53 protein-coding genes (2 of these 53 running past the window's edge) are annotated in these 57,376 nt (G+C 68.3%); 29 read left to right on the top strand and 24 right to left on the bottom strand.

The window, feature by feature from the left end; genetic code table 11:
- Positions 1-382 carry the start of a P-loop NTPase gene (locus tag D1610_RS05700; protein ID WP_118863185.1) on the bottom strand. It extends 599 nt beyond the left edge of the window, so only the first 382 of its 981 coding nucleotides appear in the window; it begins with the start codon at positions 380-382; its stop codon lies beyond the left edge, outside the window.
- Positions 383-452: 70 nt separating this feature from the next.
- Here D1610_RS05700 and hflK point away from each other — a divergent pair, with 70 nt between their 5' ends.
- The 4 genes from hflK (at position 453) to D1610_RS05680 (ending at position 5,774) form a co-directional block, all read left to right on the top strand.
- Positions 453-1,574 (top strand): protease modulator HflK, encoded by a 1,122-nt coding sequence (gene hflK, locus D1610_RS05695; RefSeq protein WP_118863184.1) that lies wholly within the window; start codon positions 453-455, stop codon positions 1,572-1,574.
- Entirely contained in the window at positions 1,571-2,425 is an 855-nt protein-coding gene (gene hflC / locus D1610_RS05690; protein ID WP_118863183.1) for a protease modulator HflC, read from the top strand. Before hflK ends, hflC begins: the two co-directional genes overlap by 4 nt.
- Before the next feature lie 114 nt (positions 2,426-2,539).
- The gene (locus D1610_RS05685) at positions 2,540-4,090 is read left to right on the top strand and encodes a Do family serine endopeptidase (protein ID WP_118863182.1); all 1,551 of its coding nucleotides are present in this window, start codon (positions 2,540-2,542) and stop codon (positions 4,088-4,090) included.
- Positions 4,091-4,157: 67 nt separating this feature from the next.
- Positions 4,158-5,774: a helicase HerA-like domain-containing protein gene (locus D1610_RS05680; protein WP_118863181.1), complete on the top strand. Its 1,617-nt coding sequence runs from the start codon at positions 4,158-4,160 to the stop codon at positions 5,772-5,774.
- A 139-nt stretch (positions 5,775-5,913) separates the two neighbouring features.
- Here D1610_RS05680 and D1610_RS05675 read toward each other — a convergent pair whose 3' ends face one another.
- Positions 5,914-8,142, bottom strand: a complete 2,229-nt coding sequence (locus tag D1610_RS05675) for a TonB-dependent receptor plug domain-containing protein (RefSeq protein WP_118863180.1) — start codon at positions 8,140-8,142, stop codon at positions 5,914-5,916.
- A gap of 73 nt (positions 8,143-8,215) precedes the next feature.
- Between D1610_RS05675 and D1610_RS05670 the strand changes: the two genes are divergently transcribed.
- Positions 8,216-9,271: a phytase gene (locus tag D1610_RS05670; protein WP_118863179.1), complete on the top strand. Its 1,056-nt coding sequence runs from the start codon at positions 8,216-8,218 to the stop codon at positions 9,269-9,271.
- 106 nt (positions 9,272-9,377) lie between these two features.
- Here D1610_RS05670 and D1610_RS05665 read toward each other — a convergent pair whose 3' ends face one another.
- The 6 genes from D1610_RS05665 to D1610_RS05640 form a co-directional block, all read right to left on the bottom strand.
- Positions 9,378-9,773 carry an acyl-CoA thioesterase gene (locus D1610_RS05665; protein ID WP_118863178.1) on the bottom strand — a complete coding sequence of 132 codons (396 nt, stop codon included), beginning with the start codon at positions 9,771-9,773 and terminating at the stop codon, positions 9,378-9,380.
- Between the two features lie 43 nt (positions 9,774-9,816).
- A complete protein-coding gene (locus tag D1610_RS05660; protein ID WP_118863177.1) occupies positions 9,817-11,130 on the bottom strand; it encodes a glycoside hydrolase family 130 protein in 1,314 nt (437 codons plus the stop codon).
- Between the two features lie 41 nt (positions 11,131-11,171).
- Positions 11,172-13,445, bottom strand: a complete 2,274-nt coding sequence (locus D1610_RS05655) for a glycosyltransferase family 4 protein (protein WP_118863176.1) — start codon at positions 13,443-13,445, stop codon at positions 11,172-11,174.
- Positions 13,446-13,579: 134 nt separating this feature from the next.
- The gene (queF, locus tag D1610_RS05650) at positions 13,580-14,026 is read right to left on the bottom strand and encodes a preQ(1) synthase (RefSeq protein ID WP_118863175.1); all 447 of its coding nucleotides are present in this window, start codon (positions 14,024-14,026) and stop codon (positions 13,580-13,582) included.
- A 31-nt stretch (positions 14,027-14,057) separates the two neighbouring features.
- Positions 14,058-14,477: a PIN domain-containing protein gene (locus D1610_RS05645; RefSeq protein ID WP_118863174.1), complete on the bottom strand. Its 420-nt coding sequence runs from the start codon at positions 14,475-14,477 to the stop codon at positions 14,058-14,060.
- A complete protein-coding gene (locus D1610_RS05640) occupies positions 14,474-14,764 on the bottom strand; it encodes a hypothetical protein (RefSeq protein WP_222926940.1) in 291 nt (96 codons plus the stop codon). Before D1610_RS05640 ends, D1610_RS05645 begins: the two co-directional genes overlap by 4 nt.
- A gap of 106 nt (positions 14,765-14,870) precedes the next feature.
- Between D1610_RS05640 and D1610_RS05635 the strand changes: the two genes are divergently transcribed.
- The 4 genes from D1610_RS05635 (at position 14,871) to D1610_RS05620 (ending at position 19,154) form a co-directional block, all read left to right on the top strand.
- Entirely contained in the window at positions 14,871-15,710 is an 840-nt protein-coding gene (locus D1610_RS05635) for a sulfurtransferase (protein ID WP_118863173.1), read from the top strand.
- Entirely contained in the window at positions 15,665-16,897 is a 1,233-nt protein-coding gene (metC, locus tag D1610_RS05630) for a cystathionine beta-lyase (protein ID WP_118863172.1), read from the top strand. Before D1610_RS05635 ends, metC begins: the two co-directional genes overlap by 46 nt.
- Complete coding sequence (locus D1610_RS05625) at positions 16,894-18,213, top strand: mechanosensitive ion channel family protein (protein ID WP_118863171.1); 1,320 nt, start codon at positions 16,894-16,896, stop codon at positions 18,211-18,213. The genes metC and D1610_RS05625 overlap by 4 nt, the downstream gene beginning before the upstream one ends.
- 161 nt (positions 18,214-18,374) lie before the next feature.
- Positions 18,375-19,154 carry a TorF family putative porin gene (locus D1610_RS05620; RefSeq protein ID WP_182466714.1) on the top strand — a complete coding sequence of 260 codons (780 nt, stop codon included), beginning with the start codon at positions 18,375-18,377 and terminating at the stop codon, positions 19,152-19,154.
- Positions 19,155-19,197: 43 nt separating this feature from the next.
- Here the strand turns inward: D1610_RS05620 and D1610_RS05615 are convergent, their stop codons facing one another.
- The 13 genes from D1610_RS05615 to D1610_RS05555 form a co-directional block, all read right to left on the bottom strand.
- Positions 19,198-19,677: a DUF3035 domain-containing protein gene (locus tag D1610_RS05615; protein WP_118863169.1), complete on the bottom strand. Its 480-nt coding sequence runs from the start codon at positions 19,675-19,677 to the stop codon at positions 19,198-19,200.
- Positions 19,670-20,188 (bottom strand): signal peptidase II, encoded by a 519-nt coding sequence (gene lspA / locus D1610_RS05610; RefSeq protein WP_118863720.1) that lies wholly within the window; start codon positions 20,186-20,188, stop codon positions 19,670-19,672. Before lspA ends, D1610_RS05615 begins: the two co-directional genes overlap by 8 nt.
- Entirely contained in the window at positions 20,185-23,253 is a 3,069-nt protein-coding gene (locus D1610_RS05605) for an isoleucine--tRNA ligase (RefSeq protein ID WP_118863168.1), read from the bottom strand. The genes lspA and D1610_RS05605 overlap by 4 nt, the downstream gene beginning before the upstream one ends.
- A 148-nt stretch (positions 23,254-23,401) precedes the next feature.
- Positions 23,402-24,328, bottom strand: coding sequence for a bifunctional riboflavin kinase/FAD synthetase (locus D1610_RS05600; RefSeq protein WP_118863167.1), 927 nt, complete (start codon positions 24,326-24,328; stop codon positions 23,402-23,404).
- 17 nt (positions 24,329-24,345) lie between these two features.
- Positions 24,346-25,518: a dipeptidase gene (locus tag D1610_RS05595; RefSeq protein ID WP_118863166.1), complete on the bottom strand. Its 1,173-nt coding sequence runs from the start codon at positions 25,516-25,518 to the stop codon at positions 24,346-24,348.
- Between the two features lie 77 nt (positions 25,519-25,595).
- Complete coding sequence (locus tag D1610_RS05590) at positions 25,596-26,057, bottom strand: dihydrofolate reductase (protein ID WP_118863165.1); 462 nt, start codon at positions 26,055-26,057, stop codon at positions 25,596-25,598.
- A gap of 135 nt (positions 26,058-26,192) precedes the next feature.
- Positions 26,193-26,987, bottom strand: coding sequence for a thymidylate synthase (locus tag D1610_RS05585; protein WP_118863164.1), 795 nt, complete (start codon positions 26,985-26,987; stop codon positions 26,193-26,195).
- Entirely contained in the window at positions 26,984-27,703 is a 720-nt protein-coding gene (locus D1610_RS05580; protein ID WP_118863163.1) for a class I SAM-dependent methyltransferase, read from the bottom strand. Before D1610_RS05580 ends, D1610_RS05585 begins: the two co-directional genes overlap by 4 nt.
- 131 nt (positions 27,704-27,834) lie before the next feature.
- Positions 27,835-28,962 (bottom strand): peptide chain release factor 2, encoded by a 1,128-nt coding sequence (prfB, locus tag D1610_RS05575; RefSeq protein ID WP_118863162.1) that lies wholly within the window; start codon positions 28,960-28,962, stop codon positions 27,835-27,837.
- Between the two features lie 90 nt (positions 28,963-29,052).
- Positions 29,053-31,563 carry a penicillin-binding protein 1A gene (locus D1610_RS05570; RefSeq protein WP_118863161.1) on the bottom strand — a complete coding sequence of 837 codons (2,511 nt, stop codon included), beginning with the start codon at positions 31,561-31,563 and terminating at the stop codon, positions 29,053-29,055.
- Between the two features lie 92 nt (positions 31,564-31,655).
- The gene (locus D1610_RS05565) at positions 31,656-32,033 is read right to left on the bottom strand and encodes a helix-turn-helix domain-containing protein (RefSeq protein ID WP_118863160.1); all 378 of its coding nucleotides are present in this window, start codon (positions 32,031-32,033) and stop codon (positions 31,656-31,658) included.
- Positions 32,023-32,346 carry a type II toxin-antitoxin system HigB family toxin gene (locus D1610_RS05560; RefSeq protein ID WP_118863159.1) on the bottom strand — a complete coding sequence of 108 codons (324 nt, stop codon included), beginning with the start codon at positions 32,344-32,346 and terminating at the stop codon, positions 32,023-32,025. The genes D1610_RS05565 and D1610_RS05560 overlap by 11 nt, the downstream gene beginning before the upstream one ends.
- Positions 32,347-32,387: 41 nt before the next feature.
- On the bottom strand, positions 32,388-33,581 hold the full coding sequence (locus D1610_RS05555; RefSeq protein ID WP_118863719.1) for an N-acetylmuramoyl-L-alanine amidase: 1,194 nt from the start codon (positions 33,579-33,581) through the stop codon (positions 32,388-32,390).
- A gap of 433 nt (positions 33,582-34,014) precedes the next feature.
- On the opposite strand from D1610_RS05555, the gene D1610_RS05550 reads away from it, so the two are divergent.
- The 3 genes from D1610_RS05550 to D1610_RS05540 all read left to right on the top strand — a co-directional run bounded on the left by D1610_RS05550 (position 34,015) and on the right by D1610_RS05540 (position 39,395).
- On the top strand, positions 34,015-36,636 hold the full coding sequence (locus D1610_RS05550; RefSeq protein ID WP_245941999.1) for an Rne/Rng family ribonuclease: 2,622 nt from the start codon (positions 34,015-34,017) through the stop codon (positions 36,634-36,636).
- Between the two features lie 667 nt (positions 36,637-37,303).
- Positions 37,304-38,665, top strand: coding sequence for a M48 family metalloprotease (locus D1610_RS05545; RefSeq protein WP_118863158.1), 1,362 nt, complete (start codon positions 37,304-37,306; stop codon positions 38,663-38,665).
- Position 38,666: 1 nt separating this feature from the next.
- Positions 38,667-39,395, top strand: coding sequence for a DsbA family protein (locus D1610_RS05540; protein ID WP_118863717.1), 729 nt, complete (start codon positions 38,667-38,669; stop codon positions 39,393-39,395).
- A 96-nt stretch (positions 39,396-39,491) separates the two neighbouring features.
- Here the strand turns inward: D1610_RS05540 and D1610_RS05535 are convergent, their stop codons facing one another.
- Both D1610_RS05535 and D1610_RS05530 read right to left on the bottom strand, forming a co-directional pair.
- A complete protein-coding gene (locus D1610_RS05535) occupies positions 39,492-40,169 on the bottom strand; it encodes a prolyl hydroxylase family protein (protein WP_245941998.1) in 678 nt (225 codons plus the stop codon).
- A gap of 73 nt (positions 40,170-40,242) precedes the next feature.
- Positions 40,243-41,082, bottom strand: coding sequence for an RcnB family protein (locus D1610_RS05530; protein WP_118863716.1), 840 nt, complete (start codon positions 41,080-41,082; stop codon positions 40,243-40,245).
- A gap of 268 nt (positions 41,083-41,350) precedes the next feature.
- Here D1610_RS05530 and D1610_RS05525 point away from each other — a divergent pair, with 268 nt between their 5' ends.
- The 7 genes from D1610_RS05525 (at position 41,351) to D1610_RS05495 (ending at position 44,786) form a co-directional block, all read left to right on the top strand.
- Complete coding sequence (locus D1610_RS05525; protein ID WP_182466713.1) at positions 41,351-41,653, top strand: AtpZ/AtpI family protein; 303 nt, start codon at positions 41,351-41,353, stop codon at positions 41,651-41,653.
- Positions 41,654-41,657: 4 nt separating this feature from the next.
- Positions 41,658-42,407 (top strand): F0F1 ATP synthase subunit A, encoded by a 750-nt coding sequence (locus tag D1610_RS05520; RefSeq protein ID WP_182466712.1) that lies wholly within the window; start codon positions 41,658-41,660, stop codon positions 42,405-42,407.
- A 30-nt stretch (positions 42,408-42,437) separates the two neighbouring features.
- Entirely contained in the window at positions 42,438-42,662 is a 225-nt protein-coding gene (locus D1610_RS05515; protein WP_118863155.1) for a F0F1 ATP synthase subunit C, read from the top strand.
- A gap of 26 nt (positions 42,663-42,688) precedes the next feature.
- Positions 42,689-43,174, top strand: a complete 486-nt coding sequence (locus D1610_RS05510; protein WP_118863154.1) for a F0F1 ATP synthase subunit B family protein — start codon at positions 42,689-42,691, stop codon at positions 43,172-43,174.
- 11 nt (positions 43,175-43,185) lie between these two features.
- Positions 43,186-43,770, top strand: a complete 585-nt coding sequence (locus D1610_RS05505; RefSeq protein WP_118863153.1) for a F0F1 ATP synthase subunit B family protein — start codon at positions 43,186-43,188, stop codon at positions 43,768-43,770.
- 54 nt (positions 43,771-43,824) lie between these two features.
- Positions 43,825-44,331, top strand: coding sequence for a CinA family protein (locus D1610_RS05500; protein ID WP_118863714.1), 507 nt, complete (start codon positions 43,825-43,827; stop codon positions 44,329-44,331).
- A 62-nt stretch (positions 44,332-44,393) separates the two neighbouring features.
- The gene (locus D1610_RS05495) at positions 44,394-44,786 is read left to right on the top strand and encodes a DUF6766 family protein (RefSeq protein WP_118863152.1); all 393 of its coding nucleotides are present in this window, start codon (positions 44,394-44,396) and stop codon (positions 44,784-44,786) included.
- 15 nt (positions 44,787-44,801) lie between these two features.
- Here D1610_RS05495 and D1610_RS05490 read toward each other — a convergent pair whose 3' ends face one another.
- Complete coding sequence (locus tag D1610_RS05490; RefSeq protein WP_118863151.1) at positions 44,802-45,545, bottom strand: class I SAM-dependent methyltransferase; 744 nt, start codon at positions 45,543-45,545, stop codon at positions 44,802-44,804.
- A gap of 94 nt (positions 45,546-45,639) precedes the next feature.
- Here D1610_RS05490 and uvrC point away from each other — a divergent pair, with 94 nt between their 5' ends.
- The 10 genes from uvrC to D1610_RS05440 all read left to right on the top strand — a co-directional run.
- Positions 45,640-47,562, top strand: coding sequence for an excinuclease ABC subunit UvrC (uvrC, locus tag D1610_RS05485; RefSeq protein WP_118863150.1), 1,923 nt, complete (start codon positions 45,640-45,642; stop codon positions 47,560-47,562).
- 298 nt (positions 47,563-47,860) lie between these two features.
- Positions 47,861-50,656 carry a DUF3857 domain-containing protein gene (locus tag D1610_RS05480; protein ID WP_118863149.1) on the top strand — a complete coding sequence of 932 codons (2,796 nt, stop codon included), beginning with the start codon at positions 47,861-47,863 and terminating at the stop codon, positions 50,654-50,656.
- Positions 50,657-50,705: 49 nt separating this feature from the next.
- Positions 50,706-51,656: a polysaccharide deacetylase family protein gene (locus D1610_RS05475; protein ID WP_182466711.1), complete on the top strand. Its 951-nt coding sequence runs from the start codon at positions 50,706-50,708 to the stop codon at positions 51,654-51,656.
- On the top strand, positions 51,653-52,561 hold the full coding sequence (locus tag D1610_RS05470) for a GNAT family N-acetyltransferase (RefSeq protein ID WP_245941997.1): 909 nt from the start codon (positions 51,653-51,655) through the stop codon (positions 52,559-52,561). Before D1610_RS05475 ends, D1610_RS05470 begins: the two co-directional genes overlap by 4 nt.
- A 111-nt stretch (positions 52,562-52,672) precedes the next feature.
- Positions 52,673-53,284, top strand: a complete 612-nt coding sequence (gene recO, locus D1610_RS05465) for a DNA repair protein RecO (protein ID WP_118863148.1) — start codon at positions 52,673-52,675, stop codon at positions 53,282-53,284.
- Positions 53,285-53,373: 89 nt separating this feature from the next.
- Entirely contained in the window at positions 53,374-54,414 is a 1,041-nt protein-coding gene (leuB, locus tag D1610_RS05460) for a 3-isopropylmalate dehydrogenase (protein WP_118863711.1), read from the top strand.
- Positions 54,411-55,514, top strand: coding sequence for a glycosyltransferase (locus tag D1610_RS05455; protein WP_118863147.1), 1,104 nt, complete (start codon positions 54,411-54,413; stop codon positions 55,512-55,514). Before leuB ends, D1610_RS05455 begins: the two co-directional genes overlap by 4 nt.
- Positions 55,515-55,644: 130 nt before the next feature.
- Complete coding sequence (locus D1610_RS05450) at positions 55,645-56,850, top strand: trans-sulfuration enzyme family protein (RefSeq protein WP_118863146.1); 1,206 nt, start codon at positions 55,645-55,647, stop codon at positions 56,848-56,850.
- On the top strand, positions 56,847-57,245 hold the full coding sequence (gene apaG, locus D1610_RS05445; protein WP_118863145.1) for a Co2+/Mg2+ efflux protein ApaG: 399 nt from the start codon (positions 56,847-56,849) through the stop codon (positions 57,243-57,245). The genes D1610_RS05450 and apaG overlap by 4 nt, the downstream gene beginning before the upstream one ends.
- Positions 57,242-57,376 carry the beginning of a LysR family transcriptional regulator gene (locus D1610_RS05440; protein ID WP_118863144.1) on the top strand. 657 nt of this gene lie beyond the right edge of the window, so 135 of the gene's 792 nt are visible here — the first part of the coding sequence; it begins with the start codon at positions 57,242-57,244; its stop codon lies beyond the right edge, outside the window. The genes apaG and D1610_RS05440 overlap by 4 nt, the downstream gene beginning before the upstream one ends.

Below are 57,376 nucleotides of genomic sequence, written 5' to 3'. Positions count from 1 at the left end.
GCTTGCTGCCCTCGACATTCATCAATTTTGGCTGCGACGGGCCGTAGATGTCGGCGTCGATCAGGCCGACCTTGCGGCCCGCCCTTGCCAGCGCGATGGCGAGATTGGCGGCGACGGTCGACTTGCCGACACCGCCCTTGCCGCTGGCGACGGCGACGAGCTGGCGCTTCACCCGGTCGCTGGTGAGGAGCACGCGCACCTCGCCCGCGCCCTGTTCGGCGAGCAGGGCCCGCGCGTCCGCCTCGAGCGCCTTCTGCCCTTCGCCCGACAATCCGGTCGCGTCGAGGATGACGCTGGCGCGGTCGCCGTCGAGCCGGAGCGACTGGACGCGGCCGGGCGCGAGGGCTTCGAGGGCGACTTCGAGGCGGGTCTGATCGGGCATGGCGGGCAGATAGGGCGATTTCGCAGGCGCGCCACTGTTTTTCCCGACCGTCGCCCCTATAAAGACGATCATGGCGACACGACTATGGTGGCGCGGGCTCGGCTCCGTGTTCAATAACGACAACAGCAACGGCCCCTGGGGCAACCGCGGCGGCGGCTCGGGCGGTTCCGGCGGGGATGGCGGCAAGGGCGGCGGCGGTGGCGGCGACGGCCCGCGCAACCCGTGGAACGTGCCTCCGCCCGGCAAGCGGCCGGGGCAGGGCGGCCCGACCGCGCTCGACGAGCTGTTGAAGCGCGCCAAGGGCGGCATGCCCAAGACGCCGGGCGGCAAGTCGTTCGTGCCGCTGGCGCTGCTGCTGCTGGTCGCCGCCTGGCTGTTCCTGACATCGGTCCACCGGATCGGCCCGCAGGAGCGCGGCGTGATCCTGCTGCTGGGCAACTATGCCGGCACGCTCAATCCCGGCATCGGCTTCACCGCGCCCTGGCCGATCGCGACGCTGACCAAGATCGACGTCGAGGAGATCCGCACCGAGGATATCCCGGCGGGCACGGGCAGCACCGAGAATCTGATGCTGACCGGCGACCAGAACATCATCGACCTGCAATATTCGGTGCGCTGGAACATCCGCGATCCCGAGCGCTACCTGTTCCAGCTGGCCGAGCCCAACGACACCGTGCGCGAGACCGCCGAGAGCGCGATGCGCGCGGTGGTCGCGACGGTGACGCTGGACGAGGCGATCGGCGCCGGCCGGGGCGATGTCGAGCAGCGGGTCCAGCGGCTGGCGCAGCAGATGCTCGACGAATATCGCTCCGGCGTGTCGATCCAGGGCGTCGCGATCAAGCAGGCCGATCCGCCCACCGCGGTGCTCGACGCGTTCAAGAGCGTGTCCGCCGCGCAGCAGACCGCGCAGACCTATCTGAACGAGGCGCGCGCCTATTCGCAGCAGGTGACCGCCCGCGCGCAGGGCGAGGCGGCGCGGTTCGACAAGGTCTATGCCGAATATGTCCAGGCGCCCGAGGTGACGCGGCGGCGCATGTATTACGAGACGATGGAGAAGGTGTTGTCCAAGGTCGACAAGACGATCGTCGAGACCGACAATGTGACGCCCTATCTGCCGCTCGACCAGATCAGGCGGCGGCAGCAGGCGGCGCCGCAGCCCGCCCCCTCGACCCCGACGGAGGCCGGACGATGAGCCGCGTGCTGCGCAATCCGATCGCGCTGGGCGTGATCGCCCTGCTGCTGCTGATCCTGGGCGCATCGACGCTCGCCGTCGTGCCCGAGACCAAGCAGGCGGTGATCGTCCGCTTCGGCGAGCCGATCCGCATCATCAACGAATACAAGCCTGGCGAGGATTTCGGCAATTCGGGCGCGGGGCTGATCGCCCGCTGGCCGTTCGCCGACCGCATCGTCTGGGTCGACAAGCGCGTGCTCGACATCGACATGGATCGCCAGCAGGTGCTCTCCACCGACCAGCTGCGCCTGCAGGTCGACGCCTTCGCGCGCTATCGCATCGTCGATCCGCTCAGGATGGTGATCACCGCGGGTTCGGAGCAGCGCGTGTCCGACCAGCTGCGCCCGATCCTGGGGTCGGCGATCCGCAACGAGCTGGGCAAGCGCCAATTCGCCGCGCTGCTCAGCCCCGAGCGCGGACAGGTGATGGACAATATCCAGGCCGGCCTCAACCGCGTCGCGCGGCAATATGGCGCGGAGATCGTCGATGTCCGCATCAAGCGCGCCGACCTGCCCGAGGGCAGCCCGCTGGAAAGCGCGTTCCAGCGGATGCGCAGCGCGCGCGAGCAGGAGGCGCTGACGATCAGGGCGCAGGGCGCGCGCCAGGCGCAGATCGTCCGCGCCGAGGCCGATGCGACCGCATCGCGCATCTACGCCGAAAGCTTCGGCAAGGATCCGGGCTTCTACGATTTCTATCGCGCGATGGAATCCTATGAGCGGACCTTCGGCACCGACGGCACCACGCCGGAAGGGGCGACCAGCATCATCCTTTCGCCCGACAACGACTATCTGAGGGCGTTTCGCGGGCGCTGACGCGACGGAATGATATGTAAAGCCTGTCGGATCGTTCATATTCAATCCGCGTTCAGCAAGCGTGCGCGATTTTCCGCCCCATTGGGGATGGACTGACCAGAGGAACACACACACGTGCGATATGCCTACGCCATCACTTCCGCGCTGCTGATCGGCGGCGCCGCCGCGACCATGACGCTGCAGCAGCCGCTCGGCGCGCAGACCCCGCAGAACCCGGTCGGCATGCAGGCCGCCGCGCCGCGCCCCGGCGCGCCGCTGTCCTTCGCCGAGCTGACCGCGCGGCTGCAGCCGGCGGTGGTCAACATCTCGACCACGCAGCGCGTGCCCGTGCAGACCGGCAATCCCTTCGCCGGCACGCCGTTCGAGGATTTCTTCGGCCAGTTCGGCGGACGCCGCGGCCAGGGCCAGGGCGGGCAGCCGGCCACACGCCCGGCGCAGTCGCTGGGATCGGGCTTCATCATCTCGGCGGACGGCTATGTCGTCACCAACAACCATGTGATCGCCGCGGGCACGCAGGGCGCGGTGGTCGAGGAAATCCGCGTCACGCTGCCCGATCGCCGCGAGTTCGTCGCCAAGCTGATCGGCCGCGATCCCGAATCGGACCTGGCGCTGCTCAAGATCGACGCCACCGGGCTGCCCTTCGTGCGCTTCGGCGATTCGACCGAGACGCGGGTGGGTGATTGGGTGCTGGCGATCGGCAATCCGTTCGGCTTGGGCGGGTCGGTCTCCGCGGGCATCGTCTCCGCGCTGCACCGTTCGACCGGCGCCAACGGCAGCGCCGCCTATGACCGCTACATCCAGACCGACGCGGCGATCAATCGGGGCAATTCGGGCGGGCCGATGTTCGACCTGAACGGCAATGTCGTCGGGATCAATTCATCGATCTTCTCGCCGACGGGCGGCAATGTCGGCATCGGCTTCGCCATTCCGGCGGAGATCGCCAAGCCGATCATCGACACCCTGCGCCGCGGCGAAGAGGTGGAGCGCGGCTATCTCGGCGTCGGCATCCAGCCGGTGACGCCCGACATCGCCGGATCGCTGGGCCTGCAGCGCAACCGCGGCGAGCTGGTCAGCCGGGTCGAGCCGGGCGAGGGCGCCGAGCGCGGCGGCATCCAGGTCGGCGACGTGATCGTCGAGGTGAACAACCAGGAGGTCACCCCCGACAACACGCTGAGCTTCATCGTCGCCAACCTGCCCGTCGGCACCCGGGTGCCGATCGAGCTGATCCGCGACGGTCGCCGCCGGACCGTGACCGTCACCGTCGGCAAGCGTCCGTCGGCGGAAGAGCTGGCGGGCTTCAACGCCGACGAGAACGCCGATCCGCTGGGCAGCGGCAATCCCGAGAACGAGGCGGCGGCGGCCAATGCGCTGGGGCTGCAGTTGACGCCATTGACGCCGCGGATCGCGCGCGACCTGCGGCTCAACGCGAACGAGCGCGGCATGGTGATCGTCAGCGTCGATCCGTCGAGCGACGCGGCCGCCAAGGGGCTGCGGCGCGGCCTCGTGATCCAGTCGGTCAATCAGCGTCCGGTGACCACGGACGCGGAGGTCAGCGCCATCGTCGCCGAGGCGCGCCGCGCCGGCCGCGACAATGTGCTGCTCTATGTCCATTCGCCGCGCGAGCGGCAGAGCATCTATATCGCGGTCGAGCTTTCCGATAGCTGACGCGCATTTCCATCGGTGAACGGCCCCGCTATCAACGCGGGGCCGTTTGCATTTGGGGAGAGCGTGGATGTCCGAAGAGGGGCTGTTCATCGGATCGGGCGGCGGCAAGCCGCAGACGCTCAACTTCCGCCGCGCCAACCGGCACGGGCTGATCGCCGGCGCGACCGGCACCGGCAAGACGGTGACCCTGCAGGGCATCGCCGAGGGTTTTTCCGCAGCCGGCGTGCCGGTGTTCGTCGCCGATGTGAAGGGCGACCTGTCCGGCCTGGCGATGGCGGGCTCGCCCACCGCCAAGAGCCATGACGCCTTCGCCGCGCGGGCGGCCGAGATCGGCTATGCCGACTGGTCCTATGCCGACAATCCCGTGCAGTTCTGGGATCTGTTCGGCGAGCAGGGCCATCCGATCCGCACCACCGTATCCGAGATGGGGCCGCTGCTGCTCGCGCGGCTGATGGGGCTGAACGAGGTGCAAGAGGGCGTGCTGACCATCGCCTTCCACGTCGCCGACAAGGACGGGCTGCTGCTGCTCGACCTCGACGATCTGCAGGCGATGCTGGCGCATTGCGGCGAGCGCGCGGACGAGCTGACGACGACCTACGGCAACGTCTCCAAACAGTCGATCGGCGCGATCCAGCGCGCGCTGCTGCAGCTGCGGAGCCAGGGCGGCGACCATTTCTTCGGCGAGCCGGCGCTGACGCTTTCCGATTTCATCGCCACCGACGACCAGGGGCGCGGCATCGTCAACATCCTCGCCGCCGACAAGCTGATGGCGAGCCCCAAGCTCTATTCGACCTTCCTGCTGTGGCTGCTCTCCGAGCTGTTCGAATCGCTTCCCGAGGTGGGCGATCCCGACAAGCCCAAGCTGGTCTTCTTCTTCGACGAGGCGCATCTGCTGTTCGACGAGGCGCCCGACGCGCTGCTCGACAAGGTGGAGCAGGTGGTGCGGCTGATCCGGTCGAAGGGGGTCGGCGTCTATTTCATCACGCAGAACCCGATCGACATCCCCGAAAAGGTCGCCGGGCAGCTCGGCAACCGGGTGCAGCACGCGCTGCGCGCCTTCACCCCGCGCGACGAGAAGGCGATCCGGTCGGCGGCGGAGACCTTCCGCGCCAATCCGGGGGTCGACGTCGCCGCCGCGATCACCGAGCTGAAGGTGGGCGAGGCCTTGGTCTCGCTGCTGCAGGCCGATGGATCGCCATCACCGGTCGAGCGCACGCTGATCAAGCCGCCGCGTTCGCGGCTCGGCCCGGTGACGCCGGTCGAGCGCGGCGTGATCCGCGAGACCGATGCGATCGGCGACAAGTACGACGCGCTGCTCGATCGCGAATCGGCGGAGGAACTGCTGGCGGCGAAGGCGAACGAGGCGGCGGCGGCCGCCGCCGAGGCCAAGGCGCAGGCGGAGGCGGAGAAGGCGGCCGCCGCCCAGGCCAAGGAGGATGCGCGCGCGGCGAAGGAGGCCGAGCGCGCCAGGCTCGCCCAGCAGAAGGAGGCCGATCGCCAGGCCGCGATCCAGCGCCGCGAGGCCGAACGCGCCGCGCGCGAGGCGGCCAGGCCCAGCCTGGCCGACAAGATGCTCCAGTCTGCCGCGCGGTCGGCCGCGTCGTCGATCGGCCGCAAGGTCGCCGGCAACCTCGGAAGCAGCCTGCTGCGCGGGCTGCTGGGCGGGCTGTTCAAGGGGCGGTGATTTATCCTCCCCGGAACGGGGAGGGGGACCAGCCGCAGGCTGGTGGAGGGGGAGCGCCGCGAGCGAATCGTTTGCCGAAAGCCCCCTCCACCACCGCCTTCGGCGGCGGTCCCCCTCCCCGCAGGGCGGGGAGGATTAGTTAGAACGCGGCCCTGAGCGTTACCTGGATCAGCTGGCCCGAGCGCTCGCGCTCGATCTCATATTCGTCGAGATCGCCGGCGGCGCGATTATCGAGGATCTCCTGCAGCGAATCGCCGTCATATTTGCGGAAATCCTCCTTCTTCCGGCGATCGAGGATGTTCTGCACGGTCAGGCGAAGCACGAAATTTTCGCCGAAGCGCTTTTCGACGAACGCTTCTAGATCGGGATCGTAGCGCAGGTTGATCACCTCATCGAAGTTCGATTCGAACGCCCCGCTGCGGCCGGAGATGGTCGCGCCGAAGCTGGCGTCCAGGCTGCGCACGGTCTGGATGAAGCCGACATTGTAGACATGGTGCGGCTGGTTGTTGAACCGGCGTTCCTCACGCGTGAACGGGTCGATCGTCTTGCTGTCGAGATAGGTGTAGTTGGCGAACAGGCCGGTGTCGGGCATGCCGAAACCGGTCAGCGGCACCGACAGGTCGAACTCGGCGCCCCAGGTCTGGCCGTCGCCGATATTCTGCGGGGTGAACAGCTGGCCGTCGCCGGCGTCGCCGATCACCACCAGCTCGATCAGATCGGTGATGTCGCGGTAGAAGAAATTGACGCCGACGATGCCGGCCGCGCCGAGCCGGCGTTCGTAACCGACATCCACGCCCCAGCTCTTCTGGTTGCGCAGCGCCGGGTTGCCGACCGTGGTGTCCTCGTCGCCGGGGCTCTCTTCCTGTTCATAGGGCGAGATCAGATCATAATCGGGGCGACGGACGGTGCGCGCGAAGGAGGCGCGGAACTGGTCGTCGGCGGTCGGCGCGAATTTGAGGTGCAGCGATGGCGTGAGCAGCTCGTTGTCGTAATCGACATCGTCGAAGCCTTCGGCGCCCACGGTGCGGCGCGTGATCTCGTATCGCAGCCCGGCATCGACGGTGAAGGCCGGCGTCGGCTCCAGCGTCACGCGGACATAGGGGTCGTAGCGCTCTTCCTCGATCGTGAAGGCGAAGTCGTCGCCGATGAAATTGCCGTTGTTCAGGCCGTTGCGGCTCTTACTGAGCAGATCGATGCCGGTCTTGACTCCCAGGCCGCTATCTTTGCCGAAGCGGGCGAAGAGGGTGCCGGTATATTCGTCGTCGCTAAGGTCGATGATCGACGTATCGACCTCGATCTCCTCATCCTCGAAATTCTCCGCGGTTTCGGTGGCGATCGAATCCTCGCGATAGGAGGACCAGCCGGCGGCGAGGCCAAGCTCGACCCCGCCCAATGGGATTAGCGCGTCGCCCGATAGCGCATAGGTCTGCTGGTTGATGTCCTCGACCTGGACGACACGCTCGACATAGTCGAGGTCCTCGCCCTCATAGACGCGCGAATCCTCGGTCTCGATGCGGTTGGTGTCGACGAAGAAGCCGCCGACGCGCACCCGCCCGCCGCCGGCGAATTCGTGCGCGATCTCGGCGCTGCCCGAAAGATCGCTGCCGTCGCGCGTATCGGCCTGGTCCTCGCGGTCGTCGAATTCGGGATCGCTCTCGTGCGATCCCTCGCCGGTGGTCGGCTCGCCGCCGAACCGGTAGGACACCTTGTCCTTCGGATTGCGGCGTTCCTGATAGTTGAGCGCGGCCCAGAAGCTGGTCGATTCGCCGAGCCTTCCGGCATAGGCGGCGGCGGCCGAGGGGCGGGTCTCGCCATCGCGGCCATTTATCAACGCGCCCAGCTTGGCGAAGCCACCTTCGAAGCTGGCGCTTTCCTTGGTCACGACGTTGAGCGTGCCGGCGACGCCCTCGCTCGGCTGGTCGGCGCGGGGTGCACGGACGATCTCGATCCGCTCGACCAGCTCGGCGGGGATGCGATCGACGAAGAAGCTGCCGTCCGCCTCGCCGCCCGGTGCGCGGCGGCCGTTGATCAGCACCTGGGTGAAGCCCGGCGGCAGTCCACGGAACTGCGCGCCGTCATATTCGAGCACGTCCGATGTGAAGGTGACGCCCGGCACGCGCTTGAGCATCTCACCGACCGAAACGGGTTCGAACCGCTGGAAATATTCGAGGTCGTAGCTGAGGACGGGGTTCACGTCATCGGTGCGGTTGCGGAAGGCGATATTGCCGGTGACGATGATGTCGGAGGCGTCCTGCGACGTATCGGCGGCGAGCGCCGTTACCGCAGCCGATTCCTGCGCCGCCACCGGTGTCGCCAGCACCACGCCGAACGCCGCGCCCGCGCGCAGCAGCGCCTTCAATCCCGCCATGAAACCCCCGCAGTCAAATTGTCACACAGCCGGCCTATCCGGCTGCGGTCTGAGGGGCCGTTAGGGGGAAGCAATGTCGGTTTCGCGTCGTGGCAGTTACGGTTTGATGATGATCGCGGGTCTGCTCGCCGGGTGCGCGGGCGAGGTGCCGATCGAGACGCGGATCGCCAACGCGCTGCCCGCGGCGATGGTGCAGGCCAAGGGTGAGACCGAGGCGGTCGCGACCGCCAATGCCGACGCCGCCGACGATCCGGCGATCTGGCGCAATGCCGGGAATCCCGCCGCCAGCCTGATCGTCGGCACCGACAAGAAGGCCGGGCTGCATGTCTATGGGCTCGACGGCCGCTCGCGCGATTTCGCGGCCGCTGGCCTCGTCAACAATGTCGCGCTGGTGCGGGCGTCGGACGGCCGGGTGATCGTCGTCGCGAGCGACCGCAACGATCCAGCCCGCGCGAAGATCGCGCTCTATGCGCTCGACACCGTCGCCGCCAAGCTGAGCCCGATCGGCAAGGTCGATGCGGGGGCGGGCGAGGCTTACGGCATCTGCACCTATGCGCCGCCCGCCGCATCCTCCGACACGCTGGTGCAGGTGGTGTCGGTGCTCAAGGGCGGTTCGATCGCGCTGATCGAGATCGCCAAGGATCTGTCGGCGAAGACCGTCCGCACCTGGAAGGTGCCGACCCAGGCCGAGGGGTGCGTGGTCGAATCGGTCAGCGGCGCGGTCTATGTCGGCGAGGAGGATGTCGGCATCTGGCGTTTCTCGATCCTGGGCGACGACACGCAGGGCCGGCTGATCGCGCGGGCCGACGGCAAGCAGCTGGTCGCCGATGTCGAGGGGCTGGCGATCGCCTTCGGGGAGCGCCGCTACCTGGTGGCGTCGAGCCAGGGCGACAATGCGTACACCGTCTACAGCCTGCCCGACCACCGCTATCTCGGCCGCTTCCGCATCGCCGCGGGCCGGTTCGGCCCGGTCGAGGAAACCGACGGCATCGAGCTGAAGATGGGCGACTTCGGACCGGACTATCCGCAGGGCCTGTTCGTCGCGCAGGACGGGATGAACGAGCCAAGGGCGCAGAATTTCAAGCTGGTCAGCTGGGCGGACGTGAAGGCGGCGCTGGGGCTGGAATAGCGAGATGTCCGTCGCCCCTGCGCAGGCAGGGGCCTCAGTCGGCAAGATCGGTATCTGGTGTGCCACAAACCCGGAGGCCCCTGCCTGCGCAGGGGCGACGCTAAAGTCACCCGAAGAACTTCGCCGCCAGCTCCTTCGCCACGCGCACGGGGCGCAGCGTCTCGGCGTCGAGGCAGCACCAGCTGGACTTCACCTCGGCCAGCACTTCCTCGCCGCGCCTGATCAGCGTGTCGTAGAAGGCGCGGGCGCCCTCGACCTTTTGCAGGACGGTCGTAGCGATCACCTCGTCGTTGAGGAAGGCGGGCTTGCGGTAGGTGATCTCGTGCTTGAGCGCGACCCACAGATGCGCCGCCACCGCCTCGTCGGGCGCGAAGCGGCGCCAGTGCGCGACGACCGCGTCCTGCACCCAGCGCAGGTAATGCGCGTTATTGACGTGGCCCATGAAATCGATGTCGCTCGCGGCGATCTCGATCGGGTGATGATGCGGCAGCGCGGTAGTCACGCCCCAATATGTTCACGCGCCAACCGGCTTACAAGCATGTAAGTTAGGCCGATGCGCGTTTCCGTGGCTCGACGCTCTCCGCCGGCGTCATCGCTGCCAGCACCGTATCGATCCCGACGAAGGCGAAGGCGACCGAGCTGTCCGCCACCCCGTAGGGGATGAACAGCGAGTCGCCGTGCTTCATCGCGCCGCAGGTATAGACGACGTTGGGCACATAGCCCTCGCGGTTCTCGCTCGCCGGCGCGATCAGCGGTTCGGCGGTGCGCGCCAGCACCCTCGACGGATCGTCCTTGTCGAGCAACGCCGCGCCGATCGCGTATTTGCGCATCGCGCCGACGCCGTGGGTCAGCAGCAGCCAGCCTTCATCGATCTCGATCGGCGGGCCGCAATTGCCGATCTGGACCAGCTCCCAGGGATATTCTGGCTCAAGGATGCGCTCGCCCTCTTCCCAATGGGTCAGCGTGTCGGAGGTGAGCAGATAGAGATTTTCGCCGTCCTGCCGGCCGATCGCGGCATATTTGCCGTTCACCTTGCGCGGGAACAGCGCGATCCCCTTGTTGCGCGCGGCGGGGCCGGTCATCGGCACCAGATCGAATGCGCGGAAATCCCTGGTCCTGAGCAGTTCGGACTGGATCGCCGAGCCGTTATAGGCGGTATAGGTGCCCAGCCATTCCGCCGCGCCGTCGTCATGGGCGAACTTGACGAGGCGCAGATCCTCCAGGCCCTTCGACTGGGCTTCGGTGATCGGGAAGATCACCGTGCCCGACAGCGTCGAATCGCGGTGGCGGTGGACCGTGACCGGGCCTTGGGGGATTTCGTCCTCGTCGCCATGCGTGTCCGTCGCGGTGGCGAAGGGCGGCTCGGGCGCGAGCTTCAGCTTGTTCTCGCTGGTGATGATGCCCTCACGAAAGGCGACCGAGGAGATATGGCCCTCGCCCACCGCGCGCAGCGACATCAGGATGCGGCACGATCCCCTGGGCATGCCCGACTGGTCGTAATGCGGCACCACGCTGGGGTTCATCAGCGCCGCGGCGGCATAGCTGTATTCGTGGCAGAAATAGGCGCCGATCAGCTGGCGCTTCTCGTCCCCGATCTTGCTGCCGTCGAGGCCGAGCTGCGCCTCTATCTCGTCATAGCGGGTCATGAACACGCGCCGCGTCTGCCAGTGGCGCGCCTCGAAATCGCGCAGCACCTCCTGCAGCTCGTCGCGCGCCTGCTGCGCGCTCATCCGCAGCACCTCTCCCACCAGGCGCTGGGTGCGGCTGGAGGTGCCCTGCCAGCTGATGTGGAAAGGGCGCACCACCACGCGCGAGGGATCGGCGAACAGCCGCAGGCTATGGGTGAAGATAGGCTCCATGTCCTCCCCTTCGAAGGGCAAGAAAGCCGACTTGAGCGAAATCAGGCTACGGCGGCGTTGCGCGCTTCATTCCCGATTTGGGCGCGCTTGGAAAGCCCGGAAATGGCGGTGGTCGCCAATTGCAGCGCCAGGATCGATTCGGCGCCCTGGTTGCGGTTGACGCCGTGCGGCATCAGCCCGTCGAAACAGCCGCCGTCGTCGCCGCTCGCAAGCGGCAGATCGAGGTCGTTGGCGCCGAGATACCAGCGATAGGCGCGCATCGCCTCGTCGATCCAGCGCGGATCGCCCGAAACGTCGTGCGCGGCCTCGCACGCGTCGATCGTCGCCTGCGCCTCCAGCGGCTGCTGATCGAAGGGCAGGGGCGGCTGGTAGGGGCGGCCGAAGCTGTCGGTCCCGACCGCGCGGAAGCGACCTTCGGGCGAGGTCTGCTGGGCGATGATCCAGTCGAGCGTGTCGAGCCCGCAGCGGATGAAATCGCCACGCCCGATCGCCCGGCCGGCGCGGATCAGCGCCTCGGGAAGCCGCGCATTGTCATAGGCGAGGACGATCTCGAACCAGCGCCATTCGGGACGGCGCGCGCTGTCGGCGAGCGCGACCAGCTCCTCGCCGAACCGTTCGAGGATGCGCCGCGACAGCTGGTGTCCGGGACGCGCCTCCAGCATCGCCGCCGCGCCGAGCATGGCGAAGGCGTGGGTGCGGGGGCTCTGCATGTCGAAGGCGATGTCGCCCGTCATGTCGAACAGGTTGACCGCCCAGTCGCGCAGCTTGAGCGCGCGGCCGTCGCGCGCGGTGCGGCCGAGCGCCCATAGCGTCCGTCCGTTCGAATCCTCCGAACCCTCCTCCTCGCACCAGCTGCGATCGAAGTTCATGAAGTTGCGGAAACGGCGGGCCTGGTCGTTCCAGGCGTGCTGGACGAAGGAGGCGTAGACCGTGGTCCATCTGTCGCGCACGCCGTCGTCTATGCCGTCGACCACGTTCAGCAGGATCAGCGCGCGGGCATTGTCGTCGATACAATAGCCGTGGCGGCGATCGGGCACCGAATAGATCGCGTGCTGCAGCATGCCGGTCGCATCGCTCATCCGTTCGATCGCGGCGATGTCGGGCGGCAGGATGCGCGTCATCCGGTCGGCCGCGGCGATGCGGCGCGGCTTGGCGGGAATGATCGTCTCGATCTCCGCCATCGCCGATTCGGCGCTGCGTTCCCACACCATCGTCCGCCCGCGGGCATAGGCGCGCGCCATCAGTTCGGCGCGGTCATCTTTGTTCTTCAACAGCCGGCCGGTCTCGCGCGCGAACCCCTCCGCGTCGCCGAAATCGACCAGCACGCCGTGGCCGTCGGCAAGGATCTCGGTGGCGTGGACATAGGGCGTGGACACGACCGGCTTGCCCAGCCCGATCGCGTAGCTGAGCGTGCCCGAGGTGATCTGCGCCGGGTTGTTGTAGGGCGTGACGTAGATGTCCGCGGCCTGGAGATAGTCGAGCAGCTCGTCATGCTCGACGAAGCCGTCGATCAGCCGGACATTGTGCGCGACCCCCAGTCTGGCGATCTGCGCCTGCAGACGGGCGCGATAGGCCTCGCCCTCATGTTCGATCAGGTTGGGATGCGTCGCGCCTAACACGATGTAGAGCGCGTTGGGGCACGCCCTGGCGATCGCCGGCATCGCCGCGATCATCGTCTCGATCCCCTTGTTGGGGGCGAGCAGGCCGAAGGTCAGGATGATCTCTCGGCCCTGCCAGCCGAAGCGCGCCTTCATCGTGTCCGGATCGACCAGCGGACGATCGGGCACGCCGTGCGGGATCATCGCGATCGATGCCGGATCGGCGCCGTACACGCGCTCCAGTATGTCGCGGCCGCGATCGGCCATGACGATCACCTTGGCGGCGCGGCGAAGCAGCGCGTCCATCACCATCCGCTCTTCGGGCGTCGGCTTTTCGAGCACGGTGTGGAGCGTGACGATGAGGGGAATGGTCAGCCGGTCGAGCAATGCGAGCAGGAACGATCCCGCCGGCCCGCCGAAGATGCCGTATTCATGCTGCACCCACAGCGCCTGCGCGCCGCTCGCGGTGATCCTGCGCGCCGCCTCGACATAGGCGGCGCGGTCGTCCTGCGGGATCGCGTGGGTCACCTCGGGCGGATAGGCGTAGCGGCCGGGGTGATCGTCCATCGCATAGACGTCGACCGCGACATCGGGGAAGCGGCGGACGAGCGCTTCATAAGTGTCGGCGGTAAAGGTGGCGAGCCCGCAGCGACGCGGCAGGAAGTTGCCGAGCATGGCGATCCGGCGGATGGAATGCTTGCCTGACGAACCAGCCATGGGAATCCTTCGCAAGTGCAAAACGCCGGGGTGAATCCCAAGCTACGGAAGGCACAACGACTCGCGATTGTTAAGGTTGCAGCAATGCTGCGACGCAGCAATCGAGAATCGCTATGATCTCGATCAAGTGTTGCTTAACCGCGACCGCGATAGCCGGGCACGTCCTGCGGCGGCAGCCACAGGCCCTGGGGCGGCTCGCCCGATTGCCAGAAGACGTCGATGGGAATGCCGCCGCGCGGATACCAATATCCGCCGATACGCAGCCATAGCGGCTGCATTTCCTCGGTCAGCCGCTCGCCGATGCCGACGGTGCAATCCTCGTGAAAGGCGCGGTGATTGCGGAAGGCGCCGAGGAACAGCTTGAGCGACTTGGACTCGACGATGGTTTGCGCCGGCGCATAGTCGATCACGAGATGCGCGAAGTCCGGCTGGCCGGTCACCGGACACAGCGAGGTGAACTCGGGCGCGGTGAAGCGCACCAGATAGGGTCGCCCGGGGCGGGGATTGGGCACATAGTCGAGCACCGCCTGCTCGGGCGATTCGGGAAGGGCGGAGGGCTGGCCGAGATGTTTTGGGGTCATGGCGCGGATGTAGGCGCTGCCGCGCCCGGCGTCACCCTGCGTCGCGGAACGGGTTCACGATGCGCACGCCGTCGACGACGTGACCGTGCTGCATGTCCTCGGTCGCCAGCGTGTCGCAACCCGAGGCTACGGCGGCAGCGATGATCATGCAGTCCCACCAGGAATAGTTTGTGCGACCTTTGATCTCCCAGGCCAGATCGGTCAGCGGCATGTCGAGAGGCTGGACGGGAAAGCGTCGCCAGCGATCGATTAATGCCTTGGCCGTCTCGTCTGGCAACCGATCCGGCCGCGTCCGCTTGGTAGCCTGCGTGAAAAACTCGTTGAAAACCTGTGCCGAGAGCGCGCATCGCCGAGATTTGAGCAGATCGATGGCGAGCCCGCGTTTGACTTGATCTTCACGTCTGTCGCTGATCGAGTAGAGCAGGACGTTGGTATCGACGAAAATAGTCATCCTGCGCGGCGACGGCGATCTTTGGCAAGCGCTGCTTCGTGCTCGGCGCGCCTCGCGTCACGATCGTAGAGTTCCTCGCGGATCATCCTTTCCCCGCCGTTGAAGTTCTTGATGTCCGCGCGAATTTCATCCTCCTCACGCGCCAGCCGATCAAACTCGCTCTCCTCCGCGCCGTAGCTTTGCAACAATTCGCGCACGACGGACGACAGCGAGCGATCCGCCTCCGCCGCGCGGCGGCGGGCATTGCGATAGGTGACATCATCGAGTGATACTGTGACGTTCTTCACATTTTCACAGTAGCGCATCCCGATCGCACATTCAACCGCACGCGCTTCCTCGACAGCCCCCGTGCGCCCGATTAGGGGTGGGGCATCATCCAAGGGAGACGATCGCATGGACTCGCTGGTTTCGACCGAATGGCTCGCAGGGGAATTGGGCGCGTCGGACTTGCGGGTGGTGGATGCGACGATGATCCTTCCCGAATATCACCGCGATGCGCGCGCCGAGTTCGAGGCGGCGCACATCCCCGGCGCGGCGTTCCTCGATCTGGACGAGCTGCGCGACACCGACAGCGATCTGCCCAACACGCTTCCGAGCGCGGAGAAGTTCGCCAGCCGGATGCAGTCGCTGGGGCTGGGCGACGGCAGCCGGATCGTCGTCTATGACGATTCCCCTTCGCGCACCTCCGCGCGGGCATGGTGGATGTTCCGCCTGTTCGGCGCGCATGAGGTCGCGATCCTCGATGGCGGAATTGCCAAATGGAAGGCGGAGGGGCGCGAGACGGAGAGCGGCAGGCCCACCAATCGCCACCGCCACTTCACGGTCTTTCGCGACGATGCGTCGCTGGCCGACAAGGCCGGCGTGCAGGCCGCGCTCGACGGCGGCGGGCAAGTGGTCGACGCGCGCACCCGCGGCCGCTTCGCCGGCGAGGAGCCGGAGGCGCGGCCGGGCCTGGTCGCGGGGCATATGCCGGGCGCGAAGAACCTTCCCTATGCGCGCCTGTTCAACGCCGACGGCACCTGGAAGCGCGGCGACGAGCTCCGCCAGGCCTTTGCCGATGCGAACGTCGATCCCGGAAAGCCGATGATCACCACCTGCGGCAGCGGCGTGACGGCGGCGGTGCTGGCATTCGGCGCGCATCTGCTCGGCAACGCCGACGCGCGGGTCTATGACGGCTCCTGGTCCGAATGGGGCGGCGATCCGTCCACGCCCAAGGCGACGGGGGCGGCGTGAGCGGCGAGGGCGGGCGCGACGACAAGCCCGCCACGCGGCTTGCTTCGGCCGGCCGCCGGCCCGAATGGACGCAAGGGATCGTCAACCCGCCGGTCTGGCGCGCCTCGACGATCCTCTACGACGATGTCGCGGCGCTGCGGGCCAATGCCGGCCGCGACACGCATCACCGCCTCTATTACGGCCGGCGCGGCACGCCGACCCAATGGAGCCTGGCCGACGCGCTGACGGAGATGGAACCGGGCGCGCAGGCGACCTTCCTCTATCCCTCGGGCGTCGCGGCGGTGATGGGCGCGCTGCTCGCCGTGCTCGGCCCCGGCGACGAGCTGCTGATGGTCGATTCGGCCTATGATCCCACGCGGGCGCTGTGCAGCGGGCTGCTCAGGCGGTTCGGCGTCACGACCCGCTATTACGATCCGCTGGCGGGCGCGGGCATCGCCGATCTGATCGGCGAGGAGACGCGCGCGATCTTCATGGAAAGCCCCGGCAGCCTGACCTTCGAGGTGCAGGACGTGCCGGCGATCTGCGCGGCGGCCAGGGCGCGCGGCGTGGCGACGCTGCTCGACAACACCTGGGCGACGCCGCTGCTGTTTCCGGCGATAGAGCGCGGTGTCGACCTGTCGATCCTGGCGTGCACCAAATATATCGTCGGCCATTCGGACGCGATGCTGGGATCGGTCACCGCGACGCCCGAGCTGTGGCCGCGCCTGCGCGACACCGCGCACCAGCTGGGCCAGTGCGTCAGCCCCGATGATGCCTATCTCGGCAGCCGCGGCCTGCGCACGCTCGACGTGCGGCTGGCGCGGCATGGCGAGAGCGCGCTCAAGATCGCGCGCTGGCTGGAGGAGCAGCCGGGCGTGGCGCGGGTGCTTCACCCGGCGCTGCCGTCCTGTCCCGGCCACGAGACGTTCGTGCGCGACTTCACCGGCGCGTCGGGCCTGTTCGCCTTCGTCCTCGACGGCGGCGGCGAGGCGGCGCGCGCGGCGCTGATCGACGCGCTCGCGCTGTTCGGCATCGGCTATAGCTGGGGCGGCTTCGAAAGCCTGGTCGTCCCGGCCGATCCGCGCCGCACCGCCGCGCCGTGGCGGGCCGAAGGCCCGCTGGTCCGCCTCCAGATCGGACTGGAGGATGCCGACGACCTGATCGCCGATCTGGCCCGCGGCCTCGCCGCCTTCCGCGCCGCCGAATGAACCGCGCGGCCGCCTTCCTGCGCGGCCTGGGGCTGGACTTGCCCGCCGATCCTCACCTGCCCGAGGTCGCCGTCGCCGGCGGCCTGACCATCGCCGCGCTGGCGGTCGGCTGGTGGCTGGGCCGGCATTTCGATGCGCGCGCCAAGGCGCTGTGGCACCGTGCGTTCGGCGTGCATGCCGGCGGCATCGGTGAGCGGGCGGGCGCGGTGATCCGGCATGGATCGGCCGCGCTGCTGCTGGCGATCATCGGCGCGTCCTGGCCCTGGCCGCCGCTTGCGCGCCTGCCGATCGGCATCGCGCTGGCGGGCGCAACCGCCTGGCTGACGATCGTCGTGCTGCGCGGCCTTGGCATCGCCCGCTGGATCGCGCGGGGCGTGGGCTGGGTGCTGTTCATCGCGCTCGTCGCGCAGGCGCTGGGCGGCCTCGGCGAGCTGCGCGAGACGCTGGAGAGCGTCGGCTTCGACATCGGCCGCAGGCGCATCTCGCTGTTGTCGGGCGTCACCATCCTGCTGACGCTGGTCGCGCTCTATGCCGCGGCGCGGCTGGGCAACCGGCTGCTGGGCAACGCCATCGAATCGACCAAGGGCTTCGACGCCACGCAGAAGCTGCTCGGCCGCAAGATCGCGCAGATCGTGGTGGTGGTGATCGTCTTCTTCGTCGGCATCGACCTGATCGGCGTCGACCTGACCGCGCTCGCGGTGTTCACCGGCGCCTTCGGCCTCGCCATCGGCTTCGGCTTCCAGAAGACCTTCGGCAACCTGATCTCGGGGATCATCCTGCTGATGGACCGGTCGATCAAGCCGGGCGACGTGATCGCGGTCGGCGACAGCTTCGGCTGGGTCAACAAGATCGGCATCCGCGCCGTCTCGGTCATCACCCGCGACGGCAAGGAGCATCTGATCCCCAACGAGATACTGATGACGACCGAGGTCGAGAACTGGTCCTATTCGGATCGCAACGTGCGCGTGCACATCGATGTCGGCGTGGGCTACGACTGCGATCTCAAGCTGGCGCAGGACCTGATGATGCGCGCCGCGGTGGAAAGCTCCCGCGTGCTGGAAAAGCCGCCGCCGACGGTGCGGCTGATCGCCTTCGGCGAGAATGCGGTGAAGCACGAGATCCGCGTCTGGATCAGCGATCCGGAGGACGGCGTCGGCAATGTCCGCTCCGACGTGCTCAACCGCATCTGGGTGCTGTTCAGGGAGCACAAGGTCTCAATGCCTTACCCGCAGCGCGACATCCACATCCGCAGCCTTCCGGAGCCGCCGGCGGATGACACTATTGTTGCACCCACGCAACACAGCCAAGGCTCCTGAAAGCCGCTCGCCGCTTTTCCGGTTGTGCGACGCAACATCGCTGCTACCTATGGCGGCGATCGGAAAGGATCGTGCGCGCAGCCCGCAGGGCGCAAACAGACACGGCCATGCGATCGAGCAGGTGGGGACGCCGCACAGCATTCCTTAGAAAGGGAAACACCATGCGCCTCTCCATGATCAGCCTCGCCGCGATGGCGCTCGCCTCCGCGGCGCCCGTCCTCGCACAGGACACCGGCGTTCCGTCGCCCGTCACCGTCACCGGCGGGGTCACCCTCACCACCGACTATCGCTTCCGCGGCCTGACGCAGAGCGACGAGGACCCCGCCGTTCAGGGCACCGTCACCGTCGCCCATGAAAGCGGATTCTACATCGGCACCTTCGCCTCGACCATCGACGGCAGCGGCGATACCCCGGCGCTGACCGGCTATGGCGATGTCGAGATCGATTTCTACGGCGGCTATTCGAAGACGCTGGACAACGGCCTCGGCTTCGATGTCGGCCTGCTCTATTATTACTATGCCGATGCGGTCGACGGGCTGAACACCGACTTCTTCGAGCCCTATGCCGCGGTGACCTACGCGATCGGCCCGGTCTCGACCAAGCTGGGCGCGGCCTATGCGTGGGGCGGGCAGGACGGCCTGAACTTCACCAGCAGCAACGACGACAACATCTACGGCTATTTCGACGCGGGCCTCAGCATCCCCTCGACGCCGGTGACGCTGAAGGGCCATGTCGGCTACACCAACGGCTCGCTCGGCCTGGTCAACCCGCTGATCACCGACGACGAATATTGGGACTGGTCGGTGGGCGCAGAGGCGGTGGGCGGTCCGCTCAAGGTCGGCGTCAGCTATGTCGACACCAACGTCACCGAGGCGGGCAGCTTCGCCCAGACGCTCGGCCGCGGATCGACCGTGCTCGGCTATGTCGGCTTCTCGTTCTGACAATTCTTGGCCCCTCCCCTGAAGGGGAGGGGCTTTACCCCGTTCAGGGAGTCGTGGTCGCGGGTGGCGTGGTCGCCGCCGGAGCCGGCTCAGCAGCCGGGGCAGGCGTGCCGCCGGGATTGGCGCGGGCGTTCTGGCCGTCGCCCTCGGGCGCGGCGATGATGTCGCGGGTGACCGATCCCTTGTCGACCACCGTCGTCTGCGGATCGCCGACCGCCGAGCGAACGCCGGCATCGGCCTGCTCGATGCCCGCCTGGTTGAGCGCCGCGCTCTCCGCCGCGCTGCGCGGGGCCGGGCCGCCGAACAGCGCGCGCAGCGCCTGGGTGCTCGCGGCGGTGTCCTGCGGGCGGGGCGCGCCGGGGGTCGGCGGGGTCAGCGAATAATCGGGCGGGATGACGAGCGGCGCCTGGCGCGCGACGGCGAACTCGTCCGGCCGATCGCGGTTGAGCCCGCTCGATCCCCCACAGGCGGCGAGCAGCGTGGCGATCGCCAGGGTGGCGGTGATGGACAGGGCTTTACGCATCGGAACGGTTCTCCACGGGAACATGTGTCTTGGGCTTTTCGCGCACCAGCAGCGCGCGGAGTAGCAGAATGAGCACGCCGATGGTAATCCCCGCATCGGCGACATTGAAGACCAAAAAGGGCGACCAGTCGCCGAAGTGCAGATTGGCGTAGTCGAGCACATAGCCCAGCCGCACCCGATCGACGATATTGCCCAGCGCGCCGCCCAGGACGAGGCTCAATGCCAGCAGATCCTGCCGGTTCCGCTCGCGCAGCATCCACCAGGCGACGCCGGCGGCGATGGCGGCGGTCAGCGCGACCAGCAGCCAGCGGGCGAGATCGGTGTCGGCCTGCATCATGCCCAGCGACACGCCGTAATTGTGCACCCGCTTCAGTTCGAAGATCGGCAGGATGACGAGCGTGTCGCCGACCTGCTTCAAGGCAAGCGGGCCATCGACCAGCCATTTGATGATCTGATCGACGACGAAGATCACCCCCGCGGTGATAAGGGCGGTGCGGCGCGCGGCGGTCATGCCACCACCTCCGCGCAGCGCGCGCACAGCGCGCCGTCTCCGGGAACCTCGGGCCGGTGCCGCCAGCAGCGGCCGCATTTGTGGTTGGTGGTGCGGGTCACCGCTATCTCCTGAGCCTCGCCGACTTGCGACACGATGAATATCTCCTCCAGCGCCTCGGCGGGCAGCGGAAGGACGGGGACGGTGACCTCCGCCTCCAGGCTGGAGCGGATCGTCTTCTCGCGGCGATAGGGCTCGATCGCCTCGGTCACCGCCTCGCGCAGGCGGCGGATATCCGTCCAGCGATTGAGTAATTCATGATCCCAAGGAAATGATGGATCGCCCAGTGGATGGACACCCCAAGGCGCGTCCGGATGAGGTTGCAGCGGGACAACCGGCCACTCCAACAAATGCACAGACTCCGCATCGGGGAACCGCGTCTGCCACACCTCTTCGGCGGTGAAGCACAGGATCGGCGCGGCGTAGCGCACCAGCGCGTGAAACAGCGTGTCGAGCACCGTCCGGTACGCCCGCCGCGTCGCGCTGCCGCGCGCGTCGCAATATAGCACGTCCTTCCTGATATCGAAGAAGAAGGCCGACAAATCCTCGTTGCAGAAATCGGTCAGCGCACGGGCGTAGCGGTTGAACTCGAACTCATTGATCGACGTTCTTAATTCGCCGTCCAGTCCGGCGAGCAGGTGCAGCACATAGCGCTCCAGCTCGGGCATCTCCGCCGCCGGAACCTGCTCGCCCTCCTCGAAGCCGTCGAGCGCGCCCAGCAGGTAGCGGAAGGTGTTGCGCAGCTTGCGATAGGCGTCGCCGGTGGTGGCCAGCACCTCCTTGCCGATGCGGACATCCTCGAAATAGTCGGTCGAGGCGACCCACAGCCGCAGGATGTCCGCGCCGCTCTCGCCGATGATCTTCAGGGGATCGACGACATTGCCGAGCGACTTGGACATCTTGCGGCCATTGCCGTCGAGCGCGAAGCCGTGGGTCAGCACCGCGTCATAGGGCGCGCGCCCGCGCGTGCCGGCGCTTTCGAGCAGCGAGGACTGGAACCAGCCGCGATGCTGGTCGGAGCCCTCGAGATAGAGGTTGGCGCGGACCCCCTCGCCGTAGCGCTGCTCGATGACGAAGGCGTGGGTCGATCCGCTGTCGAACCACACGTCGAGGATGTCGGTGACGACCTCGTAATCGGCGAGGTCGTACCGGTCGCCGAGCAGCGTCTGGTGATCGACCGAATACCACGCATCCGCGCCGCCGGCGTTCACCGCGTCGATGATCCGCGCGTTGACCGCCGGATCGCGCAGATAGTCGCCCGTCTGGCGGTGGACATAGAGCGCGATCGGCACCCCCCAGGCGCGCTGGCGCGAGATCACCCAGTCGGGCCGCCCCTCGACCATCGCGGCGATCCGGTTGCGGGATTTGGAGGGCACCCACCGCGTCCGCTCGATCGCATCGAGCGCGAGCTCGCGCAGGGTGGGGCCGTTGCCCTTCCTCTCCCTCTCCCCTTCAGGGGAGAGGGTCGGGGAGAGGGGGAGTATGCCAGGAGCGCTGGAGTCCGCGGACAGGCCCCTCTCCCAACCCTCTCCCCTGAAGGGGAGAGGGCTATTTTCGTCATCGACCCACGGCTCGCTTCGCTCGCCGATCAATCGGCTGCGAACGTCCCCCGGACGTTCGCTATTCGCCGATTGATCCATCGGGATGAACCACTGCGGCGTCGCGCGGAAGATCACCTTGGCCTTGGACCGCCACGAATGCGGATAGCTGTGCGGGAAATCCTCGCTCGCCGCCAGCAGCGCCCCGGCCGCGCGCAGGTCCGAACAGATCGGCCCCTCGGGCGCGTTGAACTTCTTGTTGATGACGCTCCCCTGGCCGCCCAGCCACGCCCAATCGGCGCGGTACATCCCCCCGCCATCGACCGCGAACACCGGGTCCATCCCATGCGCCTTGCACAGCAGGAAATCGTCCTCGCCATGATCGGGCGCCATGTGGACGAGGCCGGTGCCCTGCTCGGTGGTGACGAAATCGCCGGGCAGGAACGGACGCGGCTTGGCGAAGAACCCGCCGAGATGGTGCATCGGGTGGCGAGCGACGGCTCCGGCGAGCTGCGACCCCTTGATCTTGCTACCGAGGGGCAAGGGGTCCGATTGGTTGTATTCGACTACTTCCAAAATCGGGCCGATGTCATCGGAAACAGTGCTTATCGTCTTAGAACCGCGGAACCGATACCATGCAGCGGTGACCAGGGACTCAGCGATCAACAGCTTCCGACCGTTCCAGTCGACAATTCTATACTCAATCTCCGGCCCATAGCTCAGCGCCTGGTTCACCGGAATCGTCCACGGCGTCGTCGTCCACACCACCGCGTGCGCGCCGATCAATTCCGGCGCATTCGGCGCCTCGACGATCTCGAACGCAACGTCGATCTGGGTCGAGACGATGTCCTCATATTCGACCTCGGCCTCGGCCAGCGCGGTCTTTTCGACCGGAGACCACATCACCGGCTTCGCCCCGCGATAGAGCTGGCCGCTTTCGGCGAACTTGAGCAATTCGCCGACGATCGCCGCCTCGGCGTCGAACTTCATGGTGAGGTACGGGTCGTCCCAGTCACCCATCACCCCCAGCCGCTCGAACTGCTCGCGCTGGACCCCGACCCAATGCGCGGCATAGGCGCGGCATTCGGCGCGGAACTCGGCCGCGGGCACCTCGTCCTTGTTGCGCTTCTTCGCGCGGTACTGCTCCTCGATCTTCCATTCGATGGGGAGGCCGTGGCAGTCCCAGCCGGGAACATAGGGCGCATCCTTGCCGAGCAGCGACTGGCTGCGGACGATGATGTCCTTCAGCACCTTGTTCATCGCGTGGCCCATATGGATGTCGCCATTGGCGTAGGGCGGGCCGTCATGGAGGATGAAGCGCTCGCGGCCCTTGCGCGCCTCGCGCAGGCGGCCATACAGATCGGTTTCCGTCCAGCGCGCCAGGATCGCCGGCTCCTTCTGGGCGAGCCCCGCCTTCATCGGGAAATCGGTCTTCGGCAGAAAGACGGTGTCGCGCCAGTCGCGTGCGGTGTCGGTCGTTTCGCTCATAGGTGCGCGGGGCTTAGCGGAGGCTTCGTACCGTTACAAACCCGATCATTCGCCGCGCCGCAGGCAGGAAATGGTTCACGCGAAGGCGCGAAGGCGCGAAGAGGTTTGCTGATCCTTCGCGCCTTCGCGCCTTCGCGTGAACCATCTATTACGAACGAAGGACCGCGCGTGCGCGGTCGCAGTCTTGCGCCATCTGCGCCGCCAGCGCCTCAAGACTATCGAACCTTGCCTCCGGCCGCAGGAATTCGATCAGCTCGACCTCGATCCGCTGGTCGTAGAGATCGCCCGAGAAATCGAAGAAATAGGGTTCGAGCAGTTCCTTGGGCGGATCGAAGGTCGGGCGGATGCCCAGGTTCGCCGCGCCGTCCAGCACGCGCCCGTCCGCCAGCGTCCCGCGCACCGCATAGATGCCGTAGCGCGGGCGCAGATAGGGGCCCATGTCGATATTGGCGGTGGGATAGCCGATCGCGCGGCCGCGCTTGTCGCCGTGCTGGACGACGCCCTCGACCGCGAAGGGGCGGGTGAGGAGGCGCGCCGCCTCGTGCGGTTCGCCCGCCTTCAGCGCATCGCGGATGCGGCTGGAGGAAATGGGGCCGTGATCGTCGCTGACCGGCGGAATCGCATCGGTCGAAAAGCCGTGCCGCCGGCCGAGCTCTGCCAGCACCGCGACATCGCCGCCGCGCTTGTGGCCGAAGGTGAAATCCTCGCCGGTGACGACCCCCGCCGCGCCGATCACGCCGACGATGCGCTCGGTGACGAACGCCTCCGCGCTCAGCCCGGCGAGATCGTCGTCGAAGTCGAACACCAGCATCGCGTCCGCGCCCGCCTCGGCGAACAGCCGCTCGCGCTGGTCGAGCGTGGTGAGGCGGAACGGCGGCACATGCGGCGCGAAATGGCGCACCGGGTGCGGATCGAAGGTGGCGACGATCGCCGGGCGCCCCTCGGCGCGCGCGCGTTCGACCGCGCGTCCGACCACCGCCTGGTGGCCGCGATGGAAGCCGTCGAAATTGCCGAGCGCGACGATGCCGCCGCGATAGTCCGCCGGCACCGCGGTCTCGCCTGAAAGCCGGGTCATGGCGCGGGGCTATAGGGTCAGCGGTCGCGCGGCTGCAACCCCGCCGCCAGCAGGCGCAGCACGTTGCCGCCCATCACCGCGCGCACTTCGTCGTCGGTGAACCCCTCAGTCTTCAGCTCCTGCGTGATCGCGGCGAGCTGGCCGGTGTCGAACCGCGTCGTCACCGCGCCGTCGAAATCGGAGCCGAGCCCGACATGGCGGATGCCGACCAGATCGCGGACATGGCGGATCGCGCGCACGATCGCCTGCGGGGAGGTGTCGCACACCGCGCCTTCCCAATAGCCGATGCCGATCACCCCGCCGGTGCGCGCCACGCCCCTGATCTCCTCGTCGGTCAGGTTGCGGTTGACCTTGCACGTCGCCTGCACGCCGCCATGGCTGGAGACGACGGGCCGCGTCGCGAGCCGCAGCATCTCGGCGACCGCGGCGTGGCTGGCATGGGCTATGTCGACCACCATGCCCCTGGCCTCCATCCGCCTGAGCACCTCGCGGCCGAGCGGGGTGAGCCCGCCCTTCTTCTCGCCGTGCATCGACCCGGCGACCTCATTGTCGAAGAAATGCGCGAAGCCCGCCATGCGGAAGCCGGCTTCGTACAAGCGGTCGAGATTCTCGGCCTTGCCTTCCAAATTCTGCAGCCCTTCGATCGAGAGTAGCGCGCCGGTGACGTTGGCGCCCGATCGCCGGTCCGCAAGCAGCTTCGCCAGATCGTCCGAGGACCGGATCACCCGCAGCTGCCCGTCCGAGCCCGCCGCCGCGCGCTTGAGCTTCGTCGCGTGCCACAGCGAGCGTTCGAGCAGCGATGACCAGGTCCCGGGCGGCTGCAGCTGGGCGAAGGCGAGCAGGGTGATGTTGTCGGTCTCGGCGGAATTGCTGTCGTAATTCTGCCCCTTGGGCGTCTTGGTGACCGAGCTGAACACCTGCAGCGCGACATTGCCGGTCTGGAGGCGGGGCAGGTCCACCTGCCCGCGCTCCGCCGCGTCGAGCAGCGATCGCTTCCACAGCAGCGTGTCGGCGTGCAGATCGGCGATCTGGAGCGACCTGTGCAGCGCCGCCGCCTCGGGCGTGACCCTGGGCATCGGCCCGGCCTCAACCTTGTTCATCCCTCGCTCGACGATGCCCGGGCCGAGCGTGAAGAAACCGATCGCGGCGAGGACGATCAGCGCGAGGAGGACGAGGAAGATACGGCGCATCGGAGAGTTGTGCCGCGCGGACCAGCGCTTGTCACCCACTCTCCGTCGCCCCTGCCTTCGCAGGGGCGACGTGGAGGTTAGCGGATGAGCGTGACGAAGGAGTATCCGTCATGGTCCTCGCGCCCTGTTTCGCGCCATTCGGGGCCGAACGCTTCCACCACCGTGTCCCCCTCGGGCTCGCCATGCACCTCGGTCAGTTCGATCCGGTCGGCGAGGGGGAGGAATCGGCGAAATATTTCCGCTCCGCCGATGATCGCGACCTCGGGCGCATCGCCCGCCAGCGCCAGCGCATCGTCGGGCGTGCGCGCCACCTCGGCTCCCTCCGCCCGCCACGCCGGATCGCAGGTCAGCACGATGTGGCGGCGGCCGGGCAGGGGATTGGGAAAGCTCTCGAAGGTCTTGCGGCCCATCACCATCGGCTTGCCCATGGTCATCGCCTTGAAGCGCTTGAGATCGGCGGGGATGCGCCAGGGCAGCCCGCCGTCGCGCCCGATCACGCCGTTCGCCGCGCGGGCGAGGTAGAGGATGATTTCAGTCACGTAGCGTCGCCCCTGCGCAGGCAGGGGCCGCTAGCGGCATGAGGCGACAGCTGGAGTGCCACAAACCCAGCGGCCCCTGCCTCGGGTCCCAGCAAAGTAATACTTTGCTGGGTGCCCTGCGCAGGGGCGACGATGTCATACCGCCACCGGCGCAGCGATATGCTTCTGCGCCTCGTACCCCTCGATCGCGAAATCCTCGTAATCATAGGCGTCGATCGCGTCCGGCTTGCGCAGGATCCTGAGCGTCGGCAGCGGCCCCGGCTCGCGCGCCAATTGGGTGCGTGCCTGTTCGACATGGTTCGAATAGAGGTGGCAATCGCCGCCGGTCCAGATGAAGTCGCCGGGCTCCAGTCCGCATTGCTGCGCCAGCATATGCGTCAGCAGCGCATAGCTGGCGATATTGAACGGCACGCCTAGAAAAATATCGGCGGAACGCTGGTAGAGCTGGAGCGAAAGCCGCCCGTTCGCCACATGCGTCTGGAACAGGCAATGGCACGGCGCCAGCGCCATCGCGTGCAGCTCGCCCGGGTTCCATGCCGTCACGATCTGACGGCGCGAGGCGGGGTCGCGGCGGATGAGCGCGATCAGCTCCTTGATCTGGTCGATATGGCGGCCGTCGGCCGTCTCCCAGTCGCGCCACTGCTTGCCGTAAACGGGGCCGAGATCGCCGTCCTCGCCTGCCCATTCGTCCCAGATGCCGACCTTCCGCTCCTGCAGCCAGCGGACATTGGTGTCGCCGCGCAGGAACCACAGCAATTCGATGACGATCGACCGGATGTGCAGCTTCTTGGTGGTGAGAAGGGGGAAGCCCTTCGAAAGGTCGAAGCGCATCTGCGCGCCGAACACGGATCGCGTGCCGACGCCGGTGCGGTCCTGCTGCTCCGCGCCCTCATCCAGGATGCGCCGCATCAGGTCGAGATATTGCCTCACCGCTGCAGCCTGCAGGGCTTGATGTCCTCGGGCGCGGGGCGCGGGCCTTCGGCGCGGTAGGCGGCGAAATAGCCGCCGGCCGAGGGCATCGGCTGGAACTCGGCGCGGACATAGCCCACCGCGCGCATCTCGCAATCGAGCAGCGCGGGCGGGGTGCCGTGGTTCTGCGTCTCGCGATTGGCGTCGACGACGATCACCAGCCCGTCGGGCTTGAGCGAGGGCCGCATGTTCCAGAGGAATTCGTATGGCTGCTCGATCTCATGATACATATGGACCATGAAGATGCGGTCGAAGCTGTTTTCGGGCAGCATCGGGTCCTCGGGCTCGCCGAGGCGCACGCTGACATTGTTGAGCCGCTCGCGATCGACGCGGGTCGCCAGCATGTCGCGCACCCCGGGCACGATGTCCTCGGCCAGCACGCGGCCCTGCGGCCCGACGCGCTCGGCCAGGCGCACGGTGTAATAGCCTTCGCCCGCGCCGATATCGGCGACGGTCATGCCGGGCTTGATGCCGGCGCGGTCCATTACCTCTTCCGCCTCGTTCAGCCGGTCGCGCGCTTCCTCGGTCGACCAGCGGCTGGAGATGATCTCGGCGACCGGGCGGTCGGCGGCGGGGAAGGGGCCGGGCTCGCGGTCCGCCTGCGTGTTGACGAGCGGGTTCGCGCCGCTGTCGCAGGCGGCGGCGAGAAAAAGGAGGATTGTTGCTCCGATGCCCAATCCCGTTCGTCCCGAGTAGCCGTCGAGCTTGTCGAGACGGCGTATCGAGGGACCGCGCCCAGCGCAGGCATCTTGATACGAGCCCTCGACAAGCTCGGGCTCTACTCGACACGAACGGAGCCGGGCAAAAATCAATCCACGTCCTCCACCTCGACCGTTTCTCCGGTCACGCGCTGGGATAGCGCGGCGGCCATGAACTCGTCGAGGTCTCCGTCGAGCACGTCGCCGGGGGAGGTGGAGGTGACGCCGGTGCGCAGGTCCTTCACCATCTGGTACGGCTGCAGGACATAGGACCGGATCTGGTGGCCCCAGCCGATATCGGTCTTGGTCGCGTTGGTCGCGTTCGCCTCGGCCTCGCGCTTCTGCAACTCGGCTTCGTAAAGGCGCGCGCGCAGCTGGTTATAGGCCTCCGCCTTGTTCTTGTGCTGCGATCGCTGGTTCTGGCACTGGACGACGATGCCGGTGGGAAGGTGCGTGATGCGCACCGCCGAATCGGTGGTGTTGATATGCTGCCCGCCCGCTCCCGACGCGCGGTAGGTGTCGATGCGCAGCTCGCTTTCGTTGATGTCGATGTCGATATTGTCGTCGACCACGGGATAGACCCAGACGCTGGCGAAGCTGGTGTGGCGCCGCGCGGCGCTGTCGTACGGGCTGATCCGCACCAGCCGGTGCACGCCGCTTTCGGTCTTGGCGAAGCCATAGGCGTTCTCGCCCTTCAGCAGCAAAGTCGCGGACTTGATGCCCGCCTGCTCGCCCGAATGCTGATCGACCAGCTCCACCTTCATGCCGCGGCGCTCGGCCCAGCGGGTGTACATGCGCTGGAGCATCCCCGCCCAGTCCTGGCTCTCGGTGCCGCCCGCGCCGGCGTTGACCTCGACATAGGTGTCGTTGGCGTCGGCCTCGCCGGCGAGCAGCGCCTGCACCTTGTCATGCTCGGCCCGCCTGGAAAGCGCCGCGAGGCTCTCGACCGCGTCGGCCTCCATCGCGGTGTCGCCCTCGGCCTCGGCCATCTCGAGCAGCTCGACGGTGTCGTCCAGCTCGCTCTGGATCGCGCGCGTGGCGGTGATCGCCTCGTCCAGCCGGCGGCGTTCGCGCATCACCTCCTGCGCGGCCTTGGGGTCGTTCCACAGCGCCTGATCCTCGACGCGCGCGTTGAGCTCGTCGAGCCGGCGGAGCGCGCGATCCCAGTCGAGGAAGCGGCGCAGCAGCGCCAGCGCCTCGTTGATGCTGTCGACATGGGCTTGCGCTTCGGCGCGCATTGGACTGCTCCGTCGCCCCGGCGAAGGCCGGGGCCGCTAAATGATTGAGGACGCCATCGCCACCGGCCCCGGCCTCCGCCGGGGCGACGCCTAGTAGATGCCGCCCTCTCTTTGCAAGAAGTCGCTGTCGCGGGCGCGTTCGATGCGCAGGTCCTCGCGGTCCTTGTCCTTGGCGCGCTCGACGATCTCCTCGCGGCGGATGGTGCGGCGGGGCTCGCTTTCGGGCTTGAACGCCTCCCAGATCACCGCCGCGCGCGGATCATCGCCCGACGGCCATGCGCCGAACACGCGCCGGCCGGACCGGCGGTCGATCCGCACCATGCGGATGCCCTCGGGCGCGCGGAAGGGGACGACGTCCATCCCCTCGAACGCCTTCACGGCGAACTGCTTGAAGATCGGCGCGGCGATGGTGCCGCCTTGCGCGTAGCCGCCCATGCTGCGCGGCTGGTCGAAGCCCATATAGACGCCGGCGACCAGATCGGCCGATCCGCCGATGAACCACACGTTGGTCGGCCCGGAGGAGGTGCCGGTCTTGCCCATCAGCGGACGGCCCAGGTCGCGCAGGATGGTCGCCGTGCCGCGCTGGACCACGCCTTCGAGGATATGGACCATCTGATAGGCGGTCAGCGGATCCATCGCCTGGCGCATGCGGACGCGCGGGCGCGGCATCGCCTTGCCGTCCCATTCGCGCTGGTTGCAATTCTGGCAGGCGCGCCAGTTTTCGGGGAAGATCACCTTGCCGTCGCGGTCCTGCGCGACGTCGATGAGGCTGGGGTTGAGCGCGCGGCCGTTGGCGACGAGGATCGAGAAGGCGTTGGTCATGTTCATGACCGTGGTGTCGCCCGCGCCCAGCGCCATCGACAGGAAGGGCGAATATTTGCCGATTCCGACGCGTTCGATCATCTTGACGACATTGTCCATGCCGGTCTGGCTGGCGGCGCGCACGGTCATCAGGTTGCGCGACTGCTCGATGCCCCAGCGCATCGTCTGCGCGCCCGCGCCGCGCTGGTTGGCGAAGTTGCGGAAGCATTTCTGGCCCAGCGCCGCGCCCTGATAGACGCAGAACGGCCCGTCGATGATCTGGGTCGCCGGGGTCATCCCCTGTTCGAGCGCGGCGGAATAGACGAACGGCTTGATCGTCGATCCCGGCTGCCGCATCGCCTGCGTCGCGCGGTTGAAGCTGGCGAGGCGGCTGTCGAACCCGCCCTGCATGGCGAGCACGCGTCCGGTATGCGGGTCCTGCACCACCATGCCGCCCGAGACGACGGGGATCGAGCGCAGCGCCCAGGCGCCGCCCGCCTGCTCGACCGCGATCACGTCGCCGGCCTTGAGCGCGGAAAAGGCCGGGGTGGAGGTGCCGCGGCGCGGCATCTGCGCGGCGGAGCGCGGCAGGCTCGCGGTCTTGCCGTCGGTGAAGCCGATCGTCGCGTCGGCGGCGTCCTTGGCGACGACCACCGCGATGCGCCATTCGGGATAGCCCGCGCCGAGATTGAGCCCGGCGAGCTGGCGCTGCCAGTTCTCGCCCAGATCCTCGATCTCGCGCACCGGGCCGGACCAGCCGCGCCCGCGCTCGTAGCGCACCAGCGCGTCGCGCAGCGCCTCCTCGGCGAAGCCCTGCAGCCGCTGGTCGAACGATGTGCGCACCCACAGCCCGCCGGCATAGACCGAATAGGGTCCGTCCTCGGCGCTTTCGCCAAACTTCTCGATCAGCTGGCGGCGGACCGCCTCGACGAAATAGCCGCCGACATTGGTGTCGGCGCGGGCGAAGTTGGGGACGGTGCCGAGCGGCTCGGCGATCGCCGCGGCGTGCTGCTCGGGGGTGATGAACTCGTTGCGCAGCATCTCGCCCAGCGCCCAGTTCCGCCGCTCCAGCGCGCGCTCCATGTCGCGCTCGGGCGTATAGTTGGCGGGCCCCTTGGGCAGGATCGCGAGATAGGCGAACTGGGCGAGGCTCAGCTCCTTCAGGTCCTTGCCGAAATAGGCGCGCGCCGCCGCCTGCACGCCGTAAGCGTTGCGGCCGAGGAATATCTGGTTGAGATAGAGCTCCAGGATGTGCTCCTTCGGAAGCGCGTCCTCGATCCGATAGGCCAGCAGCGCCTCGCGCGCCTTGCGGATATAGCTCACCTCGTTGGTCAAGAGCAGGTTCTTGGCGACCTGCTGGGTGATGGTGGAGGTGCCGCGCGGCGTCGAACCGCTCATGATCCCTTCGAACGCGGCGCGGACCAGACCGGGGTAATCCAGGCCGCCATGCTCGAAGAAGGTGCGGTCCTCCGCCGCCAGATAGGCGCGCACCAGGAGCGGCGGGAATTCGGCATAGGTCAGCTCGACCCGGCGTTCGCGGGCATAGGACTGGATCGGCTCGCCGTCGATGCCCCGGACATGCGTCGGCAGCGGCGGCTGATAGGTCTTGAGCTTCTCGATGGAGGGCAGGTCGCGCGCGATGGCGATGTAGAGGCCAAGCGCCGCGATCAGCCCGGCCGCGCCGAGATAGACGATCCACCGCACCCACCAGCGCCGCCACGCCCGCCGCGCGAAGCCGCGCACACCTTCGACATCGCGCGTGAGGCGCAAACGCAAACTCGATTCATCCGAACCCGCCATAGCGGCAGGCTGTAGGGACTATGTTCACCTGCCGCAACGGTCTGGGCGGAGCGGGTTCCAGCGCACGGCCGAAAGCATAGGGGGAGCGGGCGTTACGCGGCTTCCTTGCGCGACGGGCGGATCAGCACCTCGGCTGAAATGCCCAGGCGATCGTGCAGGCGTCGGATCATCCCGATCGACAGGCTCCGCTTGCGGTTGAGCACCTCGGCAATGCGGGTGCGTGTGCCGATGATGTCTTCGAGGTCCTTTCGCGTCATCCCCTGCTGATCCATGCGGAACTTGATCGCTTCAACAGGATCGGGCGGATCGATGGGATGGTGTTGCGCTTCATAGGCATCTATCAGCGTGGCGAGCACGTCGAGCCGATCGCCCGCAGGAGTGCCGCTTTTCGCGCCCCACAGCGCCGCAATATCTTCCAACGCAGCTTCATAATCCGCTTCCGAACGGATCGGCTTGACCTCAGTCGCCATGCTTCACGTCCTTTACATCGATCCGGTCATAGTCCCGATGGGTGCCGATCCACTTTATCCAAACAATCGACTTCTCGAAATCCACGGCGGCGACCAACCGATAATCATTGCCCTTGATGTTGAACACGATCCGATCGGCGCTGACGATGCTCGCGGTGGCATAGAGCCGCTTTACATCGGCGGTGCTCGACCATCTCGCCCTGCTCACCTCGGCAAACCACGCATCAAGCGCCGCCTTGAGCGCGGGCTGATCCTTGTGCCCGGCGCGTTCGGCGACGAATTCCCGCAATGTTCGCCGGGCGATGATCCGCATCGGGTCAGGTCATAGTATGCTCCCAAAATGGGCGCAAGCTGTCATCGCGCCGCCAGACGGCGCGCGAAATGGATCTCGATCGCGTTGGACAGGCTCTCGGCCACCGCGCGGCGGCCGTCGCGTGAGGTCAGCCGGCGGACATCGTCCTCGTTCGAAAGATAGCCCGTTTCGAACAGGATGGAGGGCATGTCCGGCGCCTTGAGCACGATCAGCGACGCCATGCGGTGGAACACGTCCCTGGTCGGGATCAGCGGTTCCGCCTCGCGGCCCAGCAGGCGGGCGAAGCTGGCGGAGGCGTTCATCGTCTCGCGCTGGGTGAGGTCGATCAGGATCGAGGAGACCGCATTGGTCTCCGCGCCCAGATTGACCCCGGCGAGGATGTCCGCGCGGTTCTCCCGCGCGGCGAGGCGGGCGGCCTCCTTGTCCGAGGCGATCTCGCTCAGCGTATAGGCGGTGGCGCCGTGCGCGTTCCGGTTCTCCGCCGAATCGGCATGGATCGAAACGAACAGGTCGGCCCCCATGCGCCGGGCGAGGCGATAGCGCTCGGCGAGGACGAGGAACCGGTCCGAATCGCGGGTGAGCGCGACGCGCACGCGGCCCGTCGCCACCAGCGCGTCGCGCGTGGCGCGGGCGATGGCGAGCGTCACGTCCTTTTCGTAGGTGCCGTCGTGCGGGCTGATCGCGCCGGGATCGTGCCCGCCATGGCCGGCGTCGATCACCACCAGCGGGCGGGTCTCGTCGCCGCCGGTGATCTCGGGCAGCACGCTCGGCTGCTTGGGCGGAACCGGCAGCGACACGCTGTAGCGGTCGGCATTGGCGCGCGCGCCCGCCGGGCTGGAGAAACTGGCGGCGGCCGCCCGCGCGGCGCTGGCGAAGGCGGCGGCGTCGACCGGCCGCAGATCGAGGATCAGCCCGCGGCCGTCGTCGGTGAAGCGGCCGCCGCCGACGATCGCCGGCCGCGTGAGGTCGAGCAGGATGCGCGCGCCTTCGCCCGGGCGATCGGCCTGGCGAACGGCGGCGACGAGCCCCGCGGCCCGCGCCGACTCTCCCGCGGTCGCGCCCGCGATGTCGATGGCGATGCGATCGGGATCGGCGACAAGGAAGCTCTTCGCGCCGTCGACCACGCCGTCGAAGCGGATGATCACGCGATTGTCGGCCACGCGGACCTGCTCGACCGCCGGCGCCGCCGCCGGCGCGCCGAACAGCCAGGCCATTATCCAGGCGATCGTCCCCATCACGCGCACCTGATGTATCGGCCATGCGCGGCGGGTCCAGCGCAAATTGGCCCGAAGCGCCCGCGGGCGATGCCCGCGAATCCCGTGCGTCAGATTTGTTGCCGCCGCCGCGGCCCGGTGCTAGGCACCTGTGGCCGGGACTATGCTTCGCCGCATTTTCGTGTCCGGCAAACGATCGGCCGCGACGCCAAACGCGGCCAGACTCGAACAGGTTGACGCTGCATGTCGCATATCACTGCCCTCCCGCAATCGCCCGCCCCGCGCGGCGACGGCGTGGGACGGGGCGGCGCCCGGCCGACGGCCGGGGCTGCGCGCGCAGCAGCAGCGATTATCCATCATCCACGGGGCCGGGGGCGGCGCGAACGCGCCTCCGCGGCCATCCACATTGACGGCGCGAACCGGGGACGGACCCTGCGCGCCTGGAGATTTTTCAATGACAATGCGCATGCTGATCGACGCGCGCCACCGGGAGGAAACCCGCGTGGCCGTCGTCAAGGGAAACCGGATCGAGGAGTTTGATTTCGAAAGCGCCGAGCGCAAGCAGCTCAAGGGCAACATCTATCTCGCCAAGGTGACCAGGGTCGAACCGTCGCTGCAGGCGGCGTTCGTCGATTATGGCGGCAACCGCCACGGGTTCCTGGCGTTCAGCGAAATCCATCCCGATTACTACCAGATCCCGAAGGAGGACCGCGAGGCGCTGCTCCGCGAAGAGGCCGAGCACGCCGCCGAGGAGGCCGCGCTGCGCGCCGCCGAGGATGCCGAGGAGGACGCCCGCGCCGAGGCCGGGGACGACGACGAGCCGCGCGACGAGGAGGCCGCGCACGACGATCATGAGCATGACGAGGATCATGACCATGAGGACGAGCAGGACGGCGAGGAGGCCGCCCCCGCCGCCGAGAAGCCGGGCGGCAGCGACGCCGACGCGGTCGAGGCGCTGCGCCAGCGCCGCATGAACCTGCGCCGCCGCTACAAGATTCAGGACGTGATCCGCCGCCGTCAGGTGCTGCTGGTCCAGGTCGTCAAGGAGGAGCGCGGCAACAAGGGCGCGGCGCTGACCACCTATCTGTCGCTCGCCGGGCGCTATTGCGTGCTGATGCCCAACACCACGCATGGCGGAGGCATCAGCCGCAAGATCTCGAACGCGGGCGACCGCAAGCGGCTGAAGTCGATCATGGCGGAGCTGAAGCTGCCGCCCTCGATGGGCTGCATCGTCCGCACCGCCGGGCTCTCGCGCACCAAGACCGAGATCAAGCGCGACTTCGACTATCTCGCGCGGCTGTGGGACGGCATCCGCGAGACCACGCTCGCCTCGTCGGCGCCGGCGCTGATCTACGGCGACAGCGATCTCATCAAGCGCGCGATCCGCGACATCTACAATCGCGACATCGACGAGGTGATCGTCGAGGGCGAGGAGGGCTATCGCGCCGCCAAGGATTTCATGAAGCTGCTGATGCCCAGCCACGCCAAGCGGGTGAAGCATTATTCGGACGCGGTGCCGCTGTTCCAGCGCAACCATGTCGAGGATCAGCTGGCGGCGATGTACAACCCCGTCGTCCAGCTCAAATCGGGCGGCTATCTGGTGATCAACCCCACCGAGGCGCTGGTGTCGATCGACATCAACTCGGGCCGCTCCACGCGCGAGCACAATATCGAGCAGACCGCGACCGCGACCAATCTGGAGGCCGCCGCCGAGATCGCCCGCCAGCTCCGCCTGCGCGACATGGCCGGGCTGGTCGTCATCGACTTCATCGACATGGACAACAACTCCAACGTCCGGAAGGTCGAAAAGGCGATGAAGGCGGCGCTCGCCAACGATCGCGCGCGCATCCAGGTCGGCCGCATCTCCAGCTTCGGCCTGATGGAGATGAGCCGCCAGCGGCTGCGCACCGGCGTGCTCGAAGCGTCCACCCGCGTCTGCCCGCATTGCGAGGGCACCGGGCTGGTGCGCACCGCCTCGTCCGCCGGCCTGTCCGCGCTGCGCCTGCTCGAGGACGAGGCCGCGCGCGGCCGCGGATCGCAGCTGCGCCTGCGCGCCAGCATGGAAGCGGCCTTCTACCTGCTCAACAAGAAGCGCGCCGACATCGCCGAGATCGAGGACCGCTACGGCGTCACCATCGAGGTTCAGGCCGATGGCGAAGCCGAAGGCGCCCGGATGAACGTGGATGTCGGCGGGCCGCCCCCGGCCCACGCCCCGCGCATCGCCGCCGTGATCGAAGAGCCCGAAGACGACTATGTCGAGGAAGTCGACGAGGAGGAGGTCGAGGCCGAGGACGATGCCGATCGCCAGGAGGGCCGCCGCGAGCGTGGCGACGACGAGGGCGAGGGCCGTTCGCGCCGCCGCCGCCGCCGTCGCGGCCGTCGCGGCCGCCGCGACGAGGAAGCGCCCGCCGAGGCCGAAGCCGGCGAGGAGGGCGAATCGGCCGAAGGCGACACGGACGTCGAAGCCGAGGAGCGGCCTGAAGCCGAGGAGGGCGAGCGCTCCGGCGAGCCGCGCAAGCGCCGCCGCCGCGGCCGCCGCGGCGGCCGTCGCGGCGAAGGCGAGGTCCGCGCCGAGGACGACATCGCGTCGGCGGCGTCGGACGAAGCGGTCGCGGCCGTTGCCGAGCCGCAGCCCGCGCCCGCCGAGATCGCCCAGGCAGAGGAGGCCGAGCCCGCCGAAGCGCCCAAGCGCGCCCGCCGCCGGCCTCGCGCCCGCGCGGCCGACGTCGAGGCAGCGGCCGCGCCGGCCGTCGAGGCGGCGCCGGAGCCCGTGGCCGGAACCGAAGCCGAAGCGCCGGCCAAGCCGAAGCGCACGCGCCGCAAGAAGGCCGATGCCGAGGCAGAGCTGGTGACCTCCGCCGAGCCGGTCGCGCCGGCCGTCGAGCCCGAGGCGGAAGCCCCCAAGCCCAAGCGCACCCGCCGCAAGAAGGCGGAAGCCGAGGCGGCCCCCGAACCCGACGCGGCGCCCGAGGCGCCGTCCGCGGCCAACGACGCCAATGGCGAACCGGGCGAGGGCGAAACCGGCCCGGACGGCGCGCCGCGCCGCGGCTGGTGGCAGCGGACCTTCGGCGCCTGAGAAGCGCACGGGGCTGGAATTATAGGACGGATCGGCGTTAGCGCTGAGACGTCAGGATCACATAATTCCCCGTCACACCGGACTTGTTCCGTGTCCGAGCTTTGGCTTGCCCCCGGCAAGCCAAAGCTCGGACACCATGGCGTCGCGAGCGCGGCGTCCGATTCCTGAGGGCGAACCTCGCCGCACGATGGACCCCGGAACAAGTCCGGGGTGACGGAAAAAAGGGAAAATGTGCCGTAGCCAGCCAGAGTCTGTCCTGTTCAGGTTGAACTCGTTCCCCTTTTTGTCGCCCCTGCGCAGGCAGGGGCCCATCCCGCCCATCCGTAGGCGCTGCCGTCTGAGGCGCAACGGGATAGGCCCTTGCCTGCGCAGGGGCGACGAAGAAGGGGGGCCGAGTAGAATGGGACAGACTCCAAATGCCGATTGGCCCGTGACGTGATTTAGGGCTTTCCTAATAGGATTTCGGCTGGCAGCACTGGGTCATGTTTCAGTTCTCGCCTCGCTCGAACCGCTTCCGGCACCGTTCGCGGGGAAGGGGGAATGAGGGGGCACCTGGTCTCACCTTCCTCACCTTCCGGCCGGGCGAATCGGAGGCGGCGATACCGGTCCCCGCCACCCGGCCGTGCCTTTCATCCGCGGTTCAGCCCCGCCGCGTCATGGGGCGGTGATGCGAAACGGCTTTCTGCGCGCGGCCGCCGCGATCACGGCGGCCGCGCTCATCGCGTTGCAGCCGGCGGCGGCGCAATCGATCCTGCGCGACGCGGAGACCGAGGCGCTGCTCGACGAGATGGCGGCGCCGCTGGCCAAGGCGGCGGGGCTGGCGCCGGGCAATCTCGACGTCGTGCTGATCAACGATCCGTCGATCAACGCCTTCGTCGTCGGCGGGCAGACGGTCTATATCCATTCGGGCCTGATCCAGGCGGCGGACGACGCCGGTGAGGTGCAGGGCGTGATCGCGCACGAGATCGGCCATATCGAAGGCGGGCACGTCATCCGCTTTTCCGAAGGCATGGCGACCGCGACGGGCATCACGCTCGTCTCGCTGCTGCTCGGCGTCGCGGCGATCGCGGCGGGCGCGGGCGATGCCGGCGCGGGCATCCTCGCGGCGGGGCAGCAGGCGGCGATGGGGAAGTTCCTCGCGTTCAACCGCGCGCAGGAGAACTCGGCCGACGCCGCCGGTGCGCGCTACATGAACGCCGCCGGGATCAGCGGGCGCGGATCGATCGACTTCTTCAAGAAGCTGCAGAACCAGGAATTCCGCCTCGCGATCCCGCAGGAGGACAGCTACGCGCGCACGCATCCGCTTTCGGGCGAGCGCATCGCCGCGCTGGAGGGCAATTTCCGCAACCAGCCCGCCTGGGACAAACCGACCGATCCGAAGCTTCAGGCGCGCTTCCTGCGGGTGAAGGCGAAGCTCGAAGGCTTCATCCAGGAACCGCCGCAGACGATGCGCGATTTCCCGGCGAGCAACACGAGCGTGCCAGCCCACTATGCCCGCGCCTATGCCTGGCACCGCGGCGCCTATCCCGACAAGGCGGTGGAGGAGGTCAACGCGCTGATCGCGGCCGATCCGCACGATCCCTATTTCCTGGAGCTGAAGGGCCAGGTGCTGCTCGAATCGGGCAAGCCGGAGGAGGCGCTGGCGCCGCTCCGCGAGGCCGTCGAGCGGTCGGGCGGATCGCCGCTGATCGCGACCACCTTCGGCCATGCGCTGCTGGCGACCGAATCGCCCGCCAATCTGGACGAGGCCGAGCGCGTGCTGCGCCGCGCGGTCGCGCGCGACCGGGAGAATCCCTTCGCCTGGTATTCGCTGGGCGTCGCCTATGCGCGCAAGGGCGATACCGCGCGCGCGGCGCTCGCCACCGCCGAGCGGCACAGCCTGCAAGGCCAGCACCGCCTCGCGCTGATCAGCGCGGAGCAGGCGATGGGACAGATCAACAGCAGCTCGCCCGACTGGCTGCGCGCGCAGGACATCGCCATGGCCAGCCGCGCCGAGCTGGAGAATGAGCGCGGCAACCGCCGGCGCTGACATGACCAAAGGAATCTACGCCATGGTGATCGGCTTGGCCGCGCTTGCGGGTGCGGGGGCGATGTTCGCGTTGCAGGCGACGGGGCAGGTCGCGAGCGATCCGGAGAAGGCGCGGATCGAGGCGATCGTGCGCGACTATATCCTGGAGCATCCGGAGATCATTCCCGAGGCGATCGAAAGGCTGCGCGCGCGCGAGCTCGCCAAGGTGGTCGACGCCAATCGCAAGGCGATCGAGACGCCGTTCGCCGGCGCCTGGGCGGGCAATCCCGAGGGCGACGTGACCGTCGTCGAGTTCTTCGATTATGCCTGCGGCTTCTGCCGCCAGAGCCTGGCCGACGTGAACCGGCTGATCGCCGAGGACAAGGGCGTGAAGGTCGTGTTCCGCGAGCTGCCGGTGCTGAGCGAGGAGAGCGAGGTCGCCGCGCGCGCCAGCCTGGCGGCGGCGGAGCAGGGCAAGTTCGTCGCCTTCCACGACGCGCTCTACGAAGCGGGCCGCCCCGGCGCCGAGACGATCCGAATCGCCAACGCCAAGGCCGGGATCGACACGACGCGCGCCACCGCCGCGATGCGCACCGACCGCGTCGAGACCGAGATCGCGGACAATCTGGCGCTCGCCCGCCAGCTCGGCGCGACCGGCACGCCGACCTGGGTGGTCGGCGATCAGGTGCTGAACGGCGCCGTCGGCTACGAAGCGCTCAAGAAAGCGGTCGCCGAGGCGCGGGCGAAGTGACCAGCCGTCGCCCCTGCGAAGGCAGGGGCCGCAGTCGGCACACGCGGCGTTCGATGTGGCACAAACCCAGCGGCCCCTGCCTGCGCAGGGGCGACGTCAGCCCCAGGCGTTCTCCCGGAACCACTTCGTGACGACATATTTCACCCCCGCCTCGACCGGACGCCCCTCGTGCAGCGTCGCGACATTGGGGCTGCCGTCGGCGGCCATGTTGTTCCAGATCACCACCATGCCGACGCGCGGCTGCACCTCGATCCCGAGCCGCGGGAAATTGGTGCCGCCGCCTGCTTCGGGCACGTTGAGATAGGCCATCGCGGTCCAGGTGCGCTGCCCGCCGACCGCGCTGACCTTCTTCCAATAGGCGCTCGTCTCGCTGAAGAAGTCGTGATGCGCGCCGTATTTCTGCGTCGGGCCGTAGCGCTGCCCCTGCAGCGTCTCGGCATTGGCGGGCGGCAGCGCGAGCAGTTCGGCGAAGCGCGCGTCGACGGTGCGGACGAGCGGCGACCAGGTATCGAGGTCGCAGCTTTCCGAGGTGCGGAAATCGGCCTGCGCATCCTCGGGGAACAGCGTGCTCGGCCGCCTGTCGGCGTCGATCAGCGCGATCAGCGCGGCGCATTCGTCCTGGGAGAGGAAGGCCTCCCGGTAATAGAGCTCGACGCCCGGCGCTTCGATCCGCGTCGCGACCCGATCGAGATGCGCGGCGACCTGCGCGCCGATCGCGGCGCGCTTGCTCGACGGGTGGCCGTGAAACTCGATCATCGCGCTTCGTGCTGCCATCCGGACCCCGCCGAACGCAAGAGGGCCCATGCATCGCTGCATGGGCCCTCCGGCTGCGTGCCTGTTGCGGGACTTACCAGAAGAAGTCCTCGATCACGTCGACGACATAGCCGCTGTGGATGTCGACCAGCAGCGCATCGTCATAATAGCGGACCCAGCGATAGGGGCCGTAGGCCGGCGGCAGGCGATACTGCCACGGGTCGTTGATCCAGTAGCTCGAGCCATAGAGGATCGGCGCGATGTGTACCCCGATCGAGAAGCGGCGATAGCCATAGCCCCAGCCGCGCGGCGCATAGTAGCGCGGCATGCGATAGGCGTTGCGGTTATACTGCCGGTAGCGCCGCCAGTCGTAGCGGCGATCATTGCGCCAATCGCGGTTCCACTGCCGATCGTCGCGCCGATCGCGACGATAGTCCTGCCGGTCGTCGCGACGATCGCGGCGGAAATCACGGCGGTCTTCTCGCCGTTCCTGGCGGAATTCGGGACGCGTTATGTTCCCCTGCCGCAGGTCACGGCGATTCTCGCGGCGCTCCTGGCGGAAATCGCGGCGATCCTCGCGCCGCTCCTGCCGGAACTCGCGGCGGTCCTGGGTTGCGGGACGGCCGAGCTCGCGGCGCTCGGCGCGATCGGCCATGCGGTTGGCCCAGCGGTCGCGCTGCGCCGCGCGGTTCTGCGGCACGCGCGCCTCGCGGCGCTCCGCGCGGTTCTCGGCGCGCTGCGGGCGCTGGCGCTCCGCCTGGCTGGCGGGCCGTTCCGCCCGGCGCTCGGCGCGCGCCTGCTGCCGCGCCTCCTGGCGCTGCTGGCGGGCCTCGCTGCGGTTTTCGCGATTGCCGCGATCCTGCGCCTGCGCGGCGACGGGGATGGCGGCGGTGGCGGCCATCAAGAGGGCCAGAAGGGCCGAACGGGTACGCATGGACATTGCCTCCAAGGGGGTTTCCCGGACAGTCCGGTCCCTCATCCTGTCGCCCTTATGCATCGAGTCGGCTGACAAGCGGCTGAATTGTGATGACAGCGAAATGAAAGAAAGGGGAGGTGCGATCCCGCTTCGCGCCCCTTTCCGCAGGTGTTGACTCAGGATGGGAGCGAATCTAGACGGACCGCGCGCCGGGGCCTTGCCCTTGGGGCTGTGGTCGCCGTGGCGTTCGCCGGGCGACATTTTTCTATCAGGAACCCCGTTCGCCGTGGCCGACGACCGCCAATCCGACGATCTCGACAAGCGCATCGCCGATGCCAAGGCGGCGCACGACCGCGGCGTCAGCCGGGCCGAAGGCGCGTCCGAGAGCCGCGGCTGGGCGGTCGGGATTGAATTCGTCGGCGTGGTCCTGATCTCCGCATTCATCGGCTGGCTGATCGACCGGTTCGCGGGCACCGCGCCCTGGATCATGATCGGCATGCTCGTGCTGGGCTTCGTCGCCGGCGTCTACCGCGCGATGAAGACCTCGGCGCAGTTCGACGCCGATCCCACCACCGGAAGCAAGGACTGACCCGATGGCCGGCCCGATGGAACAGTTCGCCATCCGCGTGCTCCACCCGATCGAGGCGGGGGGCTATGATCTGTCCTTCACCAATTCGTCGATGTGGATGGCGATCGCGCTGGCGTCGATCGCGATCTTCCTGTTCGTCGGCACCGCGCGGCCGCAGCTCGTGCCCGGACGCTGGCAGGCGGCGGTCGAATACACCTATGATTTCGTCCGAAAGATGCTCGACGAGAATGTCGGACCCGAAGGCCGGCGCTATGCGCCGCTGATCTTCTCGATCTTCATGTTCGTGCTCGCCTGCAACCTGCTTGGCCTGCTGCCCTGGGTGGGGGCGTTCACGCCCACCAGCCATATCGCGGTGACCTTGGGGCTGGCGGTGCTGGTGTTCGCGATCGTCTGCATCGTCGGCTTCTGGAAGCACGGACTGCACTTCTTCACGCTGTTCTGGCCGAAGGGGACCAACCCCGCGCTGGGCGCGTTCGTGTTCGTGATCGAGTTCCTCTCCTTCCTCAGCCGTCCGTTCACGCTCGCCATCCGGCTTTTCGCCAACATGACCGCGGGGCACGTGCTGCTGAAGGTGTTCGGCACCTTCGTCGTCACGCTGGGTTCGTTCGGGGCGCTTCCTTATGTGTTCGGCATCCTGCCGCTCGCGGTCAACGTCGCGCTTTCGGCGCTCGAGGTGCTGATCGCGGTGGTGCAGGCCTATGTGTTCGCGCTCCTCGCCTCGCTCTACTTGAACGACGCCATCAACCTTCACTGACAACCATTTTAACCTCAAGGAAGAAAGATCATGGAAGCAGAAGCAGCACGCGTCATCGGCGCCGGCCTCGCGGCGATCGGTGCGGGCCTCGCCGCCATCGGCGTGGGCGCCATCTTCGGCAACTATCTGAACGGCGCGCTGCGCAATCCGGAAGCCGACGCCAAGATGGGCGGCCGCCTGATCTTCGGCTTCGCCGTGACCGAGGCGCTGGGCCTGATCGCGGCGGTCGTCGCGCTCGCGCTCGCCTTCTCGTAAGCACGTAGCAGCCAGGGCCGCGCCCGATGCCTCAGTTCGACCTTGCCGTCTTCGTCCCCCAGCTCGTCTGGCTGACGGTCTTCTTCGCGATCCTGTATTTCGGGGTCGTGGCGTTGACGCTGCCCAAGCTGGGCCGCGTGATGGAGACGCGCGAGGCGACGGTGACGGGCGACATCGCCGCGGCGGAGACCGCCAAGGCCGATGCCGACCGCATGGCGGAAGAGTATGACGCCGGCATCGAGGCGGCGCGCCACAGCGCGCGCGACACGGTAGGCGCGGCCAAGGGCAAGGCCACGGCCGCGCTCGAGGCGAAGCTCGCCCAAGGCAATTCCGCCAACGACGCGCGCCTCGCCGCCGCAGAGGCCGACCTCGCCGGCGCGCGCAGCCGGGCGTTGAGCGAGATCGAGGGCGTCGCCGCGGACGTCGCCGCCGACATCGTCGAGCGGCTGACCGGCGCGCGCCCCGACGCAACCGCCGCCACCGCCGCTGCGCGCGGCGCGCTGGCCGCGTAAGGACGACGAACATGGCGCATGGCGCTCCTTCCGCGCAGGCCGCGCTCGACAACACCGTCGCCCTCACCGAGGCGGACGGCGGGGCGCATCACGACGCGCACCCGACATTGCTGGGGCTCGGCGCCGAGGGTTGGGTCTATGTCGGCCTGACCATCTTCTTCCTGCTCGCGATCTTCGTCATGAAGGCGCCGCGGAAGATCGCCGCCGCGCTCGATCAGCGCATCGCCGATACAAGGCGCGAGCTCGACGAGGCCAAGGCGATCCGTGCCGAGGCGGAAGCGCTGCTGGCCGACGCCAAGGCGCGCCAGGCGGCGAGCGCGGGCGATGCCGAGGCGATCATCGCCCACGCCCAGACCGAGGCCGAGGGCCTGCTCGCCAAGGCCGAGACCGACGCCGCCGATCTGATGGCGCGCCGCGCCAAGATGGCCGAGGACAAGATAGCCGCCGCCGAGCGCAGCGCGATCGCCGAGGTCCGCGCCAAGGCCGCCGCGGCCGCCGCGGCCGCCGCCGCCGAGCTGATCGCCCAGCGCCATGACGCCGGCGCGGACAAGGCGATCGTCGATCGCACCATCGCCGGGCTCGGCCGGCCGAACTGATCGCGTCGCAACACCTGTCCTTCAGCCGCGTTGGGGCGGGGACAGGAGATCAGCATGACCGAAACATTATCCGCCGCGCTGCCGGAAGACGTCGAGGCTGCGGTCCACCGCGTGCTCAAGGCGGCATGCGAGCGGGAACTGCGCCTGGCGACGGCTGAGAGCTGCACCGGCGGGCTGATCGCGTCGGTGCTGACCGATGTGGAGGGCGTCAGCCATGTCTTCGAACGCGGCTTCGTCGTCTATACCGATGAGGCCAAGGCCGAGATACTGGGCGTTCCCGCCGATCTGATCGAGCGCGAAGGCGCGGTCTCGCGCGATGTCGCGGTGGCGATGGCGGAGGGCGGGATCGCCCATTCGGGCGCCGACATCTGCCTGGCCGTCACCGGCTTCTCCGGCCCGGGCGGACCCGGCGACGAGCCAGGCCTCGTCCATTTCGCCTGCCTGCGCCGCGGCGGCTCGCCGCAGCATCGCGAAGAGCATTTCGGCGATATCGGCCGCGGCGAGACGCGCATCGCCTGCGTGCGCACCGCGCTCGACATGATCGGCGCCTGCCTGGGCTGATCCGGAACGACAATCTCCCGCCGGTCGTTACGCCGCTGACGCAAGCGCCGCAGGAGGATGTCATGAAACGCTATTCCTACGCCTGGATCACGATCGCCTTCTTCCTGCTCTCGATCGCCGGTCACTGGATATTCGGCTGGTACGCGTTCGTGCAGGAAGCGGCACAGCACGGCCAGCAGCCGGAGCTCGGCGAGTTCGCGATAGAGCTGAGCCGCGACACCTTCGAGAACTGGCAGTCTGAGTTCCTTCAGCTGCTGTGGCAGGTCGTGGGCCTCGCCTATTTCCTCTATGTCGGCTCGCCCTCGTCGAAGGAGAATGACGACCGGGTCGAGGCGAAGATCGACGAGTTGCTCAAGCTCGCCGGCGGCGAACGCGCCGACGCGCTGATCGACGAGATCGACAAGCGCTATCTGCGGACCCACGGCCACGCCCAACCCCATGCGCACGGGGAATGAGGCGGCGATGCTGCTCTATAGGGGCCTGCGGAACTTGTAGATGAACTGATCGGTCTTGCCGCGGATCGAAGGGTCGAACACGCTGGCGGTGTGCGGATCGGCTGGGTTGCGCAGCAGCGGCAGCTCGCCTTCGAACGTGAAGCCCACCGACTCGATCTCCTTGCGCGCCGCCGCCGGATCGATCCGGTGGAGCGTATCGGGCGCCTTGAAGTCGGGATCGGGCGCGGCGACATGATCGACCACCAGGAAGACGCCGCCGGGCTTGAGCGCGTCGTAGAGCCGCTTAGTGATGAATGCCGCCGCACCCGGCGGCGCGGCCTTCAGGTGCAGGTCGTGATAGTTCTGCACCGTGACTATCGCGTCGAGCGGTTCGGGAAAGGCGATCTCGCCAAGCTTGCCCCGGCTCGGCGTCACATTCTTGCGGCCGGCGACGGCCTCGTCCTGCTCCTTGCCGTAATCGGCGCGGAAGGCGATGAACTCGGCGGGCTGATAGGCGTAGACACGCCCGTTCTCACCGACGATGCCGGACAGGATGCGCGTGAAATAGCCGCCGCCCATGATGAAGTCGGCCACCTTGTCGCCCGGCTCGATGCCGGCGAAGGCCAGGATCTCGCCCGGCTTGCGCGCCGCGTCGCGTTCCTTGTCGGCGGCGGGTCGTGCGGGATCGGCGAGCGCCGCCTCGATCGCGGGCGACACCGTCTGCGCGGCGAGTGGGACGGGCGCGCCGATCAGCAGCGCGGCGATGATCAGGCTCTTCATGGACGACTCCTCCCTCGTCGGGTGAGGCTACGCCGAATTGCGCCCCGATCAAGCGCACGTTGCTGGCGGCGGCGCCGCCGCCTAAATGCCTCTCATGTCGTCCCCCAACACGCCCGATCGCTTCAACGAGGAAAAGGCCACCTACACCGTTCGCGGCTCCGACGCGCCCGATCTCGCGGCGGGGGTGGCGGCGATCCGCAACGTGTTGAAGACGCTGCCGGCCCGGCCCGGCGTGTACCGGATGAACGACGCGCGCGGCGACACGCTCTATGTCGGCAAGGCGCGCGCGCTCAAGAACCGTGTGACCAACTACACCCAGGTCGAACGGCTGCCCAAGCGGCTGCAGCGGATGGTCGCGCAGACGCGCGGCATGACCATCGTCACGACCAACAACGAAGCGGAGGCGCTGCTGCTGGAGGCGCAGCTGATCAAGCGTTACCGCCCGGCGTACAACGTGCTGCTGCGCGACGACAAAAGCTTCCCCTTCATCCTGCTGCGCGCCGATCACGACTTCCCCCGCGTCCAGAAGCATCGCGGCGCCAGGCGCGCGAAGGGCAATTATTATGGGCCGTTCGCCAGCGCCGGATCGGTCAACCGCACGCTCAACGCGCTGCAGAAGCTGTTCCTGCTGAGGAGCTGCACCGACGGCTTCTTCAAGACGCGCGACCGGCCGTGCCTGCTCTACCAGATCAAGCGCTGCTCCGCGCCGTGCGTCGGGCGGATCGACCAGGCGGCCTATGGCGAGCTGGTCAGCGACGCCAAGGCGTTCCTCGCGGGAAAATCGACCCAGGTCCAGGCCAAGCTCGGGGCGCAGATGCAGGACGCCGCCGAACGAATGGACTTCGAGCTGGCCGCGGTGCTGCGCGACCGGCTGAAGGCGCTGACCTTCATCCAGGGCACCCAGGCGATCAACGCCGAAGGGGTGGGGGACGCCGATATCTTCGCGCTCGCCTGCAAGCACGGCCATATGGGCATCCAGGCCTTCTTCATCCGCGGCGGGCAGAATTGGGGCCATCGCAGCTTCTTTCCAGCGCACACCGCCGACGTGCCCGAGGCCGAGGTGCTGCAGAGCTTCCTGATGCAATTCTACGAGGAGGTGCCGCCGGCGCGGAATATCTTTGTCGACCGCGACCTGCCCGAAGGCGAGATCGTCGAGCAGGCATTGTGCGAGCGCGCCGGGCACAAGGTGGCGGTGTCGGTTCCCCAGCGCGGCACGCGGCGGCGGCTGATCGAGCAGGCGACGCGCAACGCAGAGGAGGCGCTCGACCGTCACAATGCGGAGAGCACCACCCAGGCCAAGCTACTGCGCGAGGTCGCCGATCTGTTCGATCTCGCCGGGCCGCCCGACCGTATCGAGATCTACGACAACAGCCACATCCAGGGCACGAGCGCGCTGGGCGCGATGGTCGTCGCCGGCCCCGAGGGTTTCCGCAAGGGCCAGTACAGGAAGTTCAACATGCGGCGTGCCGAGACCGTCGCCGGCGACGATTACGGCATGATGCGCGAGATGCTCTCGCGCCGCTTCGCCCGCGCCGCCGAGGAGAATCCCGATCGCGACGGCGACGGCTGGCCCGATCTGGTGCTGATCGACGGCGGCCGGGGGCAGCTCAATGTGGCGAAGTCGGTGCTCGAGGATCTCGGCATCGAGGATGTGTGCCTGGTCGGCGTCGCCAAGGGGCCGCATCACGGCCGCGAGGGGCGTGAGGTCTTCCACCTGATGGACGGGCGCGAGTTCCAGCTGCCGGTCAACTCGCCGGTGCTGTTCTACCTCCAGCGGTTGCGCGACGAGGCGCACCGCTTCGCCATCGGCGCGCATCGGGCGAAGCGCGCCAAGGCGATCGGCGCCAGCCCATTGGACGAGGTGCCCGGCATCGGCCCCGCGCGCAAGAAGGCGCTGCTGATGCACTTCGGCACCGCCCGCGCGGTCAGGAACGCCAGCCTCCGTGACCTGCAGCAGGCTCCCGGCGTGTCAGCTGCGGTCGCGCAACAGGTCTATGATTTCTACCACGCGCGTTGAGCCCCTCTCAACTCCGGCTAGCGCGCTTGGCGCGCAACCCTGCGTATCTCTCCCCTGAAGGGGAGAGAGAAAGTACGCGCGCCCCTCCTCTCCCCTTCAGGGGAGAGATACGAAGCCTTGCCAGCTTGCTGGCTAGGCGAAGTTGAGCGGGGCGCGACGCGCCACCGTCCTATTCGTCCAACAAGGCGGCGGATGGTCCCGCTGGTCTTCGTCCGTGGATTCGCACGGCGCTTGCCGCCAATACCCTTTGCCGATCGCCCGCCGCCCGCTACACTGCGGGAAACACGGGGGTAATTCGATGATGATGCGGGGCTTCTTGCTGGCCGCGACCGCTTTGGTCGCCACCCAGGCGCATGCGGGCGACACGCCGATCTATGCGCCGGCGCCGGCATGGGCGAAGCAGGCGGCCTTGCCGGCCAAGGACAAGATCGCATCGGCCCCGCCGCTCCTGATCGCCGATTTCCAGCAGAAGCTGGAGGAGGGTGAGCTGTGGGCCTATGTCGACACCGCGACCCGCATCGCCTCCACCCAGATGCTCAACCAGGCCGGGACGATCGCCATTCCCTGGATGCCCAACCAGGGCGATCTCATCATCCACCGCGTGCAGATCGTCCGCGACGGCGAGGAGATCGACCTGCTGGCGAAGGGCGAGCGCTTCGCGGTGCTGCGCCGCGAGCAGGAACTCGAACAGCTGAAGCTCACGGGCCTCCTGACGGCGACCATGACCGCCGAAGGGCTTCGCGTCGGCGACGTGCTGCGCCTGACCGCATCGATCACGCGCAAGGACCAGGCGCTGGGCGGCAACGTCCAGACCGTCGCGGTGCTGATACCCGAGGAGGCCAGCCCCGGATTCGCGCGCGTCCGCCTGCTCTGGCCCAAGGACGAGAAGGTCCGGTTCAAGACCTTCCGTGACGACGCCAGGCCGGTCACCAGCACCCAGGGCGAATATGCCGTGATGGAAGTGCCGGTTCCCCTGCCCAAGACGCCGGAGCTGCCGTCCGATGCGCCGATGCGCTATCAGCGCCCGCCGATCGCGGAGGCCTCGACCTTCGCCGACTGGCGCGCGGTGTCGCGCACCATGGCCCCGCTCTACCGGACCGAGGGAAAGATCGTCGACGGCGACGCGCTGGCGGAAAGGACCGACGCGATCATGCGCGCCCACGCGACGCCTCTGGCCCGGGCGGCGGCGGCGCTTCGGCTGGTGCAGGATGATGTGCGGTATCTCTTCCGCGGCATGGACGGCGGCAACTATGTGCCGCAATCGCCCGCCGAGACCTGGACGCTGCGCTACGGCGACTGCAAGGCGAAGACGCTGTTGCTGCTGGCGATGCTGCACCGGATGGGGATCGAGGCGGAGGCGGTGCTGGTCAACAGCGCGCTGGGCGACATCGCGCCCGAGCGCCTGCCCTCGGCGGGCGCCTTCGATCATGTCATCGTCCGCGCGGTGATCGACGGCCGGCCCTTGTGGCTGGACGGCACCACCACCGGCACGCGCGAGGCCGATCTGGCCGACAGCCCGCCCTTTCGCCATGTGTTACCCCTGCGCGAGGACGGCGCCGACTTGGCGCCCTTGCCGATGCACGCCAACGCCCGGCCCGACCTGTCGGTCGATCTGGAGATCGATCAGAGCGCGGGCGTCGACCTGCCCACGCCCTATGCCATCGAGGTCGCGGTGCGCGGCGTGACGGCGGAGATGCTGCAGGCCGCGGCGCTCCAGGCGAACGACGACCAGAAGGAGGAGATGGTGCGCGGCATCGTCGGCCGCACCATCGATGCCGGGCTGATCGCCGATCACTCGCTGGCCTATGATGCGGAAGAGGCGATCGTCCGGATCAAGGCCAACGGGCTGACGACCGATCGCTGGGACTATGAGCAGGGCCGCTTCCGCACCACGCTCGATCGCGCGGTCACGGATCTGAGCTTCGATCCGGATCGCGCCCGGGCCGCGTGGAAGGCGATACCGGTCGCGACGGGCGCGCCGTCGACGACCGTCTATCGCACCCGCATCAAGCTGCCCAACGACGGCAAGGGGTTCACGCTGGAGGGCGACACCAGCCTGCCCGCGCGGCTCGCCGGGATCGACATGACGCGAAAGGCGACGCTCGACGGCGGTTGGCTGACGGTGGAGGACCGGTGGGAATCGTCCGGCGCCGAGATCGCGCCGGATGCGGTCCCCGCGGAGCGCGCCGCCTTCGCCAAGGCCCAGTCGCGCCTGTTGCGCGCCATCGCGCCCGCCGACGCGCCGCCGCGCTGGCGGCTGGCGCTGGATGCGCGCAAGACCAAGCGCTTCGCCAGGATCATGGACCTGTTCGACCAGGCGCAGAAGCATGACCCGGACGATCTCGCGGCCTATCGCAGCCGCGCGGCGTTCCTGGACGGCATCCATGACTATCGCGGAGCGATTCCCGACGTCGATCGCATCATCGCCAAGGAGCCGGACGTGGGCGCCTATCTGTGGCGCGCGCGGCTGCACGTCAACAATGGCGACGACGCGAAGGCGATGGCGGACGTGGAGGCGGCCGCCGCGCTCGACCCCGAATCGATCGGCGTGCTCAGCCAGAGGGTATGGCTGCTCGGCGAAGCGGGGAAGATCGACGAGGCGATCGCCCTGCTCGACGAGCGAATCGCTTCGGCCGGCAAGGACAAGGCGGCCCTTCTGAGCATGAAGAGCGACGCGCTCGCCCGTGCCGAGCGGACCGATGCGGCGATCGCCGCCGCCGACGCCGCGGTCGCCGCCGGGCCGGCGAGCGCCGCGCCGCTCAACACGCGCTGCTGGCAGAAGGCGACCCTTGGGGTTTCGCTCGACACCGCGCTCAAGGACTGCACCAAGGCGATCGAGCTCGCGGAATATCCGGCGGGCCCGCTCGACAGCCGCGCGCTGGTCTATTTCCGAATGGGGCGGATGGACGACGCGCGCGCCGATCTGGACGCCGCGCTCGCGATCGATCCGTCGATCGACGCCAGCCTCTATCTGCGCGGCATATTGCGTCGCCAGACGGGCGATATCGCCGGCGGCGACGCCGATCTGGCGGCGGCGCGGCTGATCAACCCACGGATGGAGGAGGATTACCGGCGCTGGGGAATCCTGCGCTGACGCGAAGGGTTGGCGGTTTCTTCACCTCCGCCGGCTAGGAGCCGGGGGCATGACCCCCATATTCCTGACGATCGATACCGAGCTGATGTGGCGGCACCATGCAGCCGGGCTCGCTGCGGACGCGATCTACGCGCGGTCGATCGAGCCTGCGGGCGTCGGGATCGGATATCAGCTCGGCCGGCTGAACGCGCACGGGCTGAAGGCGACCTTCTTCGTCGATCCGATGCCCGCCCGCCTCTATGGGCTCGAACCGTTCAAGCGGCTGGTCGGCGCGATCGTCGATGCCGGCCAGGAGGTGCAGCTGCACCTTCATCCCAACTGGACGGGCGCGTCGGGGGCGGATCGCGCCGCCGCCGCCTCGTTCGAGCTGATCGACTATGATCCGGCCGCGCAGGGGGCGATGCTGGCGGAGGCGCGCGACTGGCTCGAACGCGCCGGCGCGCCCCGGCCGATCGCCTTTCGCGCCGGCAGCTATTCGGCCGACGACGCGACGCTCGATGCGCTGGCGGCGCTCGGTTTCGCCTATGACAGCAGCCATAACGGCTCAGAGCATCCCTGGCCCAGCGCGATCGGCCTGCCGCGCGACCGGATCGCGCCCGTCGCGCATCGCGGGCTGATCGAGCTGCCGGTGACGCTGATCGAGGATCGCGCCGGCAATCTGCGCCATTTCCAGATCTGCGCGCTGTCCGCCGCCGAGATGCGCGCCGCGCTCGCCCATGCCGAGGCCAACGATCACGCCGCGGTGGTGATCGTCAGCCACGGTTTCGAGCTGGCCAACCGCGCCGGCACGCGGGCCAATCGCGTTCATCGCAGCCGTTTCGATTCGCTGTGCGCGCTGCTCGCCGAGCGGCGCGCCGCGCTGCCGACGCAGCACTTCGCCGATCGGCCCGTCCTGACGCTCGGCCAACACGACCGCCCTCTCGGCCCGAGCACATTGCGCACGCGGCTGCGCCAGGCCGAACAGCTCTGGTCCAACTGGGTCGAGGAGCGCGCCGCGTGACGCCCACGCCGATCCGCTTCCAGATCGGCGCCCGCACGCTGGTCAGCGTGCCAAGGCGGCTGCACCGCGTCGAGCTGAACCTGGGCGAGGTGCTGGCGGGCGCGCTGCCCGATCTGCCGCCGCTGGCGGCCGCGCAGGACGGCTACAGCGTGGTCTCGCTGCCGGCGCCGCGCCTTTCGGCGGTCAGCCGCCGCGCTGCCGGGCTGATCGTCCATCTGCGCCAGGCCTATACGCGCTATTTCGTCGATCTGACGCTCGGCTGGGACGGCTGGCTGGCGGGGCTGTCGGGCAATGCGCGCGGCAGCCTCAAGCGCAAGCAGCGCCGGATGGCCGAGGCGGGCGGCGGCGCGATCGATATCCGCGCCTATCGCACGCCCGGCGAACTGGCGGCGTTTCATGCCCTCGCGCGCGGCGTGTCGGCGGCGACCTATCAGGAAAAGCTGCTCGACGCCGGGCTGCCCGCCGACGACGCGTTCCTGCGCGAAATGGAAGAGCTGGCGGCGCAGGACCGGGCGCGCGGCTGGCTGCTGTTCCTGCGCGGCGAGGCGATCGCCTATCTCTATTGCCCGGCGGAGGGCGGCACGCTGATCTACGACCGGCTCGGCCACGATCCGGCGCATGGCGATCTGTCGCCCGGCGTCGTGCTGCTCGCGGGCGCGCTCAAGGACGCGATGGAAGAAGCGCGCTTCGGGCGCATGGACTTCACCAGCGGAGAGGGTCAGCACAAGCGCGCCTTCGCCACCGGCGGCGCGCCGTGCGTCGATCTGCTGCTGCTGCGGCCGACGCTGGCCAACCGAGTCGTGCTGGGCGCGCTCGACCGGTTCGACCGCGCGATGGCGCTGGGCAAGCGCGCCGCCGCGATCCCCGCTCTCAGGCCGCTCACGCAAAGGCTGCGAAGGGCATGACCGTCGCCCCTGCGCAGGCAGGGGCCGCAATCGGCAAACGCAAAAATTGGCAGTGCCGCAAACCAGCGGCCCTGCCTTCGCAGGGGCGACGGGATGGGGCATAGGTCGGCGATGCACATCCGCGCACCCGCCATCGTCGTCGCCATCCGCGCGCATGGCGAGCATGGCGCGGTGGTGCGCGCGCTGACCGCCGAGCACGGCTTGCAGGCGGGCTATGTCCGCGGCGGGCGGTCGACCCGGCTGCGGCCGATCCTGCAGCCGGGCAACACCGTCATCGGCGAATGGCGCGCGCGCACCGATGATCAGCTCGGCAGCCTGACCCTGGAGCTGACCGAGAGCCGCGCGCCGCTCTACGCCGATCCGCTGGCGGCGGCGGCGATCGACTGGGCCTGCGCGCTGACCGCATCCGCGCTGCCGGAGGCGCAGCCCTATCCACGCCTGCATGCGGCGCTCGAAGGCGTGCTCGACGCGATCGGCGCGGCGCCGTCGGCGCGCGGCTGGGCGGCGGCGCTGGTGCGCTATGAAGCGCTGGTGCTGCGCGAGCTGGGCTATGCGGAGGCCATGCCCGGCCTGCCCGGCGGCGACGCCGCCTGGCCGGATCTGCTGCGCGCGCTCGATGCGATCGGCGCCGGGCTTCATCGTCACCTGTTCGCCGATCGTCGCGGCCATGCGTTCGATGCGCGCGAGCGGCTGCTGACGCGGCTGAAGAGGGCGGTTGCGTAACCGGCCCCGGCGCGGCAAGGCCGCTCGGCGTTTTCAAGGCGTTTCCGCAACCAGTCCGTCGTGCCCGGCATGGGAGAAATCATTTGCCCCTGATCGCGTTGTTGCCCGGTGACGGGATCGGTCCAGAAGTCATTGCCGAAGCGGTTCGCGTGCTCGACGCCGCCGGCTGCGCGCTCGATTTCCAACAGGCGGCGGTGGGCGGCGCGGCCTATCGCGAGAGCGGCCATCCGCTGCCCGAGACGACGCTCGACCTCGCGCGCCGCGCCGACGCCATCTTGTTCGGCGCGGTCGGCGATCCGGCCTGCGACACGCTGGAGCGGCGCCTGCGCCCCGAACAGGCGATCCTCGGCCTGCGGCGAGAGCTCGCGCTGTTCGCCAATCTCCGCCCCGCGAAGCTGTTCGCCGAGCTGGCCGACGCCTCCGCGCTCCGTCCCGAGGTCGCTGCTGAGATCGACCTCGTCATCGTCCGCGAGCTGAACGGCGACGTCTATTTCGGCGAGAAGGGCATGCGTACCACGCCCGCCGGCCGCCGCCAGGGCTATGACGTCATGGCCTATGACGAGGACGAGGTCGCCCGCATCGCGCGCGTCGGCTTCGAAACCGCGATGGCCCGCGGACGCACGCTGTGCTCGGTCGACAAGGCCAACGTTCTCGAGACCTCGCAGCTGTGGCGCGACGTCGTGACGGAGATTGCCTCCGAATATCCGCAAGTTGCGCTGAGCCATATGTATGTGGACAATGCCGCCATGCAGCTGGTGCGCAATCCGGGCCAGTTCGACGTGATCGTCACCGGCAACCTGTTCGGCGACATCCTGTCTGACCAGGCGAGCATGTGCGCCGGGTCGATCGGCATGCTCCCTTCCGCCTCGCTCGATAGCGCGGGCAAGGGGCTGTACGAGCCGATCCACGGCTCCGCGCCCGACATCGCCGGGCAGGGCAAGGCCAATCCGCTCGCCACCATCCTCTCCGCCGCGATGATGCTGCGCTATTCGCTCGGCCGCGCGGAAGAGGCCGACCGGATCGAGGCCGCTGTGGCGGCAGCGCTCGCGGGTGGCGCGCGCACGCCCGATCTGGGCGGTACGCTTTCCACCAGCCAGATGGGCGATGCCGTGATCGAGGCGCTTGCGTGAATTCCGAACTGCTCGATCTCGCCGTCGTCATTCCGGTCTTCAACGAGCGCGGGAATGTCGCGACGATGGTGGCGCGGATCGATGCGGCGCTGAAGGGGCGGCGCTGGGAAGCTATCTTCGTCGATGACGACAGCGCCGATGGCACGGCGGATGCGGTGCGTGAGATCGCGCGGGTCGACAACCGCATCCGGGTGATCCAGCGGATCGGCCGGCGCGGCTTGTCCTCCGCCTGTATCGAGGGGATGTGCGCCACCGCCGCCCCGCATGTCGCGGTGATCGACGGCGATGGCCAACATGACGAGACGTTGCTGCCCGACATGCTCGACGCCTTTGCGGAGGATACGCGGCTCGACGTCGTCATCGGCTCGCGTTTCGTCGATGGCGGCGGCACCGGCGAATGGGATCACGACCGCGTCGCCAAATCGGCGCTCGCCACGCGGCTGTCGCGCCGGGTGCTGGAGGCGGATCTCAACGATCCGATGAGCGGTTTCTTCATGATACGCGCCGATGTCGTCCGCCGCCTCGCGCCCAACCTGTCGGGGATCGGCTTCAAGATCCTGCTCGACATCATGACCGCGGCGCCCAAGCCGCTGCATTTCAAGGAGCTGCCCTACGTGTTTCGCGTCCGGACCGAGGGGGAGAGCAAGCTCGATCACGTCGTCGCGATGGAATATCTCATCGCGCTGTACGATCGCGCCTTCGGGCGGATCGTGCCCGTGCGCTTCGCCATGTTCTCGGCGATCGGCGGGATGGGCGTGGCGGTGCACATGGCGATCCTGTCGGCGCTCTATGTCGGCCTTGGCGCCAGCTTCGTCGCCGGGCAGATCGCGGCGACGCTGGGCGCGCTGACCTTCAACTTCTTCCTCAACAACGCGCTCACCTATCGCGACCGGCGGCTGAAGGGGCCGAAGCGGCTGTTCCTCGGCTGGCTCAGCTTCGCGGTGGTGTGCGGCGTCGGCCTCATCGCCAATGTCGGCATCGCGACCTATCTGCACGAGGTGCAGGACAGCTATTGGGCGCTGTCGGCGATTGCCGGCATCCTCGTCGGCGCGGTGTGGAATTTCGCGCTGTCCTCGCGCTTCACCTGGGGCCGGTACTGACCGTCGCCGCTGCGCAGGCAGGGGCCACTGGGTTTGTGGCACATCGGGCGTCGCGTATGCCGATCGAGGCCCCTGCCTGCGCAGGGGCGACGGGTTGACGTGACGCCGTTCCTCCCGCCAAAGCGGGCGCATGAAGCGTAAGACCGGACAAGATCGCAGCATCACGCAGAACTGGCGCCCCGCGACGCAGGCGGTGCGCGGCGGCACCGCGCGCAGCGAGTGGGGTGAGACCAGCGAGGCGTTGTTCCTCACCTCGGGCTACGCCTATGACTGCGCCGGCGACGCCGCAGCGCGCTTCGCCGGCGAACAGGTCGGCATGACCTATTCGCGGCTGCAGAACCCGACCGTGCAGATGCTCGAGGAGCGCATCGCCCTGCTGGAGGGCGCGGAGGCGTGCCGCACCATGGCGTCGGGCATGGCGGCGATGACCGCGGTGCTCTTGTGCCAGCTCGAACAGGGCGATCACCTCGTCGCCGGGCGCGCGGCGTTCGGGTCGTGCCGCTGGCTGACCGATACGCTGCTGCCGAAGTTCGGCATCGGCGTGACCATCGTCGACGCGCGCGACCCGCAAGCGTTCGAAGATGCGATCCGGCCCGAGACCAAGGTCTTCTTCTTCGAAACGCCGGCCAATCCGACGATGGACGTGGTCGATCTGAAGGCGGTGTGCGGCATCGCCCGCGAACACGGCATCGTCAGCGTGGTCGACAACGCCTTCGCCACCCCCGTTCTTCAGCGCCCGCTCGAATTCGGCGCGGACGTCACCGCCTATTCGGCGACCAAGCTGATGGACGGGCAGGGCCGCGTCCTGGCGGGCGCGGTGTGCGGGACAGAGGAGTTCATCAACACGACGCTGCTCGCCTTCACCCGCAATACCGGGCCGACGCTCTCCGCGTTCAACGCCTGGGTGGTCTTGAAGGGACTTGAGACGCTCGACCTGCGCAGCCGGCGCCAATCGGAGAATGCGCTTGCGGTCGGCCGCTTCCTCGAAGGCCGCGTGCCGCGAATCCTCCATCCCGGCCTGCCCAGCCATCCGCAGCACAATCTGGCGATGAGCCAGATGGACGCCTGCGGATCGATCTTCGCCTTCGAGGTGGAGGGGCGGGCGCAGGCGCACGGCCTGCTCGACGCGCTCGAGCTGATCGACATCTCCAACAATATCGGCGATTCGCGCTCGCTGATGACGCATCCCGCCTCGACCACCCATGCCGGCGTCGATGAGGCCAAGCGCCTCGAAATGGGGATCTCCGAAGGGATGCTGCGGATCAATGTCGGTCTGGAGGACCCGCGCGACGTGATCGACGATCTCGACCGCGCGCTGAAGGTCGTCGGGTTGTGAAGGCGTTCTTCCCTCATGTCGCCGAGACGCGGGGGATCAGCGTGCGCGTGTCGGTCAGCTTCCTCCCCGAACAGTCGGAGCCCGAGCGCGGGCGCTGGTTCTGGGCCTATCACATCCGCATCGAGAATGACGGCGATCAGCCGGTGCAGCTGCTCACCCGCCACTGGATCATCACCGACGGCCGCGGCGCGCGCCACGCGGTGGAGGGCGAGGGCGTGGTCGGCGAGCAGCCGCTGATCCTGCCCGGCGGCTCCTACGACTATGTCTCCGGCTGTCCGCTCACCACGCCGACCGGATCGATGCAGGGCAGCTACCACGTCGTCGGCGAGGACGGCGAAGGATTCGACATTGCCATCCCGAAGTTCGCCCTAACCGCCCCCGCGGTGACGGAATGAAGCGCACCCATCTCCCCCTCAACGGCTTGCGCGTGCTCGACGCGGCGGCGCGGCATCTGTCCTTCACCCGCGCGGCGGACGAGCTGGCGGTGACCCCCGCCGCGGTCGGCCAGCAGATCCGCGCGCTGGAG

The organism is Sphingomonas gilva (genome assembly GCF_003515075.1).
In the GTDB taxonomy this organism is placed as follows: domain Bacteria; phylum Pseudomonadota; class Alphaproteobacteria; order Sphingomonadales; family Sphingomonadaceae; genus Sphingomonas; species Sphingomonas gilva.
Note: the sequence above shows the minus strand (reverse complement) of the source record. Positions and strands in the feature narration are given on the sequence as shown.

Bases quoted from the DNA above. Each gene is read 5' to 3' on its own strand.
- hflK (WP_118863184.1), top strand. From the start codon at position 453: ATGGCGACACGACTATGGTGGCGCGGGCTCGGCTCCGTGTTCAATAAC.
- hflC (WP_118863183.1), top strand. From the start codon at position 1,571: ATGAGCCGCGTGCTGCGCAATCCGATCGCGCTGGGCGTGATCGCCCTG.
- D1610_RS05680 (WP_118863181.1), top strand. From the start codon at position 4,158: ATGTCCGAAGAGGGGCTGTTCATCGGATCGGGCGGCGGCAAGCCGCAG.
- D1610_RS05675 (WP_118863180.1), bottom strand. From the start codon at position 8,142: ATGGCGGGATTGAAGGCGCTGCTGCGCGCGGGCGCGGCGTTCGGCGTG.
- D1610_RS05670 (WP_118863179.1), top strand. From the start codon at position 8,216: ATGTCGGTTTCGCGTCGTGGCAGTTACGGTTTGATGATGATCGCGGGT.
- D1610_RS05660 (WP_118863177.1), bottom strand. From the start codon at position 11,130: ATGGAGCCTATCTTCACCCATAGCCTGCGGCTGTTCGCCGATCCCTCG.
- D1610_RS05655 (WP_118863176.1), bottom strand. From the start codon at position 13,445: ATGGCTGGTTCGTCAGGCAAGCATTCCATCCGCCGGATCGCCATGCTC.
- queF (WP_118863175.1), bottom strand. From the start codon at position 14,026: ATGACCCCAAAACATCTCGGCCAGCCCTCCGCCCTTCCCGAATCGCCC.
- D1610_RS05645 (WP_118863174.1), bottom strand. From the start codon at position 14,477: ATGACTATTTTCGTCGATACCAACGTCCTGCTCTACTCGATCAGCGAC.
- D1610_RS05635 (WP_118863173.1), top strand. From the start codon at position 14,871: ATGGACTCGCTGGTTTCGACCGAATGGCTCGCAGGGGAATTGGGCGCG.
- metC (WP_118863172.1), top strand. From the start codon at position 15,665: ATGGGGCGGCGATCCGTCCACGCCCAAGGCGACGGGGGCGGCGTGAGC.
- D1610_RS05625 (WP_118863171.1), top strand. From the start codon at position 16,894: ATGAACCGCGCGGCCGCCTTCCTGCGCGGCCTGGGGCTGGACTTGCCC.
- D1610_RS05620 (WP_182466714.1), top strand. From the start codon at position 18,375: ATGCGCCTCTCCATGATCAGCCTCGCCGCGATGGCGCTCGCCTCCGCG.
- D1610_RS05615 (WP_118863169.1), bottom strand. From the start codon at position 19,677: ATGCGTAAAGCCCTGTCCATCACCGCCACCCTGGCGATCGCCACGCTG.
- lspA (WP_118863720.1), bottom strand. From the start codon at position 20,188: ATGACCGCCGCGCGCCGCACCGCCCTTATCACCGCGGGGGTGATCTTC.
- D1610_RS05605 (WP_118863168.1), bottom strand. From the start codon at position 23,253: ATGAGCGAAACGACCGACACCGCACGCGACTGGCGCGACACCGTCTTT.
- D1610_RS05600 (WP_118863167.1), bottom strand. From the start codon at position 24,328: ATGACCCGGCTTTCAGGCGAGACCGCGGTGCCGGCGGACTATCGCGGC.
- D1610_RS05595 (WP_118863166.1), bottom strand. From the start codon at position 25,518: ATGCGCCGTATCTTCCTCGTCCTCCTCGCGCTGATCGTCCTCGCCGCG.
- prfB (WP_118863162.1), bottom strand. From the start codon at position 28,962: ATGCGCGCCGAAGCGCAAGCCCATGTCGACAGCATCAACGAGGCGCTG.
- D1610_RS05570 (WP_118863161.1), bottom strand. From the start codon at position 31,563: ATGGCGGGTTCGGATGAATCGAGTTTGCGTTTGCGCCTCACGCGCGAT.
- D1610_RS05565 (WP_118863160.1), bottom strand. From the start codon at position 32,033: ATGGCGACTGAGGTCAAGCCGATCCGTTCGGAAGCGGATTATGAAGCT.
- D1610_RS05560 (WP_118863159.1), bottom strand. From the start codon at position 32,346: ATGCGGATCATCGCCCGGCGAACATTGCGGGAATTCGTCGCCGAACGC.
- D1610_RS05555 (WP_118863719.1), bottom strand. From the start codon at position 33,581: ATGGGGACGATCGCCTGGATAATGGCCTGGCTGTTCGGCGCGCCGGCG.
- D1610_RS05550 (WP_245941999.1), top strand. From the start codon at position 34,015: ATGACAATGCGCATGCTGATCGACGCGCGCCACCGGGAGGAAACCCGC.
- D1610_RS05545 (WP_118863158.1), top strand. From the start codon at position 37,304: ATGCGAAACGGCTTTCTGCGCGCGGCCGCCGCGATCACGGCGGCCGCG.
- D1610_RS05540 (WP_118863717.1), top strand. From the start codon at position 38,667: ATGACCAAAGGAATCTACGCCATGGTGATCGGCTTGGCCGCGCTTGCG.
- D1610_RS05535 (WP_245941998.1), bottom strand. From the start codon at position 40,169: ATGGCAGCACGAAGCGCGATGATCGAGTTTCACGGCCACCCGTCGAGC.
- D1610_RS05530 (WP_118863716.1), bottom strand. From the start codon at position 41,082: ATGCGTACCCGTTCGGCCCTTCTGGCCCTCTTGATGGCCGCCACCGCC.
- D1610_RS05520 (WP_182466712.1), top strand. From the start codon at position 41,658: ATGGCCGGCCCGATGGAACAGTTCGCCATCCGCGTGCTCCACCCGATC.
- D1610_RS05515 (WP_118863155.1), top strand. From the start codon at position 42,438: ATGGAAGCAGAAGCAGCACGCGTCATCGGCGCCGGCCTCGCGGCGATC.
- D1610_RS05510 (WP_118863154.1), top strand. From the start codon at position 42,689: ATGCCTCAGTTCGACCTTGCCGTCTTCGTCCCCCAGCTCGTCTGGCTG.
- D1610_RS05505 (WP_118863153.1), top strand. From the start codon at position 43,186: ATGGCGCATGGCGCTCCTTCCGCGCAGGCCGCGCTCGACAACACCGTC.
- D1610_RS05500 (WP_118863714.1), top strand. From the start codon at position 43,825: ATGACCGAAACATTATCCGCCGCGCTGCCGGAAGACGTCGAGGCTGCG.
- D1610_RS05495 (WP_118863152.1), top strand. From the start codon at position 44,394: ATGAAACGCTATTCCTACGCCTGGATCACGATCGCCTTCTTCCTGCTC.
- D1610_RS05490 (WP_118863151.1), bottom strand. From the start codon at position 45,545: ATGAAGAGCCTGATCATCGCCGCGCTGCTGATCGGCGCGCCCGTCCCA.
- uvrC (WP_118863150.1), top strand. From the start codon at position 45,640: ATGTCGTCCCCCAACACGCCCGATCGCTTCAACGAGGAAAAGGCCACC.
- D1610_RS05480 (WP_118863149.1), top strand. From the start codon at position 47,861: ATGATGATGCGGGGCTTCTTGCTGGCCGCGACCGCTTTGGTCGCCACC.
- D1610_RS05475 (WP_182466711.1), top strand. From the start codon at position 50,706: ATGACCCCCATATTCCTGACGATCGATACCGAGCTGATGTGGCGGCAC.
- recO (WP_118863148.1), top strand. From the start codon at position 52,673: ATGCACATCCGCGCACCCGCCATCGTCGTCGCCATCCGCGCGCATGGC.
- D1610_RS05450 (WP_118863146.1), top strand. From the start codon at position 55,645: ATGAAGCGTAAGACCGGACAAGATCGCAGCATCACGCAGAACTGGCGC.